This window comes from Streptomyces sp. NPDC007901, from assembly GCF_042959465.1.
In the GTDB taxonomy this organism is placed as follows: Bacteria; Actinomycetota; Actinomycetes; order Streptomycetales; family Streptomycetaceae; genus Streptomyces.
Window position 1 is genome coordinate 168497 of the sequence record NZ_JBIBKW010000013.1, and the last position, 56273, is coordinate 224769.

Here is a 56273-nt window from a genome sequence, read left to right on the forward strand (position 1 = left end):
AAAGAGACCGCCGGACAGGTTTTGCGGAATCGAACCTGGCTCGCCACCCGCCGATAACCAGCCGTCGACATCTGCCAGTTAGTCCGTTTTTCGCCGTGCCTTCCACATGATTGAGCGCGAAAATACTTGGCCAAACCACTACTGAGCGGAGTCATGCATGCATCGAGTCGCACCACACTTGGTGAACCCTTTACCTTGTGGCCGACCCAAGAAAACCGGTAGGTACGTATCTTATAGGCGTCGAACAGAGCTTCAAGCCAACGAAGAGCGTTCCGACGGGGGTCATCGATGAGCCTGTCCGCCAGCGAGATCGGAGTCGGTCTGCCCGCGCTGCCTCGGCTGACCACCACGGTTCCCAAGGAGTACGTCCACCGGGCGTCCCTCGCCGAGGTGTTCCTCAGTGGCTGCACCGCCCAGGACGACGGGCAACGGTTCTCCCTCACCGGACAGTGGCCTCGCGCCCACACGTTCTTCAACAGCGCCGACGGTTCGAGTCACGATCCGCTGCAGGCGGCAGAGACGTTTCGGCAGGCAGGCATGTTCGTGACCCACGCAGAACACGAAGTTCCGCTCGGCCACCACTTCGTGCTGTGGTCGCTCAGCTGCCACACCGATCTGGACCAGTTGCGGATCGCCTCCCGCCCGACCGACTTCGACCTCGACGTGACCTGCCCGGACTCCGCGCCGCGCGGCAGGGCGTCCGCCCGCCGGATGGGCATCGGCTTCGCACTGCGCCGGGACGGCCGGCCGGTGGCCCACGGCGACGGGCTGTACTCCGTCGTCACGCCCGCCGTCTACGCCCGGCTGCGGGCCAACCGGCCCGAGCGGCAGCCGGTTTCGGGGGGACCGGCCGTCGCCGCCGACCCGATGCGGCCGGTCGTGGTGGGCCGCACCTCCCCCGCCGACGTGGTGCTGACGCCGACGGACGCGCCGGGCCGCTGGCTGCTGACCCCGGACCTGGACCACCCGATCCTGTTCGACCACGGCGGCGACCATCTGCCGGGCATGGTCCTGCTGGAGGCCGCCCGCCAGGCCGCCTGCGCCCGGCTGGCACCCCGCGCGCTGATACCGGCGAGCACGTCCACGACGTTCAACCGGTACGTCGAACTCGACAGCCCCTGCTGGGTCGACGTGACCGCTGTGACGCCCGGGAGCGACGACACGGTGACCGTCGAGGTCGTCGGCCGCCAGGACGGCGAGACCGTCTTCACCTCCACCGTCAGGGGACCGGTGGTCCGCTGACCGCCGCGTGACACGGCCGTGGCCGGACCCCGAACCAGGGCCCGGCCACGGCGGCTGCGCTCGTCAGTGGCGCTGCCCGAAGCCGCGGTGCTCGTCGGCGTCACGACGGTGGTCGTCGTTGCGCCGGTCGTCCGCGTCCCGGCCGTGGCCGAACCCGCGGTGGTCGTCGGCGTCACGACGGTGGTCGTCGTTGCGCCGGTCGTCCGCGTCCCAGCCGCGGCCGAACCCGCGGTGGTCGTCGGCGTCACGACGGTGGTCGACGTTGTGCCGGTCGTCCATGTCACGGCCGTGGGCGAAGGCGTGCCGGTCGTCCATGTCGCGCCGGTGGTGCAGACCCCAGGAGGCGGAGTCGACGTAACGCCCGCGGTCGGTGCGCAGGGTGACCGTGTCGGAGTCGTGGTTCCACACGGAGCGGCGGCGGTCCTGGTACAGGTCCATCATGGTGTCCCGGCCCTCCCCGGTGTGGACGCGGACCGTGGACCGGCCCTCCAGCCGGTAGTGGTGGAAGGTGTAGCTCTGACCGTCGGCGTCCGACAGCGTCCAGCCGCTCAGGTTCACGTCCCGGCGGGAGGTGTTGGTGACGTCCACCCACTCCCGGTTCAGAGCGCGGTTGGAGAAGGCGGCGCGGCCCTGTACGTCGTGCTGTACGGCGCTGATGACGACCGCGTCGCGGGGCCCGGCCGCGGCGTGCGGGGCGGCGGCCGCGGCCGGCAGCGCCAGCGCGCCCACCAGGGCGGCGGCCACGGCGGTGGCGGAGCCGAGACGGCGGGCGGTCACGGAAACGGAAACGGACACGAGGTCTCCCGTTGCAGGGTGCGAGGTGGCGGCCGGTCGGCCGCGCATCCACACCCTGCAGCCCGGCCCGGTGACCCTCGGGACGCACACGACGCCTATTACAGATCCTTCGCTTTCCTATGACTCTCGCATGTAACGTCCATTTATTAGGTGAATGGGGGGATTTGTCCCGTCTTGACGGTCGATCGGCCCCGTGGGCAAAGGCCTGCGGGGCCTCTGCCGCACCACGAGCCCCATGGCGAACAGGGCGCGGGTCACCCGAAAGTGAGTAACAGTCACCGCCCGATCGGCCGCCCGGAGAAGAAGTCGATCTTCCGGGTGTCACATGGAGTTTCCCGACTGGTTAGTAACAAGGGGGGGTCGGGAGAAAGCGTTTGCCGCTACGGTTCGGCATGCCTCATTGGCATGCCCACAACCCTCAGCGCACACCCTCCCCGTAGGAGACACCCCCATGCGCAGACTCGTTGCCTGTCTGGCGGCCGCGGTCGCCGCCCTCGGCGGGCTCACGGCGGCGGCCACTCCGGCCGCGGCGGCCGGGGGCACGTTCAGCGTGCTCACGTACAACGTCGCCGGGCTTCCCGAAGGCCTGTCGAGCGCCCCCACTCCGCGCGACACCAGCACCACCGAGATCGGCACGCGGATCGCGCCGTACGACATCGTCAACGTCCAGGAGGACTTCAACTACCACGCGTACCTCTACGCCACCGACACCCACCCCTACCGCACCGCGACCAGCGGCGGCGCGGGCATCGGGAGCGGACTCAACACCGTCTCGAACTACGCCTGGGACGGCGACGACTTCGAGCGCGTCGGCTGGAACTCCTGCCAGATCGACTCGGGCGACTGCCTCACGCCGAAGGGCTTCACCTTCATGCGCGAGCGGCTCGCCGAGGGCGTCTACGTCGACTTCTACAACCTGCACACCAACGCGGGCACGAACGACGGCGACGAGGCGTCCCGGGCCGACAACCTGAGCCAGCTGACCTCCTTCATCCGCTCGCACTCGGCCGGCAACGCGGTCGTGGTCATGGGTGACACCAACACCCGCTACACCCGTTCCGCCGACACCATCGCGGAGTTCGCCTCGAACAACGGGCTCACCGACGCCTGGGTGCAGCTGATCCGCGGCGGCAGCGCACCGGCCAAGGGCAGCGACGCGCTCGTCTGCGACGACACCGCGGCGACCGTGCCCAACACCTGCGAGGTCGTGGACAAGGTCCTCTACCGCAGCAGCAAGCTCGTCACCCTCAACGCGACCTCGTACAACAACGAGCACGCGAAGTTCCTCACCTCCGACGGGCTGATGCTCTCCGACCACGACCCGATCACGGTCGGCTTCTCCTGGACGCAGAACGCGAACTTCCAGCTGAGCGAGCAGTTCGGCGGGCCGCACGGGGACTACTACCAGGACATCGACAAGGTGGCCGCCGGCGCGCGTGCCACCAGCATCTCGCTGCGCAGCGGCTCCCGGGTCGACCAGGTCGGCATCACCCTCGCCGACGGTACGACGCTCACCCACGGCGGCACCGGCGGCACCGCGTCCTCACTGACGCTGGGCAGCAGTGAGTACGTGACCACGGCGTACCTGTGCGAGGGCGTGAAGGACAGCCACACCCGGATCTTCTACGCCAAGTTCACCACCAACCTGGGCAACACCCTCGCGGGCGGTACGACGACCTCGGACTGCGTGACCCGCACCGCGCCGTCGGGCTGGCAGATCGCCGGCTTCCACGGCCGCTCCGGCGACGAGCTCGACAAGGTCGGCTTCATCTACACCAAGCGCTGACCCCACCGGGCCGGCCTGCGGACGTCACGGACGCTCCGCCGGCCGGTCGGTGATGATGGCCGTATGCGCATCCGCATCGACGCCACCGACCTGCCCGGACGCTCCTGCCCGGCGCCCGCGGACAGCGGTCTGTCCGGCTACGGCGACATCCATGTGGCCGTGCAGCGCCGGAACCGTCCCGCCGAACTGCTCGACCCGCAGCCCGGTGACGCCGTCGCCGCGACCTGGACGCTGCCCTGCACGGCGACGGTCGTGGCCGCGAGCGTCGACCTGACGGGGCCCTACATCCAGGGCGGTCCCGGGGGCAGGTTCGTCTATCTGTCCTGGGGGGCCGGGGACGCCGAGGGCGGCTTCCGGATGTTCCGCCGGGCGAAGCTGATGCTCGACGCCGTCCCCGGCGCCGTGGCCCGGGCGGCGGTGCGGGACGGTCTGCTGGTCGGGCGGCTCGGACTCACCGACGCCTGGGGCATGCCGCTGTGCGCACGGGTCGTACCGCCGGCCGTCGAATGGAGCGCGGAGAGCGATGGTCAGCCGAGGGCCTCGCGGTAGTCGGCGAGGGCGGTCTCGGTGTCCGTGAGGGGGAAGCGGGCCGCGAGGTGGCCGTCGGGGCGGACGACGAAGCCGGTGGGTCCGTCGGGGCGGTAGAGGCGTGCGAACTCGCCTTCGGCGTCGAGGTATTCGGGGACGAGGGGGACCGGGGTGCCCGCCTCCTCGCGGATGACCAGGACGTCCCAGCCGGGGACGAGCACGGCCTTGATCAGGTCGGTGGGGTCCGCCGCGTAGAGGAGCACGACATGGCCCGGGCGGTCGCGCAGCACGTCGAGCAGGCGCAGCGGGTAGGCGGCCAGGGGTGTGGTGAGGCCGGCGCAGTCCGGGGCGCGATCGCCGGGTTGTGGGGCGGTCGGCAGGCCGTGCGGGGCGGTGGCGAGGGGGCCGTCCCGGTAGCCGACGAGGAGCTGGGCCTCGCGGAGCAGCACCGTCGCCGGGTCGTCGGGGTCGGCCTCCATGCCGTGCACGGCGCGGCGGACGGTGCGGCCGACGACCTCCTCGCCGACCGGTCGGCGCTCGGCGTCGTAGCCGGCGAGGAGCGCGGGCCCGGCCTCGCCGCGCAGGACGAGGGCGAGTTTCCAGGCCAGGGTGCAGGCGTCCTGGATGCCGGTGTTCATGCCCTGGGCGCCGGTGGGCGGATGGATGTGGGCGGCGTCGCCGGCGACGAAGACGCGTCCCTCGGCGTAGCGGTCGACGATGCGGTGGCTGATCCGGAACACGGAGGACCAGCGCAGCTGGGAGAGCGTGGCGGCGCGGGGGCCGAGACGGTCGACGACGGCCTGGAGGTCGGGCAGTTCGGGGAGCCTGCCGCCCAGCGGGCCGTGGGCCACGCCGTCGGCGTCGGCCGTGCCCCGGGCGGAGAGTTCCGGCGGGACCGTCATCGACATGCGGTAGCGGCCCGGTCCGGGCAGCGGGATGCAGACCAGCAGGTCGTCCGTGGCGCCGCCGGCGTCGCGGTGCACGGACCGGATGCCGTACCCCTCGGGCAGGTCCCAGTCGGCCACCACGTCACCGAGCATGTACTCCTCGGCGAAGGCGCCGCCCGCGAAGGCGAGGCCGAGGCCCTTGCGGACGGTGCTGTGCGCCCCGTCGCAGCCGAGCAGATAGCGGACGCGCACCTCCTCCTCGGTGCCCGCGGCCGTGCGCAGCCGGGCGGTGACCCCGTCCGCGTCCTGGGCGAAGGAGAGCAGTTCGGTGCCGCGTTCGACGACCGTGCCGAGGCCGTTCACGTACTCCTCGACGATCCGTTCGACCTCGTACTGCGGCAGCGCCGCGAACCCGTACGGCACCTCGGGCGGCAGCGTCAGCTCGATCCGGCCGGCTTCCTCGCCGTTGACGTAGACCAGCTGCCCGCGGATCGGTGTGGCCTGCTCGACGACGGTGCGGGCCAGGCCCATCCGGTCTCAGAGTTCGAGGGTGCGCGGCTGGATGCCGACCGCCTTGGCGTACGGCAGCCGGGCCGGGAGCCGGTCGACGAGGCGGCAGTCCGCTCCGTGCCGGCCCAGTTCGGCGGCGGCGCTCAGCCCGACCGGGCCGGCGCCCACGATGAGGACGTCGGTGGTGTGCGTCACGGGTGTCTCCCAGCAGGTGGCCCGGACCGGTTCCGTCCCTCCATGGTGGCCCCGGCGCGGGCGGGCGGCGAGCCGAGCCGCCCCGCGCCAGGAGGCGGCGCGGCCTGGGCGGCTAGCCGTGGGAGCCGTAGGCGCGCAGCTTGCGGTACAGCGTCGCGCGGCCGATGCCCAGGGCGGCCGCCGTGCGGGCCTTGTTGCCTCCGTGCCGGCGCAGGGCTTCCAGGATGGCGGTGCGTTCCGCGTGTTCCATGGGGCTCAGCGCGCGCCCGGCGGGTCCTTCGCGTACGGGGTCGGGCAGTTCGGCCCGGCGGACCGGCCCCGTCGTCCGGCGGCGCTGCGCCAGGGACCGTACGACGTGGGCGAGTTCGGTGACGTTGCCCGGCCACGGGTACCGCTCCAGAGCGCGCCGGGCGTCCAGCGACCAGGTGAGCGGGGGCAGTCCTGGCTCCGGTACCGGGGTCACGGCGGTGAGCAACTCCCGGATGTCCTCGGGACGTTCACGCAGCGCGGGCAGGGTGACCGAGCGGGCGCCGAGGGTGTCGAGGAGCCGCTGGAGGCAGGGGCCGGGTGGCGCTCCCGGCGTGTAGGTGACCAGCAGGGGGATGTCCGGACGGTCGTCGAGCAGGGTGACGAGGGCCGCCACGTCCGGCTGGGCCAGGCGCTCGGCATGGCGCAGCACCAGACTGCCGCGCGGGTCGGCGGGCAGGGCCTCGTGCACCTCCCCCTCGGCCGCGTCGAGGACGAGCGGGTCGGGTTCGTCGAGCAACTCGCGGGCCAGGGAGGTCTTTCCGGTGCCCCGCTCGCCGACGAGCAGCAAGGGGGCGCGGGTGGTGGCCAGTTCGGCCGCGCGTTCGGTGGCGTGCCGCCAGGGCACCGACTGCCCGGCCAGGGTCGTCGGCGGCCGTCCGGCGGGGGCGGCCGGTTCGCGGTCGTGGGCCGGTCGCAGTACGGCGACGGCGCCGACGGTCTCGCCGCGGTGCCGGACGGGCTCGGTCTCGGCGCCGTACGGGAGCCGGGTGCCGGGCGCGCCCTGGCGCGGCTGCGCGTGCACGGCACGTTCCAGGTCGTCGATGTCCCGGGCGGACAGCAGCCGGCCCGCCGCCTCGTTCACCAGCCGGCTGTGGCCGGCGAAGGCCACCACCGGTCGGTCCTGCCCCTCGCCCGCCGCGAGATAGGCGTCCAGCAGGGCCCGCTCCGGCGGGCGGGTGTACGTGCGCAGTTCCGCCTCCACCGCGGCGGCCGCCGCCTCGGCCAGGGCCGCCTGCGGGTGCGGTGCGCAGCCGGCGCACAGGGCCGACGCCACGGTGACCGTGCCGGCCGGCCTGCCGTCGCCGGGGGCCCGCAGCGGCACGCTCACCGCGGAGACCTCCTGCCAGGCGTCGAGGAAGTGCTCGGGTCCGTGCACCTCGGCGCGGTGGCCGGTGCGCAGGGCCAGGGCCGCGCTGTTGGGGCCGACGTGCTGTTCGGAGAGGTCCGGGCAGAGCGTGTCGTACGGGGCGTGCCCGGCGGCCCACAGCACCCGCAGCCGGGCGTCGGTGAGGACGAGGGCGGCGCGCTCGGGGCCGAGCAGCGGGCGGAGCCGCTCCAGCACCGGCCGGGCGGCGTCGAGCAGGGCGGGGTCGGCGAACCGCGGGGGCCGGGTGGTGACGGGTTCCGCGCCGTCGGGCCGTACGCCGTGGAACCGGGCGCGCCGCCAGGCGGCGGCGACCTCGTCGGGCACGTCCGCGGACGGCGGGTGTCCGGCGAGGAAGCGGGCGCGGGCCCGGCGCAGTTGGCCCAGGGTGGGAGGGGCCGAGGGGTGCCGCTCGGCCGTGGGGGGATGCTCTGCGGTGGTCATGGCGTCCCTCACCGTACCGGGAACAGTTGAAGGAGCAACGACCGGTGTGCCCCGCCGGGTTCCGCCGTACACCGCGTGTCTCGGATTGAGACACCCATGGCAGCGCGGAACGTTTCATGATCTTGGACGGTCGGTTTCCGCCCTTTTCCCCTCCGGAGCGTTCCCCGTGCACACCGATGTCGTGACCGACGTCCTGATCGTGGGCAGCGGCCCGGCCGGCGCCTCCGCCGCGCTGGCCCTGAGCACCTACGGCGTACGGAACATGGTCGTCACCCGTTATGCGAGCCTCGCCGACACCCCGCGCGCCCACATCACCAACCAGCGCACCATGGAGGTCCTGCGCGACCTCGGCGTCGAACAGGAGGCCCTCGCGAAGGCCACCCCGCAGCACCTGATGGGGAACACCACCTTCTGCACCAGCCTGGCCGGCGAGGAGCTGGGGCGGGTGCGGTCGTGGGGCAACGAGCCGCTGGTGCAGGCGGCGCACGAGCTGGCCAGTCCTACGGTGATGTGTGACATTCCACAGCACCTCATGGAGCCGGTCCTGGTGGACGCGGCCGTCGCCCGCGGCACCGTCTTCCGCTACAGCACCGTCTACAAGTCGTTCACGCAGGACGCGGACGGGGTGACCGTCACCGTCGAGGACCGGGTACGCGGTGACGAGTACACGATCCGGGCCAAGTACCTCATCGGCGCGGACGGCGGGCGCTCGCAGGTGGCCGAGGACGCCGGGCTGCCGATGGGCGGTCAGATGGGCGTCGCGGGCAGCATCAACATCGTCTTCGACGCCGACCTGAGCAAGTACACCGCCCACCGCCCCTCCACCCTCTACTGGGTGCTGGCGCCGGGCGCGACGGTCGGCGGCATCGGCGCGGGCCTGGTGCGCTGTGTCCGCCCGTGGACCGAGTGGCTGATCGTGTGGGGGTACGACGTCACGGCCGGCACCCCCGACCTGACCACCGAGTACGCGGAGTCGGTCGTCCGCCAACTGCTCGGCGACGACGAGATCCCGGTGACCGTCAAGTCGTCCTCGGCCTGGACGGTGAACGAGATGTACGCCGAGACGTACTCGAACGGCCGGGTCTTCTGCGCCGGGGACGCCGTACACCGGCACCCGCCGTCCAACGGGCTCGGCTCGAACACCTCCATCCAGGACTCCTACAACCTGGCCTGGAAGCTGAAGCTGGTCCTCGACGGCACCGCCGGCCCCCGGCTCCTCGACACGTACACCGCCGAACGCGCGCCCGTCGGCCGGCAGATCGTGACCCGCGCCAACAAGTCGATCGGCGAGACGGCCCCGATCTTCGAGGCGCTCGACGGTCTCACCCCGCAGACCCCCGAACAGCTCTGGGCCAACATCGCCGCCCGCAAGCAGGCCACCGAGGCCGCCGAGAAACAGCGGGCGCGGCTGCGGGACGCGATCGCCCACAAGGTGTACGAGTTCAACGCGCACGGCGTCGACCTCAACCAGCGCTACTCCGCCGAGAGTTCGACCGCCGTGGTTCCCGACGGCACCCCCGACCCCGGCTTCGCCCGCGACCCGGAGCTGTACCACCAGCCCAGCTCCCGCCCGGGCGCCAAGCTCCCGCACGCCTGGATCACTTCGGGCACGCGGACCGTGTCCACCCTGGACACCGTCGGCAAGGGCCGGTTCACCCTGCTGACCGGCATCGGCGGCGAAGGCTGGCTGCGCGCCGCGCAGGCCCGGGCCCTCGACATCGCGACGGTCGTCATCGGCCCCGGCCAGGAGTACGAGGACCCCTACGGAGACTGGGCCCGGCTCAGTGAGGTGTCCGACTCGGGCGCGCTGCTGGTACGCCCGGACGGGTACGTAGCCTTCCGGTACCGGAGCGCCGCCGAGGACGCGGAGGAACTGCTGGGCCAGGCGCTGCGCCGGATCCTCGGCCGTGACTGACCGATCCCCACAGGGCCCTACCGGCGGCGACCCGGCCGCCGCGGGCCCCGACACCCACGAAAGGTGAACAGCATGGCCCTCGGGCTGCTCAGGCGCCGGTGGTCCAAGGCCGCCCCGGCCCGCACCGCAGGTCTCACCCTGCCCCTCCCACCCGGCGCGGGCGGTGTCGCCCGGACCGTCCTGGACCCGGTCGACCAGCCGCTCGGCGGCGCCGAGGTCACGGTCACCGCGCTGGACACCCACCAGGTGGCCGCGCGGGGCACCACCGACCCCTTCGGTTTCTTCATGGCGGCGCTGCCGCCCGGGCGTTACAGCATGCTGATCGTCGCCGAGGGGCTGGACCCGCACCGGGAGACGGTCGAGATCATCGCCGACAGCTGCCCGGCGCCCGCGGGGATCCGGTTGCAGCCGGCCCGGCAGCTGCCGCTGCCGCCGACCGGCGGCTGGGTCTTCGATCCGCCGCACACCGCGATCCGGTTCATCGCCAAGCATGTCGGCATGGCCCATGTGCACGGCCGTTTCGAGCGGTTCGACGGTGCGATCGACGTCGCCCCGGACATGAGCCAGTCGACCGTCCGGGTGCGCATCGACGCGTCGAGCATCACCACCGGGAACACGACCCGCGACAACCACCTGCGGTCCGGCGACTTCCTGGACGTCGAGCGCTACCCGTACATCGACTTCGTCAGCACGCGCTTCGCCTACCGGGGCGGCAGCAAGTGGACGCTGCTGGGCACCCTGACGATGCACGGAGTCAGCCGCTCGGTGTCGCTCGACACCACCTATCTGGGCACGGTCAACGGCGGTTACGGCGAGGAACTGCGCTGCGCCGCGCTCGCCACGGCCGAGCTGCACCGGGAGGACTACACCCTCAACTGGCGGTCGATGCTGGCCCGGGGCATCGCGGTGGTGGGTCCGACGGTGCAGCTGGAGCTGGACGTCCAGGCGATGTACCGCTCGTCGGACACGCCGACACCGCCGGAGTAAGCGCTGACCGTTCGTCCCGTCGGACGGATCACCGGGCATCGGTCGTCCGCCCGGTGGTCCGTGCGTTGACCACCGATGGTTTTCGTTGAGCTTTGTACCACTTGAGAGAAACCGCTTCACTCAAACACCAGTCGAAATCGATCGCTGGGTGTTAGAACTTGGCCACTGAACATCGGGCTGTGTACAGCCCTGCACACCATTCCTGTTGTGAAATGGGACGATCTTGTCCAAGCTCAGACCCCTGACCGGCAATTGGCGCGTCGCACGACGCCTCCAGGCCATTCTGCTCATCCCCGTGCTCGTCGCCCTCGCTCTGGGCGGCGTCCGGGTGAAGAACTCGATCGACACCCTGCGCGACGCCAACGACGCCGTGCATGTCGCGGAGTTGGTCCAGGCGGCCAACGCCTACGCCAGTGACGCGATCAACGAGCGGGACGTGTCGGTCATCCCGCTGCTGGAGGGCAAGCGGAACGCACCGGCCGTGCTGGCGGCACGCAAGGTCACCGACGCGGACGCGGCGGCGTTCGACCGGGCGGTGGCGCGCGCGCCCAGAACGGCGGGCCTGACCCGGCGCATCGAGCTGGTGCGGGCGGGCGAGAAGCAGTTGCCCGCGGTGCGGGCCGACGCGTTCTCGTCCAAGCTGACGGGGGTGCAGACGGAGGAGAGCTACCACGCGGTCCAGCACCCGCTGATGGAGATCTCCAACGAGCTGGGCTTCGGCAGCAGCAACCAGGCGAGCTTCGGGCGCACCCTGTACGCCATGTCCCTGACCCAGGCCGCCGAGTCGCTGGTGCGTTCCATCGGCACACACCTGCTGGTCGAGGACCGTGCCGCCCTCTCCGGGGGCGAACTGCAGAACCAGCTGGGCTCGTTCAGCTCCTACGCCTACCTGGAGCAGGTGGGACTTCAGGAGTACGCGGGCGCCGGCACCGCCGGTGACATGACCCGGCTGCGCACGGCGCTGACCGCCGCCCAGAAGAAGGGCGTGGAACAGACGACCCAGGCCGCCGAGCAGGCCAAGGCGGCGGGCACGACGTTCGTGACCCCGCCGAGCCGGGCCAAGATGATCAGCGAGATCGCCAGTGGGAAGTCGACCGGGGAACTGGCGGCCGAGGGCATCACGCCCGAGTCGTTCTTCGCCGCGCACGCGCTGGTCTTCGACGCCTACCGGAGTATCGAGGTCCGCCTCACCGACACGGCGCTCGCCGACGCCCGGAGCGTCGCCGACGACGCCCGCCGGGACGCGATCGTCAACGGCTCGCTCGCCCTCGGCGCGGTCCTGGTCGCGGTGCTGCTCGCGGCCTGGGTGGCCCGCTCGATGAGCCGGGGCATGCGCCGGCTGAGCGCCTCGGCGATCGCGATCGCCGAGCAGCGGCTGCCGGCGGTGATCACCCAGCTGTCCCAGGCGGTGCCCGGCCAGGTGGACACCAAGGTCGCGCCGATCCCGATCACCACCACCGACGAGATCGGGGAGGTGGCCCGCGCCTTCGACCATGTGCACCGGGAGGCGGTCCGGCTGGCGGCCGAACAGGCCCTGCTGCGCGGCAACATCAACACGATCTTCACCAACCTGTCCCGCCGCAACCAGTCGCTGATCGAGCGTCAGCTCGCCCTGATCACCGACCTGGAGAAGCGCGAGGCCGACCCCGAGCAGCTGTCGAACCTGTTCCGGCTGGACCACCTGGCCACCCGCGTGCGCCGCAACGGCGAGAACCTCCTGGTGCTCGGCGGTGAGCGGCCCACCCAGCAGTGGGACCGCCCGCTGCCCCTCGTCGACGTGCTGCGGGCGGCGGCCTCCGAGGTGGAGCAGTACGAGCGGATCGAGATGGCGGGCATCCCGGAGACCGAGATCCACGGCCGTGCCGTCACCGACCTGGTGCATCTGCTCGCCGAGCTCCTGGAGAACGCGACCGCGTTCTCCTCGCCGCGCTCGGCGGTCCGGGTCACGGCGACCCGGCTGCCCGACACCCGGATCATGATCGAGATCCATGACAAGGGCATCGGCCTGGCGCCCGAGGACTTCGCCCTGATCAACCACAAGCTGGCGAACCCGCCGACCGCCGATGCCGACGTCTACCAGCACATGGGCCTGTTCGTGGTGGGCCGACTGGCCGACCGGCACGGCGTCCGGGTCCAGCTGCGGCCGGCCGCCGGGGAGTCCGGGACGACCTCGCTGGTGATGCTCCCCGGCACGATCACCTGGCGCGGCGACATGGAGCCGGACGCCGACACGCTGGCCCTCGCGACGCTCAAGGCGCGCGGCACGCCCGGCCTCGCGGCCCTGCTCGCGGACGGACCGGCCGACCCGTTCGGCGCGCACGAGGCCTGGGGGGACGGGATCACACCCACCGACTTCCCCGCGCCCTCGCCCTCCGGCTTCCCGGCGCCCTCGTCCTCCGGCTCCGCCGCGCCGTCCGGCCTTCCTCCCGTGCAGACCGGCCCGCCCGCGGTGTCGTCGCCCCTGCCCCGCCGTACTCCGCGGCGCGGCCGTCGCCCGGCCAAGGACGGCTGAGCCCCCGGGAGCCCCGGAGTCCCGGAGCGCTGGAGCCCCGGATCAGGGCGGTGGCGCCGGGCGCAGGGCCCGCCCCACCGCCCAGATGACGGAGATGAACGGCACGGCCACCACGGCGCCGATCACCCCCGCGACGATGCTGCCCGCGATGACGGAGACGGCCACGACGAGGGGGTGCAGGCGTACCGCCCAGCTCATCACGAGGGGGTGCAGCACATGCCCCTCGAGCTGGCCGATGACGACGATGAGCACCAGGACGGCGGCGGCCGTGAGCGGGCCGCGCCCGGCCAGCGCCACCACGGTGGCCACGCCCAGCGCGACCGGCGAGCCCACCAGCGGGACGAAGGCGGCGAAGAACTCCAGCAGGGTCAGCGGCAGCGCGAGCGGCACCCGCAGCACCACCAGGGCGATGCCGACCAGGACGGCGTTGGTGGCGGCCACGATGATGATCCCACGGGTGTAGCCGGCGAAGGTCCGCCAGGCGGCGTGGCCCGCCCGGTCCCACGCGGACCGGGCGCCGGCGGGCAGCAGTTCGCGGCTCGTCCAGGCCCACAGCCGTTCGCCGGAGTTGATGAAGAAGACCGAGGCGAAGAGCGCGAGCGCGCCCCCGGTGATCAGCTCGACGAGTGTGCCGAAGCCGCTGAGCGCCCTGCTGGCCAGGTTGGAGCGGTGGGACTGGATGTAGTCGACGATCTGCTGCTGGAGGTGCGACAGGGCGCCCGGGCCGAGCCGGAAGGGCGGCCGCTGGAGCCAGATCTCGATGCGGTGGATGCCGCCGCGGAACTCGTCGGCCAGGGTGGCCGACTCCTGGGCGACCGCGTTGCCCACCAGGGCCAGCAGCCCGAAGAACAGGCAGATGCTGCCGACCAGGCTGACCGCCACGGACAGCGGCCTCGGCAGCCACCGGCCCAGCAGGTCGGCCAGGGGACGTAGCACCGAGGTGATGACCAGGGCCAGGAACAGGGCGACGGCGATCAGCTGGAAGCGGCCGAGGACGATGAAGACGCCGTAGACGACGATGCCGACGGCGAGCAGGCGCCAGGCGTAGGCGGCGGCGATCCGCAGGGCGGGGACGACGACCTCGGAGGCGGCGGCGCGCGGGGCGCGGGCCCGCTTCGGGATCCGTACCGCCCGTGCGCTCCGGGTGCCGGGCGTCGTGTCACGCGCCCGGTGCGCCCGGCCCCGACCGGCCGCCGGACCGCCCGCACCCGCCACCGTGCCTCCCGTTGCCGGCCTCCGTCGCCCTTGATTGCACGTTAGGGGCAATTCGGGCAGAAGGCGGGGCGCACTGCGCCAAGGGGGTCAGTGGGCCGCCGCCGTCGCGGAGACGGCCGTACGGGCGGCTCGTTCCACCAGTTTCACGCCGTCCGGCATGGTCGTGCTGCCGTTGGAGAGGACCGCGACGAGGTAGTGGTGGCCGCCGGCCGTGACGCGTCCGACGCTGTTGATGTCCCAGCGCTTGGTGGTGGTGCGCATGAGCCAGCCGTTCTTCAGCGCCCATCCGGAGTCGGCGGCGGCCGAGACGCCCCAGGACTGGTCGGCGGAGATCTCGGTCATCAGGGTGGTGATGCGGGTGCGGGCGGCCGTGTCGAGGGGCGTGGCACCGGAGCCGAAGATCGCGCGCAGCAGTCGTATCTGATCGGCCGCCGTGGTCCGGGTGAGCCCCCATCGGCCGCCGAGGCCGCCCGTGGTCTCGGTGAGCCCGAGCCGCTTGTTGGCCGACTCCAGGCCGGACGCCTGGCCGATGGCCTTCCACAGGGCGCTGGCCGCGTCGTTGTCGCTGTTGCGGATCATCACCTCGGCCTGGGCGCTCTCCCGCGCGGTGAGCGCACGGGAGTGGTCGTGCGCGTGCAGCAGCAGCGCGGCGAGGATGTCGACCTTGACGATGCTGGCCGTGTCGTACGGCGCGTCGTCACCGTAGACGGCGGGTTCCCGGCCGGTGCCGTCCAGGTCGAGGACGGCGGCGGTCACGCGCGCGGCGTCCGGCGCCTGCACGGTGGTGCGGAAGTCCGCGGGACCCGGGCCGGCGCCGGCCGCCAGGGCCGCCGGCGCGGCTCCGGCGAGCAGGGACACCACCGCGGCCACGACGGGGAGGGTGCGGTTGAGCATTCCAGGGAGCCTCGGCAGTTCTGCTGGAAGGGACACGGAAAGGGCACAGAACTGCGAACGTAGACAAAACGCGCGCCCGGCGACATGACGGCCGCCACGACGGGCCCGGTTTGTGAGCAGGGCAACAGCGACGGGCACGGGCTGGCGGACCGATCCTTCCGCTGTACGGAAGAATGATTCCGCATGCCTCATCAGGGCCGGTCCGGGGGAAGAATGTGACCAGAGTGGTGGACCGGCCCCTGGGAGGTGCCATGAGCACATCGGCGGAACCGCGTGTGAGCGGTCTGGAGGTCCGGTCCATCGACTACGTGCCGCTGGACGAGCGGCACGGCAAGCTGTGGCACCTGGGCCCGCTGTGGTTCATGTCCAACGCGCAGATCGCCACCCTGGCCGTGGGGCTGATCAGCATCACGGAGGGCGGCAATCTGATCTGGTCGCTGCTGGCGATCGTGGCGGGCACGCTGATCGGCACGTTCTTCATGGCGTTCCACTCGGCGCAGGGGCCGCAGCTGGGCCTGCCGCAGATGATCCAGTCGCGCCCCCAGTTCGGTTATGTCGGGGCGCTGCTGGTGTGGCTGTTCGCGTATGTGCAGTACGCGGGCTTCAACGTGTTCAACACCATCCTGGCCGGTGAGGCCCTGAACACCACGATCCACGGCGGCGTGAAGCTGTGGGTGGTCGTGGTCACCGCGATCGCGCTGGTCGTGGCGCTGGTCGGCTACGACATCATCCACAAGGCCGAGCGGTTCCTGACCTACACCTTCCTGGTCGTCTTCGGGATCTTCACCGTCGGCGTGCTGCTCACCCTGCACTACCCGGCGGGCTCCTTCGATCTCGGCGCCTTCAAGGCCACCCCGTTCCTGGCCCAGTTCGGCGTGGTCGCCGGCTACCAGATCAGCTGGGCCATCTACGTCTCGGACTACTCGCGCTATCTGCCGCCGGACGTCACGGTCCGCAAGACCTTCTACTGGACCTACTTCGGCTCGGCGCTCGGCGGTATCTGGCTGATGGTGCTGGGCACCCTGCTGGCGGGCTGGGCGGGCGACAGCTTCGACACGATCCCGTCGATCAACGCCGCCGGCGACAAGGTCTTCGACGGTTTCGGCGCGATCGTCCTGCTGTTCTCGGCCCTGGGCCTGATCTCCGTCACCGCGCTGAACATGTACGGCGGCTCGCTCACGCTGATCAGCGCCATCGACTCGTTCAAGCGGGTGCGGCCGACGCTGGGCGTGCGCCTGGTCACCCTCGGCGTGACCGCGGCCCTCTCCCTGATCGGCGCGCTGGCCGCGACGTCGAACTTCCTGACGAACTTCAACAACTTCCTGCTGCTGGTGCTCTACCTGTTCATCCCGTGGACCTCGGTGAACCTGATGGACTACTACGTGGTGCGCCGGGGCCACTACGCAATCGCCGAGATCTTCAAACCGAACGGCATCTACGGCCGCTGGGGCTGGCAGGGGATCATCTCCTACCTGGTCGGCTTCATCGTCATGATCCCGTTCTTCTCCATCGGCACGCTCTACGTCGGTCCCGCCGCGAAGGCCCTGGACGGCGCCGACATCTCCCTCTTCATCGGGCTGCCGGTGTCGGCGCTGCTGTACTGGTGGCTGACCCGCTCGATCGACGTCGAGGCGGAGACCCGGATCGCCGAGGCGGAGGCCGCGGCCCTGGAGCAGGCGGCACACGAGCACCGCGAGCCCGAGTGATCCGCCGGCCGAGTGAACCGCCGGACAGCCCCTAGCGCAGCGTGCGGCGGAGCGTCTCGAAGGCGGTGGGCCGGGCAGCGGAGCGCAGTGCCCGCTGCACCAGGAAGGCGCACTCGGCGGGGCTGTGCACGCTGGTGTCGACGTCAATGTCGTGCGGGCCGTGTGCGTGGACGGCGTCGTACTGGAGGGCCGCCAGGCCCGTCTGCCGGTCGCCGCGCGCCTGCTCGCGCCGCTCCAGTTCGGGGAGCGGGCAGCGCACCGCGACCAGGAGGGTCCGCTCGGGAGGAAGCAGGTCGAGCAGGTCGAGGAGCCGCCAGCGGCGGCTGAGCGGATGGTCGACGACGACGTTGTTGCCGGCCGCGGCCATGCCGGCGACGGCCCGGTGGAAGCCCTTGGCGGTGCGGTCGATCTCGGCCTGGAGATCGTCGGGGGCGATCTCGCCGCCGCCGCGCATCGCGTGGAAGGCGTCGACGGGCAGGTGGAACCAGGTGCCGTCCAGGATGCGCAGCAGCTCGGCGGCGATGCTGGACTTGCCGGAGCTGGAGGTGCCGTTCAGCAGGATGACGGTGCCGGGTCCGCCGGTGTCCGGGATCTGGTCGTACATCTGACTCCCTCGTGTCGGCCGTGGGTCCGTCATGATCGCAGGGCGGGCCGCTCCACAGCTCATGTACAGCCCGCCGCGAGAGCATCCGCTCATGTCTGACACCCCCACACCGGCGCCGGACGCGATCCGGGTGCTGATCGTCGACGACGAACCCGAACTGACCGAGCTGCTGTCGGTGGCCGTCACCGCGGCGGGCTGGCGGCCGTTCGTGGCGCGGGACGGGTACGGCGCACTGCGCACCGCCCGCCGCTGGAGCCCGCACGCCGTGGTCCTGGACGGCATGCTGCCGGACCTGGACGGGATCCAGGTGCTGCGCCGGCTGCGGTACGAGAACACCAGGCTGCCCGTGCTGATGCTGACCGCCCGGGACGCGGTGGAGCACCGGCTCGACGGGCTGTCCTCGGGCGCGGACGACTACGTGACCAAGCCGTTCTCCCTGGAGGAGGTGATGCTCCGGCTGAGCGGACTGCTGCGCCGCTCCGGGGCCGGTGAGATCGCCGAGGAGGAGGGGGTGCGGGTGCTCGGCGATCTGGTGCTGGGCGAGAGGACCCGGGAGGTGCGCCGGGGCGGTACGCCGATCACGCTGACCGCGAAGGAGTTCGACCTGCTGCGGTTCCTGATGAGCCACCCCCGCCAGGTGCTCAGCAAGACGCAGATCCTCGACCACGTCTGGAACAGCTCGTTCGACGGCGGCGGGAACCTGGTGGAGGTGTACGTCTACGGGCTGCGCGCGAAGATCGACAAGGAGCGGCGGCCGATGATCCATACCGTGCGGGGCGCCGGGTACGTCCTCAGACCGGCGGACGACGAGGCATGACGGCGCTCCGGCGGGTCCTGGCCCGGCTGCGCGGGCGCTCCCTGCGGGCCCGTATGGTGCTCGTCCACTCGCTCACCCTGGCCGCCGTGTGCACGGCGATGGCCCTCGCCACCGTGGTGGTCCAGCGCTACTACCTGATCAGGGACCTGGACCAGCGGGTGACCGACGCCGCCGAGCACAGCCAGGGCGGCCGTCAGCACGGACCGGCCGGCGCCTCCCTCGGCTTCCTCAACGAGCGGGGCCAGCACACCGGCACCCTGGCCGCCCTCATGAACGGGGACGAGATCACCACGGCCGAGGTGGTGACCGACGGCGGCCCGCGCGCCCTCACCGCCGCCCAGCGTGCCGCCCTGGACGGCATCCCGGCGGACGGCACCCTGCACACCCGTACCGTCCCGGGCCTGGGCAGCTACCGGCTGACGGCCGTCACCGAGGACGGCACCGCGATGCTCGCCGGGCTGCCCGTGGGCAGTGTGCAGCACATGATCGACTCGCTGGTGGTGGTCGAGGCCGGCATCGCCGGGGTCGGGCTGGTCCTCGCGGGGTCGGTGTCGGCCGTGGCGGTCCGGCGGCAGCTGCGGCCGCTGCGCCGGGTCGCCACCACCGCCGTCGAGGTCTCGCACGCGCCGCTGGACCGGGGCAAGGTCAGCGGGCTGACCCGGGTGCCCGCGCCGGACACCGATCCGCGGACCGAGGTCGGCCAGGTCGGCGTCGCCCTCAACCGGCTGATCGACCACGTGGAGTGGTCCCTGTCCGAACGTCAGCGCGCCGAGGAGCACATGCGGCGCTTCCTCGCCGACGCCAGCCACGAACTGCGCACCCCGCTCGCCTCCATCGCCGGCTACGCCGAACTGATGCTGATGGGCGTGGACACGCAGAAGATCGAACCGGAGCTGGCCTGGCGCCGGGTCTCCGCCCAGTCGGCGCGGATGACGGGACTGGTCGAGGACCTGCTGCTGCTCGCCCGCCTGGAGGAGGGCAGGCCGCTGGAGTTGGCCGAGGTGAACCTGGCGACCCTGGTCGGGGACGCCGTCTGGGACGCGCGGGCGGCGGGGTCCGGCCACCACTGGCAGCTGGTGCTGCGCCTGGACGCGCCCGCCACCGTCGTCGGCGACCCGTCCCGACTGCACCAGGTGGTGGCCAACCTGCTGGCCAACGCCCGGGTGCACACGCCCGCCGGAACGCGGATCACCGTCACCGTGAAGGCGGCGGACGGGCAGTGCGCGATCCGGGTGCACGACGACGGCCCGGGCATCCCCGGCGACCTGCTGCCGACGGTCTTCGAACGCTTCACCCGGGGGGACGCCTCCCGCTCCCGTGCCCCCGGCACGCAGGGCGGGGCGGGGCTCGGGCTGGCCATCGCGGCCGCGATCACCCAGGCGCACGGCGGCCGGGTCGAGGTGGACAGCGCGCCCGGCGGCACCGAGTTCACCGTCACCCTGCCGCTCGCCGACTCGGTCGCCACCCAGCTTTCCCTGAAGCTTTCCTGAATCCTCAGCCTCCTCATATAACCCCAGGTCAGCTGCTGTCTCCGGGATCTGATGGGCAACTCGGTTCAGCGCAGCCTCAGTTGGCCGGACCAGGCTGGTCGTCCGATGGCCGTCCACGAGGGACGCCCATGACGAAGGGAGCCGCATGCCCGAGATCGACGCCGGTGAGGGCCCGGTGCAGGCACCGGAGCACACCGAGGCGAGCCGCCGTAACTTCATGCGCAAGGTGTTCTTCGCGTCCGGGGCCACCGCCCTGGTGGCGATGGGCAGCGCCGGAGCCTGGACGGCGCTCGCCGAGGACAGCACGGGCACCGCCGACGCCTCGGCGAGCCCCTCCCCCAGCGGCGCGCCGAGCGGCGGCCCGGGCGGCGGCACCGGCGGTCCGGGCAACCAGTCGCTGACCGAGGAGTTCTTCGGTCTGACGACGGACGGCAAGCGGATCGACGACCTGTTCACGATCCACTCCACCAGGGTCGACACGGCGCCCGTCATCACCGCCGCGAACGCCTTCCTGGCCGGGCTCACCGACACCCAGAAGACCGCGACCCAGTTCACGGTCCACTCCACCGAGTGGCGGCTGTGGAGCAACATCGACTCCTACAGCCGGCAGGGCGTGTCGCTCGCGGACCTCACCGACACGCAGAAGGACCTGGGCACGGCCCTGCTGAAGGCCGCGCTCGGCGCGGACGGTCTGGAGACCACGGAGAAGATCCGCAAGATCAACCAGGCGGCCGGCGAGGCGATCGGCAACACCGCCTCCTTCAACGAGGACGCCTACTACTGGACCCTGATGGGCACCCCCTCGGACAGCGAGCCCTGGGGCTTCCAGTTCGACGGCCACCACTGCGTCATCAACTACTTCGTCCTCGGCGACCAGGTCGTCATGAGCCCCTGCTTCTGGGGCTCGGAGCCGACCTCCATGGAGATCGACGGCGAGACCGTCACCGTCTGCCACGAGGAGGTGCTGGCGAGCCTCGCCTTCGTCAACTCGCTCACCACCGACCAGCAGACGGTCGCGATCGTCTCCGCCACCAAGAGCAGCGAGTCGATGAAGGCGGGCGCCTTCTCCGACAACACGGTCCAGGCGTACGAGGGCCTGCGCGGCAACGCCCTCACCCGCGTCCAGAAGCAGCAGCTCCTCGGCATCGTCGAGGCGTTCGTCGACCGGGCCAGGGCGGACGCGGCGAAGGTGCGGATGGCCGAGGTGCGGGCGCATCTCGACGACACCTACGTGACCTGGGCCGGTGGCACGGGCGCCGACGACGCGTTCTACGTCCGGGTGCACAGCCCGGTGGTCTGGGTCGAGGTCGACTGCCAGGCCCCCGGCCCGCTGCGCGGCGCCTACGGTGGCACCGAGGGCGTCCCGACCCAGATGCACGTGCACTCCATCATCCGTACGCCCAACGGCAACGACTACGGAAAGGAACTCCTCCGCCAGCACTACCTGACGTCACCGCACCACCGCTAGGCCCTCCCCCGCGGGCTTCCACCGCAGCTGCACGCTCTCCCCGCCCGGTCCGCCCGGAGCAGCGACAGGCGGGGGCGAACGGCGTCTGGCAGGAGCGGTCGTGGGCGGGCTGGTCGTCCTTGGTGACCTGGCCGGTGGAGACGTCGACGGCGTCGGCGCCGTGGGCCATCTCGACGGCGTCGTGTCCCGGTGGTGCCGTCGGGGGCCCGGTCGGTGGCGGAGATCCGCACGATCACGGGCCGTTGGGCGGGCCGGGTGGCGGGGATCCCGGAGGAACGACTGGTCAGGCCTTAGTCGGCCTGGTGGATGACCGTCTGTGCGTGTGCGTGGGCGGGCTCGCGCAGGGTTCGGTCCAGGTCTTCGAAGAGGGCGCCGGCGGTCTCGCCGTTCCAGTCCGGTGGCAGCAGCGAGAGCGGTAGGCCGGGGTCGCGGTAGGGCAGTCGGCGCCACTCGGTGAGCACCGGCAGATAGGTCGCGAACGCGTCCTGCGGGGCGATGCCGCCCGCCGCCGCGCGCTCGCTGAGCGGCCGGTAGCGCGCCAGGAAGTCCGCGTAGAGCGCGGCGAGTTCGTCGAGGTCCCACCACTCGCGGACCTTCGCCGACAGGTCGCCGAAGGCGAAGTGGTCGCCGGTGAAGATGTCCACGTACGGCGTCAGGCCGAGGCGCTGCAGGGTTCGGCGGGTCTTGTCGGCGAGGATGCCGGGAGCCACCCACACCCCGGAGGCCGCCGTGCCGAAGCCCAGGCGGGTCAGGGCGGCGCGCAGGGCGTGGCGCTTGTCGCGCTCGGACTCGGGCACGGAGAACACGACGACCAGCCAGCCGTCGCCGGCCTCGGCCCGGTGCCGCTCGAAGACGCGTAGGTCGCCCTCTTCCAGCACCTCCAGCGTGCCGTCGGCGACGGCATAACCGGCGGCGCCTTCGTGCCGTTCACCGCGCAGCACCCCGCGCCGCCTCAGCCGGGACACCGCCGAGCGCACGGCCGGTCCCTCCACCCCGAGGTCGGCCATCAGCCGTATCACGGAGGCCACGGAGAGCCAGTTGTGCTCACCGCGCGCGTACAGCCCGAAGAGGGTGATGATCAGGGGGCCCAGCCGGCTGTCCTGCCCACCCGTGCCTACGGCGGACGACGAGGACTCGACTTCCGCGGTCATGCCCGCCCCCTCCGGCCCATGTCACCCTTCTGATCGCCGAGCAGCCTATCGCGCGGGCCGCCGCTCCACCGGTGGTGCCGATCTCCGCCCCGGTTCCCGTCCGGACCTCCCCCGGCCCGGACGGGGCGGGTGACCTGTGCGGGTGAAGGGCGGGAGACTGTCCGGCGGCCGACGGGGCATCGTTCTCCTGCATGCCGCCGTTGCCCTGGTACCTCTGGTACTTCTGATACCCCTGGTATCTCTGGTGCCGCCGCCGTCTCTGTTGGGGAGTCCGACATGACCACACCCCGGGACCTGTTCATCGTCGCCGTGTACGACGCCGCCGGCCGGCCCGTCGAGCAGGGGGACCTCTCGCTGGCGCTGGCGGGGGCCGAACTGGCCGACCTCGCCGGTACCGGGGCCGTCACCCTGGACGGCGACCTCATCGTGCCAGCCTCCCGGGGCGAGGCGGGTGACCGGCTCCTCGACGAGGCGGTGGCGGCGCTGAAGCGGGAGGCCCCGCACGAGTCGGTCGAGGACTGGCTGTGGCGCCGGGGCCGTGGCCTGGCCGCCGCCTACCTCACCGAACTGGAGACGGCGGGCACGGTCGCCCGGGAGCGGCGGCGCTGGCTGCCGCTGCCGACCGAGCGGACCACGCTGGCCGACTCGCCGGAGCGGGCCCGGGCGCACGAGCGCTGGACGTCGGGCGAGCCGGTGCTCGCCGCGCTCGCCGCCGCCGTGGGCATCCAGGACGAGGCGGCCAAGGACCTCGCGAGCGCCGCCTCCGACGCGACCGTGACGGTGGTGGCCGCCGTCAGCGACGCCGTGACGGAGCTGGCCGCCGTACGGCAGCGCCGGGAGATCGAGGACGCGGCCTTCGACAACGTCTGGCGCGGGCTGTAGCGGACCCTGCGTGCGGCGTCGGCCGGTTCCGGCCGGTGCCGTGCGCGGCCGGCCCGTTACTGGGTCGCCTTCTCCCCGGTCGGGCCGACCGCGAACCACTTGCCGTCCACGCCCTGGCCGTTGAGGTCACCGGGCCTGCTGTCGCCCGAGAAGCGGTAGACGGGCCATCCGCCGACGGTGATCTGCACCTGGCCGTCCGGGCGGCGGATCGCTCCGACCTGCTTGGGGTTCACGCCCGCCAGATAGACGTTGCCGCCCTCCTGGATGGTCACGGGCGGCCACTTCGCCGCGCAGGCGCCGGTGCAGTTCGACTGCGACGGGGCGGCGGTGTCGTCGTCGAAGCGGTACAGCGCCGCCTGGTTGATGTTGATGAGGTGCGCCGCGGACAGGTTGGCCGAGGTCACCGCGGACAACTGCACCCACTTGGGCGGCACTTCCTGCACCGCCGCTCCGACCACCGTGCCGCCGTTGCCGCTGAGTCCGGCGTCCTGCGCGGTGGAGTCGACCACCTGCAGCGCCGAGTTGCCCGCACCCGAGGCGGACTGGGTGGCCGACGGGGAGGCCGCCGCGGCGGACGAGGTGGCCGGGGGCGAACTGTCGCCGATGGAGATCGTCTTGCCGCAGGCCGTCAGGCTCGCCGCGCCGCACAGGGCGAGAACGGAGGCGACGACGGCACGACGCGCGGCACCGCCGCGCAGCGGCGGCCGGGTGAAGAGCGAGGTCATGCCTGCGACACGAGACAGACCCCCGGAAGGGTTCACCGCCGGGCGGGAGCCGTGCTGGAGCCGTGCGGACGCCCGCCGGGGTGAACGTTTTCCGCCGTCGACGTCGTGTTCCCGGCAGAGACGAATCCTCACCGCACAGGAACGGGGGCCCGCAGTGGCGTCGGACGTCAACATCCCCGGGAGTGAGCTCAAGGAAGCCCAGGACATGCTGGGCTTCGTGCACGACTTCATCGACATCGGACACCACACGTTCGACTTCGATGCCGCGTTCGGGCCCGAGCTCTCCCACGGCTCCGCACAGAACTTCGAGAACAAGTGGGAGGACGGCAAGCACCAGCTGCAGAAGCAGGTGCAGGGCATCAAGGACGCCATCGGCACCATCCTGGACTCCTTCGAGAAGACCGACCAGGACGCGGTGTCGAACCTCGACGACGGCAGCGGCCGGTGAACTCCCCCGGCGCATCCCCGACTTGTCCAACACTTCCCCCGAAGGCGACGGCTGACCGATGAGCACCGCACAACGATTTCTGCTGGACATCCCGGACCAGTGGCAGCAGGTGGACCTGAGCGGCGAGGAACTGGCCAGGACCCGCGCCCAGGCGCTCGCCTCGACCGAGGACCCGCGGGAGAAGGCACGGATCAACGACATGTTCCGGCAGGGCCGGGAGGTGACCCGGGCGGCCCGCCGGTACGGGGCGCTGCTGGCCGCGGGCACGGCGACGATGTACACCGAGGGCCTCTTCATGGCCTACGGCATGGTCTTCGCCGTGAACACGCCCGAGGGCGAGGAGCTCACACTGCCCGTGCTGTCCGCCCGGCTCGGGGTCTCCTCGGCGACCGGCGTGGCGCCCAGGGACCGGGTCATCGCCTCGGCCCGCGTGCCGCACGTGGGCACGGTGGCCCGGGTGACCGGCACCGAGGTGACCCGGCTGACCGGGGACATCGACGTCAAGCTGCTGACGATGCACACGATGATGCCGGTGCCGGGCAGTGCCGAGGACTTCCTCGTGGTCACCCTCGCCAGCCCCAACCTGCCGTTGAAGAGCGAGGTGTACGACCTCTTCGACGCCATCACCAGCACGTTCCGCTTCGTCACGGACGACGGTGTCCAGGTCCCTGCGGACGGCGACGGGACCGACGGCGTCGCCGCCTGACCCCGCCGCACGAAAGCCCGAAGGGCGGCCGGGCCCCCACGGTCCGGCCGCCCTTCTCCGCTCCCCGGGTCCGGCCGCCGTGCCGGACCCGGGGGCGGGCGGGAGGCGCACCCCGACGGGGGCGGGGTGCGCCTCCCCGTCTCACAGGCCCCGTCTCAGAAGCCCTGCCTCAGAAGCCGTGTCTCACCGGCCCGCTTCGCCGGTTTCCAGGGTTTCGAGGAGCGGCACCTGGACCGCCCGCAGGGTGCCGTCGCCCAGGTGCGGCAGGCCCCGGCCGGGCTGCGGGGCCTGCCCGACGACGCCCCGGCTCAGCTTCACGCCGATGACCTCGCCGTCGCTCAGCCCCTGCGGGGAGAGCAGCATGCCGGTGCGGTTGCGCTTCACCTGTCCCATCCAGCCGGCCAGGCTGAGCGACAGCGACTCGGCGTTGCCGGCCGCGAGGACGCCCCAGCCGGTTCCGGCGCCGCCCCGGGCGAGCAGCGCGAGGTCGGGGTCGATCTCGGATCCCATGAACAGTTCGGCGTCGTCCACGACGATCACCCCGTTCTCCTCGGGCACCTTGCCCAGCGCCAGCCGGAACTCCTGCGCGGGCACCTCGGCGTCGGTGATGACGACGGCCACGCCGGGCCGTCCCCGCAGCTGCCGCAGCGGTGAGCGGCGGGGCGCGAGCACGATGAGGCCGGTCCCGGCGGCAAGGAGCGACTCGGCGGCACCGAGCAGCGCGGTGCTGCGGCCGGTGCGCGGCGGACCGGCGACCACGAAGGTCGGTACGTCCGCCAGGTCGGGGCCGAGCGAGGTGAGGGTGTCCCCGCCGACGGCGACCAGCGGCCGCATCGGCCCGCCGTGGGTGTGCAGGGCGAGCGCGTCGGCGTACGCGATCCGGTCGGGGAGGACGTCGAGTCGGATCGGACGCCGGGCGGCGGGCACCGCGGACTCGCGTTCGGTCAGTTCCTGTCCCAGCGTGACCAGGATCTCGGCCTGCGCGCTGCCGGCGAGGTCCTCGCCGAGCACCGCGATCTGGGCCTCGCTGAGGTCCTGGGTGCGAATGCCGCGACCCGGCGCCGGGTCGGTGGGCGCGGACTTGGAGGGGATGCCGACGCTGGAGTAGTCCTGGCGGTCGTTGAGCCTGAGGACGATCTTGTCCTCGGTGGTGCCGGAGAACCGGCTGCTGCCGAGCACCCGGTCGCCGGCGAGGACCACATGGATGCCGACGCCCGCTCCGTCGCGCAGCAGCCGGATCATGCGTTCCATGTAGCTGCCGTTGTCGTACGCGGTGAACTCGCGCTCGAAGACCTCGAAGCGGTCGACCATCAGCACGATGTGGGCGAGCCGTTCCTCGGCGGGCTGGGCCCGGCGCAGTTCGGTCAGGTCGGCCGTGCCGCGTGCGCCCAGGATGCTCTGGCGGGCGGTGAGTTCGGCGCCGAGGCGGTCCAGGAGGCGGCCGAGACGTTCGATCTGGTTGCGATCGACGACGGCGCCGCAGTGCGGCATCGCGGTCAGGGCGTTGAGCGCGCCGTTGCCGCAGTCGATGCCGTACAGGTGGACGTCGTCTGCGCCGTGGGCCTGGCCCAGGGCGGCGGCCAGGGTGCGCAGGGTCTGGGAGCGGCCGCTGCGCGGCGAGCCGACGATGTGCAGATGACCGGCCCGGTCGAGGTCGAGGACCAGGGGGACCCGGGTCTGCTGTGCGGGCAGGTCGACCAGTCCGTACTCGACGGCGGGCAGGGCCGCTTCCCGCTCGGCGGCGGGCTTGGGCGCGGGCGGCGGGGTCCACGGCAGCAGGTCGGGCAGCGGCGGCAGCCAGGGGCTGGGCCGGCGAGGGACGTCGGCGAGCCGGGCCGCCTGGGCGACGGCTCCCGCGAGCACCGCGAGGTCGGTGACGGCCTCGGTCCGCGCCCCGCCCGAGCCGCCCCGGGAGCGGGCGGCCGGCAGCGGCCCGCCGAGGTTCTGCCAGGTCACGGATTCGGCGCGGACGGCCACCTCGGTGCCCTCGGCGGCCTGACCGCCGGGGCGGCGGCCGCCGACGCGGCCCGCCTGGAACGGCAGCAGGGCCGAGGGCCCGAGCCGGGCGTAGGCGCGGCCGGGGTTGGCCGGGGAGATGTCCCCGGAGTCGGGGGCGTCGATGATGTCGCGGCTCTCGCTGGTGTCGGTGGTGCGCAGCGCGATCCGCAGGTTGGTGTTGGCGCGGATGTCCGGGGTGACCGCGCCGCCGGGCCGCTGGGTGGCCAGCACCAGGTGGATGCCGAGCGAGCGGCCGCGCTGGGCGATGTTGACCAACCCGGAGATGAACTCGGGCAGTTCGCGCGCCATGGACGCGAACTCGTCGATGACCAGCAGCAGTCGGGGCAGCGGGGGCAACACGTTGCCGCCGCGGGCGCGCTTGTCGAGGTAGTCCTCGATGTCCTTGGCGCCGGCCTGCGCCAACTGGGTCTCGCGGCGGCGCAGTTCGGCGCCGAGGGAGACCAGCGCCCGCTCCACGAGCCGGGTGTCGAGGTCGGTGACCAGGCCGACGGTGTGCGGCAGGTCGGCGCATTCGGCGAACGCGCTGCCGCCCTTGTAGTCGACGAGCACGAACGTCATCTCGTCGGGCCGGTTCACCACGGCCAGGGTGGCGACGAGGGTCTGCAGCAGCTCGGACTTGCCGGCGCCGGTGGTGCCGGCGATGAGGGCGTGCGGACCGTCGCGGACCAGGTCGACGGCGAACTCACCGTCGTAGCCGACTCCGAGCAGCGCCCGGGTGCTGCGGCCGCCGAGCGACCAGCCGGCCACCACGGCCTCGGCGGTGGGCGGTTCGATGTGCAGCAGGTCCAGCAGGCGTACGGAGCCGGGCAGCGCGCTCTCGTCGCTGTCGCCGACGCCGCGCAGCGGAGCCAGGGCGCGGGCGAAGTGCTCGTACCAGTCGGCCTCCGGTGAGTCGCTGCGCACGTTCTCCAGGGCGGCGCCGGAGCCGGTGCGCACCCGGGAGGTGGCGGCGCCCGGTTCGGTGACGACGACGGCGCCGCACTCCTCGGGCAGCAGCCGCTCCTCGCGGTCGATGCAGAGAGTGTGGACGCCGACGGAGGGGCCGTCCCGCAGGAGGGCGATGACGCCAGGCAGCGAGCGGGCCCGGCGGGCCTGTTCCAGGACGACCAGGATGTCGGGGTAGCCGTTCGCCCCGCCGCGGGTGACGTCGGGTCCGGCGGCCATGCGGGCGGCGACGAGCTGCCCGAGTTCGCCGATGCGCCGGGCCAGGGACTCGGCGGTGCTGCCGATGAGCGCGTAGGCGTCCTCGCCCTGGGCCTGGCTGTGGGGCAGCCAGCGGGTCCAGGACCAGTCGCGTTCGCCGTCGGGCCCGGCGAGGACGACGATCCGCAGGTCGGTGGGGCTGTGCAGGGCGGCGGCCTGGGCGGCCAGCCAGCCGGCGAGCCGGGTGGCACCCGGTCCGGCGACGCCCGCGACGCCGGCCCGGCGCAGCGCCACGGAGACCGGAACCTGGTTCAGCCAGGGCACGGTGCTGCGCCGGTGCTCGTCCTGCTCCGGGTCGTCGACGCCGACCGACGAGGGCAGGTCGGTGGTGCCGACACGCATCGAGAGGAAGTCGGGGTCCTGCCAACGGCGTTCCCACAGGCGCTCCGAGGGCTGGACCGCCATCTGGAGGAGCGTCGCCGGATCGGGCAGCGACAGCCGCAGGTTGTGCTGTTCCTCCAGCACGGCCGCGTCGATGTCCGCGCGGACCCGGGCCAGCGTCTTGTCGTACTCCTCCTTCTTCTCCAGGTACTTGAGCATCGCCTGCTTGCGGCCGCCGAACTGGGTGACCAGGGCGGCGATCGGGGAGAGCAGGGCGATGAAGACGAAGGACCAGCGGTGGGTGACGAAGATGGCGATCGCGGCACTGCCCGCGGGCAGCAGCAGGATCGGCAGCAGCGGGATGGGCCGCTTGTCGGGCTTGACCGGCGGGGCGGGCAGCCGGAACTTGGCGCCCGCGGCGGGCGGCAGGAACCTCGGCGGCCGGTTGAACTCCAGGCCGAGACCGTCCTGGGCCGGGGTCAGCGGGGCGCGGGCCGTCGGGCGTGAGGTCAGCTCCAGCAGGATGTCGCCGACGGCCAGCTGGCTGCCCTCCCGCCACGGGGCGGGCCCCTGAGCGGGCTTGCCGTCGACCAACGCGCCGTTCGCCATGAGGAGTTCGGCGCCGCCGTCGAGGCGGACCCGGACCCGGGCCGCGAGCGGCGGGGCGCCGTCGGCGAGCCGGATCCGGCACAGGGGGCCGCTGCCGATGTCGTAGTCGCCGGGGACGAGCCGGAAGACGGTTCCGGCGCCGGGGCCCGACACCAGCCGGACCTCGGTGCGGCCCTCGGGCTCGGGCTCCCTCGGCAGAGGGGCGCCGAGCCCGAGGTCCATGCCGTCCCGCACCCCGGCACCCTGGAGGGTGGTGTGCGGGTCGACGGGGGTCGCGCCGATGTAGAGGGGCGGCTCCCCCGCGGTCGCCCCGGCATACCCGACGGCCCGTGCCAGCTCGGCCGCGAACCTGCCCGTCTGCGCGGACGGTTCGGTTTCCACGGCGACGGTGGCGGACACCCCCTCGACCTCAGGGTCACGCACGCTGACGGTCAATCGCACTGCTCATCGTCCTTCTCGTGTGGAGGTGGGTGCGGCACCGCCCGCCGTGGCGGCGGCCGGGCCGGTGGGTCAGGACAGGTTGGAGCCGAGCTGGCTGTCGGTCTGGTCGAAGGCCTCGCCGACGGACTTCACGTACTGGCCGATCCCCTGGAGCCCCTGGTTGACCTGGTCGAAGCCCTTGGCGAACTCGTCGAAGAACGGCGAGAACTTCTGCTGGGCGGCCGGCGTGCTGTAGCCGTCGGCGAGGAGGTTGGAGATCTTGCCCTTGACCTCGTTGAGCTTGTCCTGGAGCTGGGAGAAGTCGGTGAGCAGGGCCTGCGAAGTGGAGGCGGTGGTGTCCGAGTTGACGCTGTAGTTGGGCATGACGGAACTCCTTGCTGGTCGGTTGGTGCGGTCCGCCCCTCGGGGGACGGAGGTCTGGGTGCGCGCGCCGGGCGGACCGCTAGCGGTCCGGGCTGTCGACGGGGCTCGTCGGCGCCGTGACGAACCCGTCGCTCGACGGGGACGACGGTTCGCTGCCGGAGTTCGACTGCGCGTCGGAGGTGCTGATCGGCGGGGCGACCGGCCGCCCCGCAGAGCCGCCGCCGTCGGGGGTGGTGGGAGAGGGCGGCAGCGGAACGCTCGCCGGATCCGAGGGCGGCGGCGGGGTCGACGGCCGGAAACCCGTCGGCGACGGCGGGACCGGTACGTTCGCGGGGTCCACAGGTGCCGGGGTCGACGGCCGGGAACCCGTCGGCGACGGCGGAATCGGTACGCTGGCCGGATCGACCGGGGGCGGGGTCGTCGGGCGCGGGCCGGTCGACGCGTCCGCCGGGTTCGGTGTGGTGGCCGGCGGGGCCCCGGCGGGGGTGTGCGCCGGGCCGGTCGAGGGCCTGGGGCTGCCCTTGATGGGGATCCGGTCGGCGATGCCGTCGATCGAGCGGCCGAGGCCGGCCTTTCCGACCGGGCCCGCGCCGAGCTTCGGGGCGGAGTTGGCTATCTCGCCGGCCGCGACCTCGTTGGGGTCGCCGCCCTGGGCGACGCCCACACCGATCTTGGTGCCGAGGGTGGCACCCTCTTCGACGAAGCCGCCGACCTGGTCCGCGGCCCGCTTGCCCACGGTGTCCCCGGCCGCCGGTGCCGTGGTGTCGCCGAACCGGCCGCCCTTGCCCTCCTCGACCGGCGGGTTGCCGCGGCCCTTCCCGATCCTGCCGATGCCGCCCTTGAAGGCGGCTCCGGCCACCGCTCCGGCCGCGGCCCCCGCGAATACGCCCGCGGCGGTGATCTGGTCGTGGTTGGCCGCCTTGGCGCCCGCCTCCAGCGCCGAGTTCTTCAGGAAGTTGCCGCTGATCTCCGCGCCCACCTTGCCGACGGGGTTGGCGAGGACACCGCTCACGATCTTGCTGTCGGTGAAGGACTCCCCGATCTTGGTGATCGAGGCGGTGCTCTTGGCGATGAAGCCGGAGTTCTTCACCGCGGCCACCGCGGCCGGAGCGATCGCCTCGACCGCCCTGCCGCCGAGCTTGAGCAGGGAGCCGCCGGGGACGATCCCGAGCAGGCCGACGACGAAGTCACCGGCCTTGATCCCCCCGGTCTGACTGGCTATCACTTGGTTGAAGAGGAACAACGCCCCGCCCAGCAGCGCCCCGACCACCGGGAAGAACACCGCCACGACGGCGACCAGGGCGGCCAGCAGGATCTGGACGAACGGGAAGTCCTTGAAGAAGTCGGCGATCTTCTGGAAGATGTTCCGCTCCGGAATCGCCTCCTGCGCGGCCCGGTCCAGCACGTCGGCGCACTGGCGCTGCGCGCTCTCCCGCATCGACTTCGCCTGTTCGGCCAGGCTCTTGGCCGCGTTCAGCTCTGACTTGCCCGCGTCGATGGCGTCCTGGGTCCTGCGTGCCTCGGACTTCTCCTGGTCCGTCGGGTTCGCGCCGAGTTCCTTGGGCGTCTGGTTCGCCTGCGGTGCGGCGGACCGCGCCTGGTCCACGGCCCGGTCGAAGGTGTCCTGGGCCTCGCGCAGCCGCGGCATGTAGTCGCTGTAGGCCTGGGCCGCGTCGTGGTACGAGGTCATGGTCTTGGTCAGCTTGTCGGGGAGATCGTCGCCGATCTTCTCCTTCAGCTGGTCCATCGCCGAACCACGGCCCTGCGCGATCGTGCCGTCCTTCTTCAGGACGTTCAGGGCCTTCTCCGCGGCGTCCCCGATGTCCCGGTACCGCCGCATCACGCCCTGGATCAGGTCGGGGTCGCCGGGTGTCGGGTCCGAGTCCATGCCGACGAGCTGGAAGTCCTCGGGACTCGCGTGCCGACGTGCCATTGGGGTCCCCCGGTCCGGTGCCTGTGAGTGCGGTTCGCCAGGTACACGGGGTCGGTGTCACGAAGGGTTCAAACCGGGTTCGGGCAGAAAAGCACCCCGCGCCGGATCCGGGGTGCGCTTCGAACTCTTTCACCGGGCGGCTCCGTGTACTCGGTGCAACGGAACCAGAGAGGGCATGGGTGGACAGGATGAGCAGCAGCACGGACCACGGGTCCGGGCCCGGGCCGGCGATCCCCGCGGTACGCACACTCCTGCGCGCCCTGGTGGCGCTGCTGGCGGCGTGCCTCGTGGCGCTGGGCGGTGCCGCCGCCGCGCACGCGGCCCCCGACGACGATCTGATCAAGGTGTTCGTGGTCCCGGACCCGGCGCAGACGGGCGGACAGCTCGTCACCCTGCAGTCGATCGCCGGCGCCACGCTGGGCGACGCCTCGCGGTCCGGTGAGATCTTCGACCTCAACCGCGGTCAGGCGCAGAAGGACGGCGGGGCCCTGAACAGCCCGGACGACCAGCTGCACCCCGGCTGGATCCTGAGGCTGCCGCAGGACGCCTCGGGACCCGACGTGCAACTGGCCCGGGACACCGGGACCCAGGGCGGCGCCACCTCCGCTCCCCCGGCGTCCGGGCAGCAGACGTCCACGACGTTCACCTTTCCGCTGGCCGCCGCCGTCGCGGTGCTCGGCACGATCCTGCTGGCGCTGATCACCGCCGGCATCGTCGGCAGGCGCAGGGTGCGCATCGCGTATGCCGCCGTCCGGCGCGCCGTGCGACGGCTCGGCGAACCGATGCGGCGCAGGCGCCGGCTGACGCAGCGCCAGGCGACGGGCCGCCGGTTCGCCACCGACGCGGATTCGGTACGACGGGCCTACGGCACCCTCGGCGAGTTCGCGCCCACCCGGCAGCAGCCGGAACGGCCGGTGCACGCGCTGCGCGTGGACGGCACGGGGGTCACGGTGTGGCTGACGGCCGCCGACACGGCCGACACCCCGTGGACGAACCTCGACGGCACCCGCTGGCGCCGCCCCGCCGCCGCCACCGGCTGGCTGACCCGCGGCGAGGACGCCGGGGCGACGTCCCAGGCCTCGATCGGCGCGGCCTGCCTGGTGCGGGCGGGCACGGACGCCGACGGCCAGCCGGTGTTCGTGGACCTCAGCCGGCTGGACGGTGTGCTCAGCGTGAGCGGGGACCGGGGGGTGGCCCGGGACGTCGTACAGAACCTGCTGGCCGAGATCGCGCGGACCCGGCCGGACACTCCGGTCACCGTGCTGCGCGGGACGGACGGCGCCCTGCCGGTCGCGGTGCCGACGGGGCTGCGGCAGCTGCCCCGGGTCGACGCCCCGGCCCCGGCGGCGCCCGCCGAGGGGCGGGGGACGGTGCGCGCCGGTGCGTCGCGCAGGCCGGTGCGGGGGCTGGTCGTGGTGGCCGGGACACCGGACGGGCCGGCGGCGGCCGAGCTGGCCGCCCTGTGCGGACCGGGCGGTGCGGGCTGGACCGGGCTGGTCTGCGGCGAGGCGGACGGCGCGCACTGGCGCTGGCACACCGACGCCGACGGCCATGTCGACATCCCGGTGCTGGATGTCCGGCTCACCGTTCCGGCGTGAGGTCCGGCGTGAGGTTGTGACCGGCCTTGGCGCGCAGGGTGTTGAGGGCGTAGTGCCGGCGGGACTTGACGGTCCCGGCCGGTATGCCGAGGAAGGCCGCCGTCTCCTGTGCGGTCCGGCCGCACAGGTAGGTGTGCAGCAGGACCTCCCGGTGCTCGGGGGACAGCTGCCGCAGCAGGTCCCGCGCCTCGATCGAGGCCAGCACGGCACCGGAGTGGTCGGGCAGCGGCACGTCCCGGTCGTCGGCGCCGAGGGTCTCGTGCCGGGTGGCGGCGCTGCGCATCCGGTCGACGACGAGGTTGCGGGTGACCTTGAGGAGCCAGCCGCGCACCGATCCCTCCGTGCTGTAGAGGCGTTCCGCGTGCGGCCAGGCACGGATGAGGGTCTCCTGGACGATGTCCTCCGCCGTGTGACGGTCGTTCAGGAGCTTCTCCGCGTAGGCGAGCAGGGCCTTCGCGTGGTCGGTCATCATCGTGTGCAGCAACTGGTCGCGCTGCGCGGCCGACGCGGGGCGCGCGTGCGTGGTCGTGGTCATCTTCGAGTTCCTGACGGGAATGCCGTACGCACCTCCCGCTCCGGTCGGAGCGGAACGGGGAGCGTAGGCAGGGCCCGCTTCCGGAACTCTGACGGTTTACTGACGGACCGCCGGATCCGCCGTTCCGAGTTCGTTCAGTCGCGCGCGGAGGTCCGCGGCCTCCGGATGGTCGATCTCGTCGAGGATGCCGAGTGCCTCGCGCCAGGCGAGCGCGGCCCGGGCGTCGTCGTGTGCCGCGCGGTGGGTGTCGCCGATGTGCACCAGGGTGTCGGCCTCCAGGTAGCGGTCGCGGCTCTCCCGGTACAGCAGCAGGGCCTGTTCGTAGCATTCGAGCGCCCGGGCGTGTGCGTGCAGATGGTGATGGGCGTAGCCGAGGCTGTCCCAGGCGGAGGCCGCGCCGTTGCGGTCGCCGGACACCTGGTGGGCCGCGAGCGCCCGGGCGCACTCCTTGAGGGCGTCCTCGTAGGCGCCGGTCAGGATGTGCGTCCAGCCCACCTCGTTGGCGACGTACGCCTCGCCGCTGTGCCAGCCGACGGCACGGTAGAGGGTGCTCGCGTCGGCGTAGTGGCGGAGGGCCTCCGCGTGCCATCCGCGCCGGTTGGCCAGGTAGGCGAAGTGGCGGTGGACCCGGCCCTGACCCATGGCGTCACCGGTCTCGCCGAACAGTTCGAGGGCGCGGGCGAGGTGGGCGTCGGCCTCGTCCCACCGGTCCAGGCGGCCGTTGGCGAAACCCAGCGCCTTGTGCCCGTGTGCCTGGCCGCGGATGTCGCCCAGCCGCTGGGCGGCGCCCAGGGCCGTGGCCTGCGCGGAGAGTTGCTCCTGCCAGCGGCCCGCGCGGTCCAGGTACAGGTCCAGGGTCGCGGCCATCTGCCAGCTGAACTCACCGCTGCCGTCCCGCGCGTCCTGCTCGATCGCGGCGAGCACGACGGACCGGTTCGTCTCCAGCCAGCCGTTCGCCGCCGCCCGGTCGGGCAGGCGTGGGACGGTCACCCCGGTCAAGTGCGGCCGCAGCCGGAGGCGTTCCCGGGTGGGGGCGATGACGGTGTCGGCCGCGTGCACGGTGTGCAGGTAGTGGCCGAGCAGGCGGCGCCGGGCCGCGTCCAGGTCCTGCGTGCCGTCCTGGGCCCGGCCCAGTTCGCCGGCGTAGGCGCGGAGCAGTTCGTGGCAGCCGTAGCGGCCGGGCACGGGCTCGGTGAGCAGATGGGCGCGGACCAACTCGGCGAGCAGCGGCCGTACCTGGCCGACCCGCTGCCCGGCCAGACTGGCGACGGCGGCCACCGAGCAGTCGGGGCCCGGGTGCAGGGCCAGCAGCCGGAAGACGCGGGCGGCGGCGGGCGTGAGCAGTTGGTACGACCAGGAGAACGCGCTGCGTGCGTCCGCGACGGGCGCTTCCCCGGTGAACGCGTCGAGGCTGTCCTCGCTGTCGCGGAGTTCCTCGGCGACGGACGCGAGCGGGAACGTCGGGTTGACGACCGCGCGGGCGCCGACCACGGCCAGTGCCAGCGGGAGACGGCCGCACAGGGCGATGATCTCCGCGACGGCGTCGGGTTCACGGGCGACGCGTTCGGCGCCGAGCCGGCGGGACAGGAACGCGTGCGCGTCCGCGTCGCTGAGCACGTCCAGGCTCAGGAAGTGCGCGCCCTCGCCGGCCACCAGGCCGTAGAGCTGGTTGCGGCTGGTGACGACGACCATGCAGCCGGGCGCGCCGGGCAGCAGGGGGCGGACGTGCTCGGTGTCCCGGGCGTTGTCGAGGACGATGAGGACGCGCCGGTCGGCGAGGAGGCTGCGGTACAGCGCGGCCTGCGCGTCCAGGCCCGCGGGGAGGCGTTGCGCGGGGACGCCGAACGCGTCGAGGAAGGACCGTATCGCCTCCGCCGCGCTCATGAGGGAGCCGGTGGGGTGGAAGCCGCGGAGATTGACGTAAAGCTGCCCGTCGGGGAAACGGTCGGCGACGCTGTGCGCCCAGTGCACGGCCAGGGTGGTCTTGCCGACGCCTGCCATGCCGCCGATGGCGCTGATCACGACCGTCGACGGCTGTTCGTCGCCGGTGGGCAACAGGTCCCGGACGCGGGCGAGTTCGCTGCGCCGGCCGGTGAAGGCGGCCAGGTCCACGGGCAGTTGGGCGGGGCGCACGGTGACGGCGACGGCCGGCGGTGCCGGCACGGCCTCGGCCTGCCCGTCCGGGCCCTCGGCCTGCCCGTCCGGGCCCTCGTCCTGCCCGTCCGCGCCCTCGGCGGGCCCGGCCGGCTCGGCGGCCGCGGACCGGGTGGCGGTACGGCCGAGGACCCGCTGGTGGGCGGCCTGCAGTTCGGGGCCAGGCTGGACGCCCAGCTCGTCGGCGAGCCGGGTGCGTACGGTCCGGTGGACGTCCAGTGCCTCGGCCTGGTGCCCGGTGGCCGCGAGCACCAGGATGAGCCTGGCCTGGAGTCCTTCGTCCAGCGGGTGCTGGGCCGCGGCCTGCCTCAGGGTCACCAGGACCCGTGCGCCCAGGCCGCCGCCGGTCTCCAGGGCGAGTTCGGCGGCCTCCTTGACGGCGGCCAGGTGCTCGTCGTCGAGCGCGGTGAAGGAGGGGTGGGAGCGCACCTCGGCCGATATCCCGGAGGCCGCGGGCCCGCGCCACAGCGCCAGCGCCTCCATCAACAGCTCGGTGGCGGCGGCCGGTTGCCCGTCCCGCGCCGCCTGGTCGGCCTGGCGCCGCAGGGCCCGGAAGCGGAGCAGGTCGAGGGAGTCGGCGTCGACGTCGAGGCGGTATCCGCCCGAGCCGCGCACCAGCCACCGGGACTCGCCCCTGGCCGGGAGGTCGGGTTCGAGCAGCCGGCGCAGCGCGCCGATGTGCCGCTGGACGACGTTCACGGCGGTGTCCGGCGGGTCCTGTCCCCAGATCGCGTCGACTATCTCGTGGACGGCCACCGGATGCCCCGCCGCGGTCAGCAGCAGCGCGAGCAGCGCGCGCTCCTTGGGCGGTCCCAGCACCAGTTCCGTGTCGCCGCGCCAGGCCCGGACGGGTCCGAGCACGGCGAATCGTGTACGCAAGGAATCCCCTGTACCGACGGTGGCGACATGAACGGCCGCCGCGTACGGTCTTCGGGGCCGCGCGGCTTCGCACGAGCATAAAGTCCGTACGGACCGGCCGACGCGCGGTTGCGCCGCCACGGAGCGTCGCACGCACCGAACCGGCCACGCGGCGCGCTCATCCGACCGACGAAGTCCCCGCGGTCCGGGTCCCGGTGCCCGGACACCAGCTGGGTCCGGGCACCTGTGCCCGTCCCGGCCAGACGGCGACCCGGCCTCCGTCGACCGGCAGGGTCGCTCCGTGGATGTAGCTGGACCGGCCGGTGGCGAGGAACATGATGGCCTCGGCGATCTCCTCGGCCGTGCCCGGGCGTCCGGCCGGTGTGGTCTCCCCCAGCTGGTTCGGGGCGTCTCCCAGGGCGGCGGTGCCCTCGGTGTACGTCGGACCGGGGCTGACCGCGTTGACCCGGACGCCCTTCGGCCCGTACTCGGCGGCCCAGGCCTTCGTCAGCAGCTTCACCGCGGCCTTGCTCGCCCCGTACAGGCCGAAGCCGGGATCGCCGTAGGCGGCGACCATCGTCGACACGTTGACGGTCGCGCCGGAGCCGCGCTCGGCCATCTCCGGCGCCAGCTCGGCGACCAGGAAGTACGGTGCCTTGACGTTCAGCGAGAAGACGGCGTCGAAGTCCCGCTCGGTGGTGTCCTCGGTGGGACCGAACGGATGGATGCCCGCGTTGTTGACGAGGGTGTCGACCTTCCCGGCCGGTTCACGGGCGTGTGCGGCCGGCTCCCGGGCCGAGGCCTCGTCGCTCAGCTCGGCCGGAGATCACGACGTGCGCGCCCTGACCGGCCAGGGCGAGGGCGGTGGCCCGGCCGATGCCACTGGTGCCGCCGGTCACCAGCGCCGACGCCCCCGCCGGTTCCGGCGTCGCCTTTGCGGATGTCATGGTTCGCTCCCGCGGCTCTCGTCCGACTGGTGCCCCCTACCAGCGAACGCCGTCCGCGGCTCGTTCGCACCCGCTGAGCGGACGACTGAGCGGACGACCACGGAATGACACCGACAGCCCACTACGGACCGCACGTAATGCCGTGGGTGCCCATGAGGCGGAGCCTGGTGTCGACGGCGTGAGCCCGTACACGGTCCGTAGAGGACGGATGACCAGCCTGCTCTCAGAGGTTCTGGAGGCCCACGGCGGCCTCGGCCGGTGGCGACGGTTCACGACGGTCACCGCCACCCTCGTCAGCGACGGCGAGCTCTTCGCGGCCAAGGGCCTGCCCCGGGACCTCCGGCCGCGCCGGATGACCGTCGACCTGCACGAGGAGCACGCCTCGGTGCGCCCCTTCGGGGCTCCCGACCAGCACACGGACTTCACCCCCGGCCGCATCGCGATCGAACGCGCGGACGCCACCGTCGTGGCCGAACGCCTCGATCCGAGAGCAGCGTTCGCGGGGCACACCCTGGAGACCCCCTGGGATCCGCTGGACCGTGCCTATTTCAACGGTTACGCCCTGTGGACGTACCTCACCACACCGTTCTTCATGACCATGGACGGGATGGTCGTGGCGGAGACCGAACCCTGGCACGAGTCGCCGACCGAATGCTGGCGGGGTCTGCGGGTCACCTTCCCGGCGTGCATCGCGAGCCACAGCACCGTCCAGGACTTCTACTTCGGCGACGACCGGCTGCTGCGACGCCACGACTACCACGTGGACATCGCCGGGGGCTTCGCGGCCGCGCAGTACGTCGACGGCATCGAGGAAGCGGACGGGATCAGGTTCCCGACCAGGCGCCGCGCCTACCTCCGGCAGCCCGACGGACGCCCCGACCACGACCACGTGATGGTCAGCATCGACCTCGGCGACGTCCACTACGCCTGACCGCGGCGTGCAGGACTTCCACCCCGACCGCGCGTGACTCCCCCGGCATCAGGATGTGCACCATGGCCAGACACAGCACCCTCGGAGTACTCGGCGCCGGCGAGGTGGGCCGGGCGATCGCCGCACAGGCCGTCCGGCACGGCCATGAGGTCGTCATCGGCAACCGGCGGGGGCCGGGGACCCTCCGGGGCCTGGTGGGCGAGCTGGGGGCGACGGCCCGCGCGGGAACGGCCGAGCAGGCGGCGGAGGCGGACATCGTGTTCCTCGCGGTGCCGTTCTTCGCCGTCCCGGACCTGACCGATCTCACCGCCTGGGCCGGGGAGATCGTCGTCGACACGACGAACCAGTTCGCCGCGGCCGATCCCTGGCGTGGCCGGTACGACGTCGGTGACCTCACGGGCAGCGAGTGGGTCGCCCGGCGCCTTCCCGGCGCCCGGATCGTGAAGGCGCTCAACACGCTGTTCGCGCCGTTCATCGCCGCGGACCCCCGGCACACGGAAGGCCGCCAGGTGGCCTTCTACGCGGGTGACGACGCCGACGCGAAGACGGTCGTGGCCGGGCTGCTGGAGGCGTTCGGGTTCGCCGCCCTGGACCTCGGCGGTCTGCGCGAGGGCGGGCGGCTGATGCAGCTGGACGGGCCGCTCAGCGCGAAGCACCTGTTGCTGCAGGACGTCGGCTGACGCGTCGGCCGGTACCGTCCACGACCACGACCGTCGCGCATTCACGGTGCGAACCTGAAGGAACCCGCAGCGAGAGGAATCCGCATGAGGATCGCGATCCTGGACGACTACCAGAGCGTGGCGCTCGGCCTGGCCGACTGGGACTCGCTCCACGCCGAGGTGGACGTCTTCACCGACCCCTTCGAGAACGAAGGGGAGGTCGTGGCGGCGCTCGCCGAGTACGACGTCGTGGTGGCGATGCGGGAGCGGACGCCGTTCCCGTCCTCGACCCTGAGCGCATTGCCCCGTCTGAAGCTGCTGGTCACCACCGGGCCGGTCAACGCGGCGATCGACCTGGACGCCGCACGCCGTGCGGACGTCACCGTCTGCGGCACCGGGTATTTCTCCTACCCGACGGTCGAACTCACCTGGGGACTGATCCTTTCCGCGGCCCGGCTGATCCCGCAGCAGGTGGACTCCGTCCGCCGGGGCGGCTGGCAGCAGGGCCTGGGGACGAGTCTGCGGGGCGCGACGCTGGGCGTGCTGGGCCTCGGCCGGCTGGGGACGGCGGTGGCGGACATCGGGCGTGCCTTCGGCATGCGGACCATCGCCTGGAGCCAGAATCTGACGCCCGCGGACGCGGCGGCGAAAGGAGCGGAACACGTGGCGCGGGACGAGTTGTTCAGGCGCTCCGACGTGCTGAGCATTCACGTCGTGCTCAGCGGCCGCACTCGGGGTCTGGTCGGCCGGCACGAACTGGACCTCATGAAATCGACGGCGATCCTGGTGAACACCTCGCGTGGCCCCGTGGTGGACGAGGCGGCCCTGATCACGGCACTCACCGAACAGCGGATCGCCTCCGCGGCGCTGGACGTCTTCGACCGTGAACCGCTGCCCGCCGATCACCCCCTGCGTTCTCTGCCGAACACCGTGGTCACCCCGCACATCGGATATGTGAGCCGGGATCTGTACGAGGTGTTCTACCGGGACGCGGTCGAGGACATCGCCGCGTGGAGCGCCGGAACACCGGTCAGAACCCTTTCCTGACCCTCCGGGAATGCCGACGTCGCACAGGCCCCTGTCGGTGGCTCAGGACGGCAGCGTCCAGCTCTGGTTGGCGGCTCCGGAGCAGGTCCAGATCTGCAGCCGGGTGCCGTTGGCCGAACTGGGGCCGGTGGCGTCGAGGCACTTGCCCGACTGCGGGTTGACCAGGGAGCCGTTCGAGCCCGCCTGCCAGACCTGCGAGCCGGAACCGTTGCAGTCGTACAGCTGGACCTTGGTTCCGTTGGCGGTGCCGGCCGCGGTGACGTCCATGCACTTGCCGAGCGCGGTGAGCGTGCCGGTGCTGGAGACCGTCCAGTTCTGCGCGGCGGTGCCGTTGCAGTCGTAGAGCTGCACCGCGGTGCCGTTGGCGGTGGCCGCGCCAGCGATGTCCACGCACTTGCCGCCGTAGCCGTGGATCGGGCCGGTGGTGGTCGTGGGCGGGGTGACCGGGCCGGACTGGCCGGACGCCCACTTGATCTCCTGCAGCAGGAGCTGGTTCTGCTGGGCGCTCGCGAACGTGGACGACAGGGTGGTGTTGGTCGCGTAGTCCATCGCGTTGTGGCCGAAGTTGTTGTAGACCATCTTGTAGTTGCGGTTGGACCAGACGATCGGGTAGTAGCCGCTGTACCAGGTCTGGTTGGGGTCGGTGCCGATCGGGAAGGTCGACGGGGCCATCGAGGCGAGGATGTCGATGGCCGGGTTCTGCCGGAGGTCGTTCTGCCAGCTGTACCACTCGCTGACCGAGGACGTGATGGTGGACGGGAGGTTCGCGGTCGCCGGGTGCGAGGGGTCGTCGATCTGCAGCGTCTCCTGCGTCGGCCCCCAGGTGTTGCTCTTGAAGGTGCCGGTGCCGAGGAACGTGTTGTGGTACCAGGGCCAGTCACTGGTGTCGTCGTTGTACGCCGACACGTGGAAGCCGATGAAACCGCCGCCGCCCGCCATGTACGTCTGGAAGGCCGCCTGCTGGGAGGCGGTGTGCGGGTAGTTGTCGAGGAACATGACGACCTGGTAGTCGGCGAGGGTCGCGGCGTTGAGCCGGCTCCAGTCCGTGGTCGCCGTGTAGGTGAAGCCGTTGGCCGCGCCGGCCTGCGGGAACCAGGTGTTCGCCTCGTGGTCGAAGCTGATGTGCGCCGCGTCGTAGGTGCCGTCGTAGAAGGCGATCACGTTGACGGTGGTGGCGGCGCGGGCGTTGTGTACGGGTCCCGCCTGGACGCCCAGCACCACGGCGACCAGGGCGAACAGTCTCAGCAGGGTGCGGGGCCAGGACATGTGCGAGTGGGGGGTGATCATGCGAGGACCTTCCTCGGGCGTGACCGCAGATTGACATGTGCACGTGTTCTGCATTGAAGGCCCCGGTTCACGTACATGTCAATGGTTCAGACCAACAGTCGACGCCCGCCCCTCGACGCCTACTTGAGGCCGCTCAGCATCACGCCCCGGATGTAGTACTTCTGCAGCAGCAGGAAGAGCACCAGCACCGGCAGGATGCTCAGGACCAGCCCGGCCATGACGATCGGCAGCGTGCGGGTCGGGTCGACGTAGTCCTGCAGGAGCTGGATGCCGACGGGCAGGGTCATCACGTCCGGGTTGGCGGTCGAGACGAGCAGCGCCCAGATGTACTCGTTCCAGGCGTCGACGAAGGTCAGCAGACCGAGGGTGACCAGGACCGGCTTGGTCTGCGGAAGGACGATCCGCCACCACACGGTGAACTCGCCGGCGCCGTCGATGCGCGCCGCCTCCAGGACCTCGTCCGGGATCGACACCATGAACTGCCGCATCAGGAAGATCCCGAAGCTGCTGACGAGGAACGGCATGGCGAGCGCCACGATGCTGACGGTCAGCCCCGCGCCGCCGCGCCCGAGCAGGTCGTTGCCGCCCGCCAGCGGCCAGTGCACCAGGATCAGGAAGTGCGGGATGAAGAAGAGGAACGGCGGGAACATCATCGTCGACAGGACGAGCCGGAAGACCAGGTCCCGGCCCGGGAAGCGGAGTTTGGCGAGCGCGTAGCCGGCCAGCGACGAGGTGAACAGCACCGACCCGGTGATCAGGCCCGTGGCGACGACGCTGTTGCGGAAGAGCACCGGGAGATCGAGCTGGTGGATCGCCGCCCGGTAGTTGGACAGGTCGAACACCTCGGGCAGGAACCGGTAGGGCAGTGTGCCGGCCTCGCCCGGTCCCTTGAAGGACGTCATCAGCATGTCGGCGAACGGCACCACGGTGAGCACCGCGCCGGTGACGACCAGCAGATACGACAGCCACGGGAAACGGCGGCGCATCACGCGTCCTCCCCCTTGCGCCGGAACAACCACAACTGGACCAGGGTGACCGCGAGGACCACCGTGAACAGCACGAAGGCGGCGGCGCTGGCGGTACCCCAGTCGCCGTAGGAGAAGGCCTGCCGGTACATCTCGAGGGCGGCCACGTTCGTCGCGTCCCCAGGGCCGCCCTTGGTCATCACGATGATCAGCGCGAACGACTGGAGTCCGGTGAGGAACTGGGTGACGCACACGAACAGCAGGGACGGCCGCAGCAGCGGCAGGGTGATCCGCCAGAAGACGGTGACGGGTCCGGCGCCGTCGAGCGCGGCGGCCTCGTAGTACGAGTCGGGGATGGATTTCAGCCCGGCGGTCAGCACGAGGATGGCCGAGCCGACGGAGGCCCAGGCCTGGACGACGACCACCGAGGGCAGCGCGGTGTCCGGGTCCTGGAGGAAGGCCATCGAGCCGAGGCCGACGGCGTTGAGGACGCCGTTGACGAGGCCGCCCGGCTCGTACATGTACTTCCAGACGTTGCCGACGGCGACGACGGTCGTGACGATCGGCAGGAAGTACAGGGTGCGCCACAGCCCCTGGAACCGCAGCTTGTCGATGCAGGTGGCGACGAGCACCGAGCCCGCGAGCGCGAGCGCCACGGTGCCCAGCGCGAACAGCAGCGTGTTGGTGAGGATCGGCGTCAGGAACGTCGATCCGTCCGCGAAGAGCGCGGCGAAGTTGTCCAGGCCGGCCGGATCGATGTCGCCGAGGTCGAAGCCCGCCCAGTGGGACGTCGACAGCAGCAGCGCGAAGCCGAGCGGCAGGAGCAGGAAGACGGCGTAGAACAGCAGGGTCGGCGCCAGGAAGAGGTAGGCGACGACGGCCTGGCGGCGCCGGTGCCGGTCGCGGGCGCGGAGTCCGACGGCGGGCTCGTCGCACGTCGGCCGTTCGGTCGTCTCCGGTGCCAGGGTGGCGTTCACCATGATCGCGACACCTCCTGGTCGACCTGGCGGCGGGTGGTGCGCAGGGCCTCGTCGACCGTCTGCTGACCGGTCCACAGGGCCTCGATGTTCTTGCGCAGCAGGGACTTGGCCTGCTGGGCGCCGGGCACGTTCGGCTCGGGCACGGCGTACGCCAGCGCGTCCAGGAACGGGTGCAGGTTCGGGTCGCCGCCCGCGCCGAGGAGGGTCCGCATGTCGTCGGCGCGCCCGGTCAGCGAGCCCACCGACACCTGCAGGGCGCTCATCCGGGTCGCGCCGCTCACCTTCTCGGCATTGAGCCAGCGCAGGAACTCCCAGGCCTCCTGCGGATGTTCGCTGGCGGCGTTGACCCCGAGCATGAAGCCGGTGGAGAGCGTGGCCCGCTCGCCGTCCGCCTCCGGGAGGGGCACGGGGGCGACACCCACGTCCCGGTAGTCCTTGCCCATCAGGCCCTTCAGGTTCGCGGTCCACCAGCCGGCGCTGATCACCATGGCCACCTGCCCCGACGCGAACGCCTTGTAGACGTTGACACCGGGAGCGCTCGCGCCTTGCGCGACGAGCCGGTGCTCCAGATCGAACACAGCCCTCCCGGCCGGTGAGTCGATGGCGGTGCTCCGGCCGTCCGCGGAGACGAACCGCCCGCCGGCGGCGTTGAGCAGCGCGAGGGTCTGGCCGACGGTGGTCGAGTCGTCGAAGTCCGACAGCCCGAACCCCTGCACGAGCGTGTTGCCGTACCGGTCCCGCCGTGCGGTCCGGTAGGCGGCGTCCTCCAGCTCCCGCCAGGTGCGCGGCGGGCCCTGGACACCGGCCTCGCGCAGCAGCCGCCTGTTGTAGTAGAGGGCGTAGGTCTGCATCTCGGTGGGATAGCCGTAGACCTCGCCCGCCACGGAGGCGGCGCCGGCCGCGGCCTCGCCGTAACCGCGTCTGATCTCCGTCGCGTGCTCGGGCGGCGCGGGCCGCAGGACACCGGCCCGCGCGAGCTGGCCGTTCCACAGGCAGTACGGGTGCAGGATGTCGGTGCCCTGGCCCGCCGCCTGCCGAACCATGATGGTGGTCAGCAGGTCGGTGAACTCGACGGCCTTGGTCGCCACCTTGACCCGGTCGTGCGTGGCGTTCCACTCGTCCACCGGGCCCTGGAGAGCCTTCTTGAGCTCCCCGCTCGCGTAGTGGGAGAGCAAGGTGAGGACGATCGGATCACCGGGCCGCCCGGTGCCCTGATGCGGCGCGGCACAGCCGGCGGCGAGCAGCGCTGAGGGCAGCGCGAGCGCGAAGTGACGACGGGTCAGGCGACTGCGGCCGGTGCGCGGTGCCGGCTGTGGGTCGTCCGGTCCGTCGGGGAGGTGTGGCGGTGTCATCGGGCGGCGTCCTCCCGGCGCAGCACGCGGAACACCCGGGTCGTGGTGAAGCCGGTCTTGCGGTAGAGGTGGCCGGCCGGGGACTGGGCGCCGGTCCACAGGAACCACGCGGAGTGCGCCCGCAGGGCCCGCATCCGCTCCAGGACCAGGTGGAGGAGGACTTCGCCGAGTCCGGTGCCGCGCATCTCCTCCAGCACCCCGATCGGTCCGAACCGCTCGTCCACCGAGTCGAACGCGCCGTGCATCGCCCAGCCCACCATGCGGCCCCCGGGATCCCGGGCGACGACGATCCGGTCGAGCGGGGTGCCCGTCGTCAGGCACGCCCGGATCGTGCACGCCCAGTCCGGTCCGAAGCGACTCCCGGCGAGCGCGAGCAGATCCACCAGGTCGTCGTCGGCCGGGGTGGTGAACCGGAAGCCGCGCGCCGTCAGTTCGCGGATCCGGCGCACGATCTCGTCCGGAAGGCGGTAGCCGACCAGGACCCGGTCCATCGCCGCCGCCTCGTACAGCGTGCGGAACCCCAGGGAGTCGAGGAGTCCGGCCGCCTCCGGATAGGCCTCGGCGTCCAGGCCGGGAAAGACGTAGTTCGGGGTGTACGAGGAGAAGTCCACCCGGATACGGCCGTGGCCGTGCAGCCAGTCGAGGGCTTCGGTGAGCAGCCGGCGGCCGAGGCCGCGCCCGCGGGCGGCCGGGTCGACGAAGAAGAACGGGATCCAGCCCTGCTCCGGCTCCAGGTCGGTGCCGGCCATCGGGGTCAGCCGGCGTACGGCGTAGGCGGCGCCGACGACCTGGTCGCCGTCGACGGCGACCCTGAGCCCCTCCGGATCGAAGTTCGGGTCGAGCAGCACCAGCGAGCGGAAGCGGTCCGGGGTGATGGGGTCGGCGGGCGCGCTCCGGCGCCATGCCTCCAGCAGCCGCGGGCCGTCGCCCGCGCGAAAGCCCCGGATCCCGGCCCCGGCCCGGGTCGTCGTCGTGGTTTCGGTCATCGACGGGTGGTCCTTCCGAGCGCAGCGGCGGATCAGGGGTAGAGCAGTACGTCGTCGCCGGCCCACCGGCCGGGCGGCTCCGGTGGATCGCACAGCGGCAGCGGGTCCTCGTCCGCGTCGACGGCGCGGCGCAGCCGGTCGGACCCCCACAGCAGGTCGACGAAGTGCCGGTGCCCGGTCCCCTCCGCACCGCCGTCCGTGGTCTGCCAGGCGAAGTCGTCCGGGTACAGCCGCCGTAGCGTGGCGATCATCGCGACGGCGGTGCGGACGGGGGCGAACGCCGCGCGGTCGGTGATGTGCAGCTGGACTCCGCGCAGCGTCCGTCCGGCGTGCTTGTGGAAGGCCGGTACGAACCGCAGGTCGCGGAAGCGCACCCCGGGCAGGGCGAGTTCGGCGAGCGCGGGGGCGAACCGCGCGTCGACGTAGGGGGCGCCCACGATCTCGAAGGGCTGGGTGGTGCCCCGGCCCTCCGAGAGGTTCGTGCCCTCGAACAGACAGGTGCCGGGGTACACGAGGGCGGTGGCGGGCGTCGGGATGTTCGGCGAGGGCGCGACCCACGGCAGTCCGCCGGCCGCCGCATCCATGGCGCGCCGCCAGCCGACGGTTTCTACGACCGTCAGGTCGGCGGCACGACCGGCCGCTTGCGGGACGGCGCGGGCGTTGAGGTGTCCGGCGAGTTCCCCGCAGGTGAGGCCGTGCCGGACGGGGACCGGGGCACGCCCGACGAAGCTGGCCCACCCCGGGTCCAGCCGCGGGCCCTCGCTCACCAGTCCGCCGAGCGGGTTCGGCCGGTCGGCGACCACGAAGCGGACGCCCGTCCGGGCCGCCGAGACCATCAGGTCGAACATGGTCCACACATAGGTGTAGAACCTGGCCCCGATGTCCTGGAGGTCGTACACGAGGGCGTCGACGCCGCTGTCGATGAGCAGTTTGTCGAGCCGCTCGCCGTCGCACCGATAGGTGTCGTACACGGGCAGGCCGGTGTCCGGGTCGACCCGGGCGGGCTCGCTCTCGCCGGCCTGGCCGGTCCCGTGCAGTCCGTGCTCGGGGCCGAAGAGGGCGACCAGTGGCGCGCCGGCCGCGAGCAGCGCCGGTGCGGCCGGACGCAGATCGGGCAGGACACCGGTGTGGTTGGTCACCAGCCCGAACCGGCCCGGCCCCGCGAGCGCGGGCGACGCGTACAGCCGTGCGATCCCGGTCGTCACCGCGACGCGGTCGTCCGTGCTCATCCCTTGCCCCGTCCGCCGGTGGCCCCCCGCCAACAATGGTCCGGAATTTACCCCTATGTCCGGCGCATCCCGCAATGAATCGCCGAGGGTCCGCGCACCCCGTCCGTCTCCCGTCCGCCACCCGCCCCTCCCCTGCCACGGCCCGCCCAACCGCCTCCACCCCGATCACACCCACGGGACCCGATTGCCCCGAAGGTGTGATGCCGCCGGTCACTCCGACTCCCGTGCGCGTCAACGGCGTTGGAACAGGCATGGGCCTCAGCGACATCCCCTCCTTCGCCCAACTGTCCGACGCCTACTGGCTGGACAGTCCGCACCTGGGTGAACACACACCGGACCCGGCACCCCCGCAACCGCCTCCGGGCTCCCCGTGGCGTACGGCGATGGTCGGCCTGTCCGCCCTCACCATCGCGGTCGCGTTGATCGTGGCGCTGGTGTGAACACCCCCCGGACCAGGCCTCATCCGCCACGACACGCCGACGGGTGTCGCCCGGACGTGGGAAATTTCCGTGTCGCCGGGGCATCCGGGTGCGGTGACGGTGTGTGATGGCGCCGGGCTTCGGTCGTTCCGTGGCCCCCGTTGTCGCCGTCGTCATCGCTCACGAAGGACATCACGATGCGTCTCTGCCGTCCGCTCGCCGTCGCTCTCGGCGGGCTTGCCCTCGCCGTCATCACCATGGGTCCGGCGTCCGCCGCCGAAGGCTCCTTCGTCTGGGTGGGGCCGAAGGGCAAGGCGTAGGCCATCCAGAACCCGCCGGACCGCAAGTGCCTGGAGATGGCCCAGGAGGCACGCGGACCGCAGAACGCCACGAAGAAGGCGCTGGTCGTCTACAGCAAGGCGAAGTGCAAGGGCACCGCGCGCCGCATCGCCGCCGGCCACTCCGCCTCCGGCAACGTCCACTTCGCCAGCGTGGTCTTCAACCCCCGCTAGACGGCAGCCCGTCCAGCCCGCCCGTGGCGCCGATCACGACACGCCGATCGGCGCCACCGGTCCGTGCGCGCACGCATCAGGAAGCCGCCATGTCCTACCCAGAACCCCGCTACCTCGACGAAAAAGGTCAGGTCAGGGCACTGTTCCGACCCGCGCCCTCGCAGCCCGACACCGGCTCGGGCGGCGGCACCAGCATCAGCTACGTGGCCAAGCGGGACCACACCAACGGCGAGTTCGGCCTGTACAGGATCCACATGCAGCCGAAGACCATGGGCGCCCCGGAACACTTCCACCGCACCATCTCCGAGTCCTTCTACGTCCTGTCCGGCGAGGTCCGGCTCTACAACGGCGAACGGTGGGTCACAGGGGGCGAGGGAGACTTCCTCCACGTACCGCCCGGCGGGCTCCACGCCTTCCAGAACGACAGCGACGACCCGGTGTCGTTCCTGCTGCTCTTCACACCGGGGGCCGCCAGGGAGGAGTACTTCGAGAAGTTGGGTGAGTACGCACAGCGCGGCCCCGAGGAGTTGAAAGCCTTCCGGATCAGGCACGACCAGTACAACACGACCGACCTGCTCGACGACTAGGACGCCGTCCATCAGCCTCGAACCGCCGCGAGAAGCGCGAGACCCAGGCAGACCGCAGCTCCGGCTGCCAGCGAGTCGGCCCCCACCGACCAGGTGAAGCGCCGCTGAAGACCCGCGGGCATCCCAGCACGCCCGTTCACCGACGCGGACCCCGCATGCGACCGCATGGCATCAGCGCAGACGGCGGAGAAGTCGTACAGCGCGTCCCAGAGAGAATTGTCGAACCACAGAAAGTCGATCTTCTCCCCGGCGCGGGTCTCCAGTACAAGACCGCCCCGCCATGCATCGCGGTGCAACTCCTTGACGTCAGAGCAGGGCACCACCACATGCCGCCATACGCGATAACGCACTATGGCCCCTGGCCGGAGCACCACTCTGATCAGAGAGCAACGCCACAGGAACGAAGCCCAAGCCAGCGCGAGGGCGCAGATCAGGGAGCGGTCCACTGCGCCGACCGACCGGTCCGTCGCCGGCACCAGGGCGGCGCAGGCGGCGACGCAGGACAGCCCCCTGAGCAGTCCCACACGCAGCCAGCGCGCCAGCGTGACCTCGCCTCGCCGGTTCGGCCGGTAGCCCCGTACCCGCCGAACAACCCGGGTCCCCGGCCCGTACCAGTCGGCCAGTCCCGATTGCCACAGCCCCCTCGTCACGCCGGTGACCCTACCGCCGCGCAAGGAATCGTCGGCGCCGGTACAGCCCCATGCGGCCGCACGGCACTGTTATGGTGCGCCGATGTCGTCGATCAAGCAGTTCCAGGTCACCTTTGACTGCGCGGAACCCGAGCGCCTCGCTCGCTTTTGGTGCGAGGTGTTGGGGTACGTCATACCGTCGCCGCCCAAGGGGTTCACCACTTGGGAAGATTTCACCCGTTCCCAGCCCGCCGAGGACCAGGGATCGTGGTTCGCCTGCAGTGATCCGTCAGGTGTCGGTCCCCGGCTGTTCTTCCAGCGCGTTCCCGAAGACAAGGTCGTCAAGAACCGGGTGCATCTGTGCGTGCGGGTCGGCACCGGGCTCACGGGTGAGGTGCGCCTGGCCACTCTTGAAGCCGAGTGCGCACGGCTCCTCCCGCTCGGCGCGGTGCGCGTGCGCCTGCTGTACGACGGCAACGACTCGTGCATCGTGATGCAGGACATCGAGGGCAACGAGTTCTGTATCGACTGAGCGCCCACCTCGCCAGGTTCACTCGGTGATGCGCAGCAGCAACTTGCCCGTGGATGTGCGGCCGCCGATGAGGTGATGTGCGCCGGCGGCGTCCGACAGGGGGAACTCGGCGGTGACGGGAAGGACGACCGTTCCGTCGCGGACGGTGCGCAGGGCGCGTTCGGTGAGCGCGCGCAGGGCGTCGGGGGCGGACTGGGCGAGGGCGAGCACGGAGAAGCCCCCGACGGAGCGACCCCGCGCGTAGAGCTCGTTCTGCCCGGCCTGCCACGGTTCGGCGCCGCCGGCGTTGCCGAAGGACACCAGGCGTCCGAAGACGGCCAGTGCCTCCAGGCCGCGGCGCAGCGTGTCGCCGCCCACCGGGTCCAGGACCAGGTCGACGCCTCTGCCGCCGGTCGCCCGCCGGACGTCCGTCTCGAAGGTGTCGGGCCGGAACACCTCGTCGTAGCCGTACTTGAGCGCGTAGTCGGCCTTGCCGTCGCTCGATGCCACCCCGTACACCGCTCCGGCGCCCGCCGCCCGGGCCAGCTGCCCGACCGCCGTGCCGACGCCTCCCGCCGCACCGTGCACCAGCACGCTCTCCCCGGCCCGCAGCCGCCCCACCTCATGGACCAGGGCGTGCGCGGTCGGCAGTACCGTCGGCAGCGTGGCCGCGGTCCGCAGGTCCAGCCCGTCGGGCAACGGGAAGACCCGCGCGGCCTCCGCGAGCACGACCTCGGCGTAGCCACCGCCGTCGACGAGCGCGGCCACCTCCTGCCCCGCCCGCAGACCCTCGACCCCGTCCCCGACCGCCCGGATGCGCCCGGAGACCTCCAGGCCCGGACGGTAGGGCAGCGACGCCACCCGGTACCCGTCGGCACGCGCCTTCACGTCCGCGAAGTTCACCCCTGCCCAGACGGCCTCGACGGTCACCTGGCCGGGCCCCGGCTCGGGTGCCGCGGTCCGCACGACCCGCAGGACCTCGGGACCGCCGTACTCCTGGAACTCGACCACACGCATACGCAGTACCACCCCTCCATGAGTGTTCAACCGGGATCGAACACTAGCAGTGTACGATGGCCGTCGAACACTGTTTGGGGAGGACAACAGAGGAGGACATGGAATGTCGGACCGGTCCGAAGGCGCGAGTCACCGTCCGGCACCCGTGCACACGCACCCCGACGACGTCCCGCTTCTCAGCGCCCTCGCCGCGCTCGCGGATCCCGTGCGCATCCAGCTGGTCCGCGACCTGGCCGGCCACCCCGACTGGGCGCTCAGCTGCAGCAACTTCGACGTGCCGGTCGGCCGGGCGGCCAAGAGCCACCACTTCTCGGTGCTGCGCGACGCCGGTCTGGTCGAACAGCGCGACCAGGGCCCGCGACGGCTCAACCGCCTGCGCCGCGAGGAGTTCGACGCCCGCTTCCCCGGCCTCCTCGACCTGACCCTCCGCGCCGACGACACCGAATAGAGCGGCCCGGCCGGGACCGGAAGAGGCACGACGCTCCGCCCGAGGGGCGTGCGAGGCACGTACGGCGAGCGCTCGCACAGGCATCAGTTCCCGCCACACCCCAGCCCCGCGGCCAGGGCAATCAGCCATGCCCTCGTACGGCCATTTTCGAGTCAGATCCTCCGTGACTGCCGCCTCAAGGGAAACGGTGTGGATCACGCCATGAGGCATCACCCGGCTGCACAATTGCGCCAACTCGGGCCGGGCTGGGCTTCGGCGGCACTATCGCCGATGCCGCTGCCGGTGCCGGAACTCACCGGGATTCGTGCCGCTTTCGAGAGTGAGCCGCGCTCACACCGTGGCGACGGCCGTTGCGGTGTGTACGGCCGTCAGGAGCGAGGCACCCGCGATCATCGTCCATGTCCGCGTGGCGACCCCGATGGCGGCGTCGCCCACCTGGGCCGCGGCGGCCGCGGACAGAAGGAGTGAACTGGCCGGCCCCGACCACGCGAGCGGTGCGATGAGGGCCGCCACCCCCAGCGGTACTGCCCTGGTCGCGTACATCCAGCCGTAGAAGCGTTCCCCGGCACTCGGCGTGCCGCTCTCACTCAGCGCCGCCGGGCGCGCACCTCCCACCAGCGCGAAAGCGATGCCGGCGACAGCGGCGACGGCGTTGGCCGCCAACAGGGCGTTCACGACCCCATGGTGATCGTGCTGCCCGACGGCCACCCGCTGGTCACCGGCTCCCCCGAGGGCACACCGCTACGGCTGGCGCAGCTCCGCGACGAGTCCTGGGTGACGATCCTGGCCGGGCACGCCGCCCGTGAGCAGCTCGACCGGGCGGCGGGCGGAGCGGGGTTCACGCCCCGGATCCGCTTCCAGACGGCGTCGTACGACCTCGCCCAGGCGCTGGTCGGCACCGGTTACGGCGTGGCGCTCGTCTCCCGGCTGGCCCTCACCCGGGTCCCCGGCACCACGCACCGCCCCCTCACCGACCCGCCGCTCCACCGCGACCTGCACGCCGTGACCCGGTCCGACACCGCGCTCACCCCGCTGGCGGACGTCTTCTGTGCCCTGCTGCTGGACGTGGCGGCCGAACTGAAGGACGCCTGGCCGTCACAGGGGTGAGGCCTCAAAGGGGTGAGGCCGTCACAGGGGTGAGCGGGCGACCGTCATGACGTAGGCCCCGAACAGCAGCGAGACCGCGGTGAGGGCGCCGACGACGAGGACCGCCTGCGGCGGCCGTGCCCGGCGGGTCCTGACCAGGGCGCGGGCCAGCGGGATCAGCAGAGGGAAGGCGGGAAGCAGGAAACGGGGTTTGGAGGAGAAGTCGCCCGAGCCGCCCACGACCACCAGGACCAGCACCCCCGCGAAGACCACCAGGACCAGCGGGGCCCGGTCCAGGCACAGCAGGCAGAAGAGCAGTGCGCCGGCCGCGACGATCGCCAGGTCCACGGTGTAGACGAAGGCGCCGCCGTGCAGCAGCAGCCCCTTGAGGAAGCGCAGGGACCCGGCGCCGAAGTCGAAGCGGGAGCTCCAGGCGCGCTGCACCTCGAAGTAGCCGCCGAGCAGGTCCCCGGTCCGCTGTCCCACCCACAGGACGTAGCCGAGCCAGCCGAGCGGGGCCAGCAGGCACCCCGCCCACAGCCCGGCGGGGACGCGGCCGCGTCGTCGTACCGCTTCGTAGGCGCCCGCGACCACGACGGCCGCCGCGACCGCGAAGCCGCTCGGACGGGACAGGCCGGCCAGGGCGGCCAGGGAACCGGCCCACAGCCAGCGGCCCTTGAGCACGCAGTGCAGGGACCAGGCGGCGAGGGCGGAGAAGAGGGACTCGGTGTAGGCGATGGTGAGTTCGACCGACTGGGGCAGGACCCCCCACAGCACGACCAGCGCGGTGGCGACGGCGCCGCCGTACAGGTGGTCGCCGATCCGGTGGATGCCCCAGGCCGCCACCACGGCGGCGGTCGCGGAGACCAGGAAGGCGGCCTGGCCGGGGGTGAAGGGCAGCACGGTCGTCAGAGCCCGGACGAGTCCGGGGTAGAGCGGGAAGAACGCCCAGTCTGTCTGTACGGCTCCCTGGCGGGTGATCTCGATGAGGTGCCCGTAGCCGTAGTCGGCGATGTGCTGGTACCAGCGGGCGTCCCAGGCGTGCGCCAGGTCCCTGACCAGGGGGCGTCCCGTGACGTGGTTCGCCGCCACGACGGCGGCGACTCCGGCGAGCCGGACGGCCGTGAAGAGCGCCAGGGCGCGCGCCAGGCCGGACGGGGTGCGGCGGAGGGCCGGGGGGTGGGCGGGACCGAGCTGCGCGGCGGACCCGGGCCGCGGGACGGATGACGTGCTCACGATCCGACGATCGGCAGCGGCCTGCGGCGACGCAACGCGTCACGGAGGTTTCTTACGGTCTTCCGCACCCGTTCAGACCTGGGCGACCGGCATCACATGGAGACCCCCTTGATCGATCATTCACCTGTCGGTTTACCATATGAGCGCCACCCAGCTCGATCGAGAGATGCAGGTCTGTGACTGTCAACGAGGACTCGTTCACCAACTGGAAGAACCGCGAGGAGATCGCGGAGTCGATGATCCCGATCATCGGGAAGCTGCACCGGGAGCGGGACGTGACGGTCCTCCTCCACAGCCGCTCCCTGGTGAACAAGTCGGTGGTCAGCATCCTCAAGACCCACCGCTTCGCCCGCCAGATCGACGGCGCCGAGCTCTCGGTCACCGAGACGATGCCCTTCCTCCAGGCGCTCACCACGCTCGACCTCGGCCCGTCCCAGATCGACATCGGCATGCTCGCGGCCACCCACAAGGCCGACGACCGGGGTCTGAGCGTCGAGGCGTTCACCGCGGAGGCGGTCGCCGGGGCCACCGGCGCCAACAAGATCGAGCAGCGGGAGCCGCGGGACGTCGTCCTGTACGGCTTCGGCCGCATCGGCCGCCTGGTCGCCCGGCTGCTCATCGAGAAGTCCGGCTCCGGCAACGGCCTGCGGCTGCGCGCCATCGTGGTGCGCGGGGCCGGCGGCGAGGACATCGTCAAGCGCGCCTCGCTGCTGCGCCGGGACTCCATCCACGGCCAGTTCCAGGGCACGATCACCGTGGACGAGGAGAACAGCACGATCCTCGCCAACGGCAACGAGATCAAGGTGATCTACGCCGACGACCCGTCCGCCGTGGACTACACGGAGTACGGCATCCGGGACGCCATCCTCATCGACAACACGGGCAAGTGGCGGGACCGCGAGGGCCTCTCCAAGCACCTGCGCCCCGGCATCGAGAAGGTCGTGCTGACCGCGCCGGGCAAGGGCGACGTCCCGAACATCGTGCACGGCGTCAACCACGACACCGTCAAGCCGGACGAGCAGATCCTGTCCTGCGCGTCCTGCACCACCAACGCGATCGTGCCGCCGCTGAAGGCGATGGCCGACGAGTACGGGGTGCTGCGCGGGCACGTGGAGACGGTGCACTCGTTCACCAACGACCAGAACCTGCTGGACAACTACCACAAGTCGGAGCGCCGCGGCCGGTCCGCGCCGCTCAACATGGTGATCACCGAGACGGGTGCCGCCTCCGCCGTCGCGAAGGCGCTGCCGGACCTGAAGGCGCGGATCACCGGCAGCTCGATCCGCGTGCCGGTGCCGGACGTGTCGATCGCCATCCTCAACCTGCAGCTGGCCCGCGAGGCCTCCCGCGAGGAGGTCCTCGACTACCTCCGCGAGGTGTCGCTGACCTCGCCGCTCAAGCGCCAGATCGACTTCATCACCGCCCCGGACGCGGTCTCCAGCGACTTCATCGGCTCCCGGCACGCCTCGATCGTCGACGCCGGCGCCCTGAAGGTGGAGGGCGACAACGCGATCCTCTACCTCTGGTACGACAACGAGTTCGGCTACTCCTGCCAGGTGGTCCGGGTCGTCCAGCACGTCTCGGGCGTGGAGTACCCGACGTTCCCCTCCCCGGCGGTCTGACCCTCCCCGCCTCCGACGGCCCGGCCTCCTGCGCCCGCAGGGGGCCGGGCCGTCCGCGCCCTTGACGCGGCCATGGTCCGATGGCAGTTTTTTATCGATACAACCGGAGTCACGAACGACGTTCCACATTTCGAACAACAGGCCTGGACAGGAGTACCCGCGTGCCCACCGCCACCGCGATCATCAACCTCGACATCGAGGGCCCGACGATCAGCCGCCATCTCTACGGCCACTTCGCCGAGCACCTCGGCCACTGCGTCTACGGCGGCTTCTGGGTCGGCGAGGACTCCCCGGTCCCGAACGAGGGCGGTATCCGCCTCGACGTCGTGGCGGCCCTGCGCGCCCTGGACATCCCCAACCTCCGCTGGCCGGGCGGCTGTTTCGCCGACGAGTACCACTGGCGGGACGGCATCGGACCGCGCGAGCAGCGGCCCCGGATGGTCAACACGCACTGGGGCAACGTCGAGGAGAACAACCACTTCGGCACCC

At 72.0% G+C, this 56273-nt stretch carries 48 protein-coding genes and 3 pseudogenes (1 of these 51 cut by a window edge); 27 read left to right on the plus strand and 24 right to left on the minus strand.

Translation table 11 applies throughout. The annotated features are described in order from the left end of the window. The first annotated feature begins 288 nt into the window (after positions 1–288). A complete protein-coding gene (locus ACFZDK_RS35580; protein WP_390978414.1) occupies positions 289–1242 on the plus strand; it encodes a ScbA/BarX family gamma-butyrolactone biosynthesis protein in 954 nt (317 codons plus the stop codon). A gap of 63 nt (positions 1243–1305) precedes the next feature. Here the strand turns inward: ACFZDK_RS35580 and ACFZDK_RS35585 are convergent, their stop codons facing one another. Continuing rightward, positions 1306–2037: a lamin tail domain-containing protein gene (locus ACFZDK_RS35585; protein ID WP_390978416.1), complete on the minus strand. Its 732-nt coding sequence runs from the start codon at positions 2035–2037 to the stop codon at positions 1306–1308. A 451-nt stretch (positions 2038–2488) separates the two neighbouring features. On the opposite strand from ACFZDK_RS35585, the gene ACFZDK_RS35590 reads away from it, so the two are divergent. Next, entirely contained in the window at positions 2489–3823 is a 1335-nt protein-coding gene (locus ACFZDK_RS35590; RefSeq protein WP_390978418.1) for a jacalin-like lectin, read from the plus strand. Positions 3824–3886: 63 nt separating this feature from the next. Further along, the gene (locus tag ACFZDK_RS35595) at positions 3887–4372 is read left to right on the plus strand and encodes a DUF5990 family protein (RefSeq protein WP_390978420.1); all 486 of its coding nucleotides are present in this window, start codon (positions 3887–3889) and stop codon (positions 4370–4372) included. On the opposite strand, the pseudogene ACFZDK_RS35600 reads toward ACFZDK_RS35595, so the two are convergent. After that, positions 4351–5943, minus strand: a pseudogene (locus ACFZDK_RS35600) (FAD-dependent monooxygenase). The gene ACFZDK_RS35595 and the pseudogene ACFZDK_RS35600 overlap by 22 nt on opposite strands. Positions 5944–6055: 112 nt before the next feature. Beyond that, positions 6056–7780, minus strand: a complete 1725-nt coding sequence (locus ACFZDK_RS35605) for a helix-turn-helix domain-containing protein (RefSeq protein WP_390978422.1) — start codon at positions 7778–7780, stop codon at positions 6056–6058. 166 nt (positions 7781–7946) lie between these two features. On the opposite strand from ACFZDK_RS35605, the gene ACFZDK_RS35610 reads away from it, so the two are divergent. The 3 genes from ACFZDK_RS35610 (at position 7947) to ACFZDK_RS35620 (ending at position 13194) form a co-directional block, all read left to right on the plus strand. Beyond that, on the plus strand, positions 7947–9695 hold the full coding sequence (locus tag ACFZDK_RS35610) for an FAD-dependent monooxygenase (RefSeq protein WP_390978424.1): 1749 nt from the start codon (positions 7947–7949) through the stop codon (positions 9693–9695). A 72-nt stretch (positions 9696–9767) separates the two neighbouring features. Continuing rightward, a complete protein-coding gene (locus ACFZDK_RS35615) occupies positions 9768–10682 on the plus strand; it encodes a YceI family protein (RefSeq protein ID WP_390978426.1) in 915 nt (304 codons plus the stop codon). Positions 10683–10905: 223 nt separating this feature from the next. Further along, positions 10906–13194 (plus strand): nitrate- and nitrite sensing domain-containing protein, encoded by a 2289-nt coding sequence (locus ACFZDK_RS35620; protein ID WP_390978428.1) that lies wholly within the window; start codon positions 10906–10908, stop codon positions 13192–13194. Positions 13195–13236: 42 nt separating this feature from the next. Here ACFZDK_RS35620 and ACFZDK_RS35625 read toward each other — a convergent pair whose 3' ends face one another. Together ACFZDK_RS35625 and ACFZDK_RS35630 are read right to left on the minus strand one after the other, a co-directional pair. Further along, a complete protein-coding gene (locus tag ACFZDK_RS35625; protein ID WP_390978430.1) occupies positions 13237–14409 on the minus strand; it encodes an AI-2E family transporter in 1173 nt (390 codons plus the stop codon). A gap of 87 nt (positions 14410–14496) precedes the next feature. After that, positions 14497–15303, minus strand: a complete 807-nt coding sequence (locus ACFZDK_RS35630; protein WP_390978432.1) for a serine hydrolase — start codon at positions 15301–15303, stop codon at positions 14497–14499. A 251-nt stretch (positions 15304–15554) separates the two neighbouring features. On the opposite strand from ACFZDK_RS35630, the gene ACFZDK_RS35635 reads away from it, so the two are divergent. Further along, positions 15555–17009, plus strand: a complete 1455-nt coding sequence (locus ACFZDK_RS35635) for a cytosine permease (protein ID WP_390978434.1) — start codon at positions 15555–15557, stop codon at positions 17007–17009. Positions 17010–17040: 31 nt separating this feature from the next. On the opposite strand, the gene ACFZDK_RS35640 is transcribed toward ACFZDK_RS35635, so the two are convergent. Then, a complete protein-coding gene (locus ACFZDK_RS35640; protein ID WP_390978436.1) occupies positions 17041–17613 on the minus strand; it encodes an AAA family ATPase in 573 nt (190 codons plus the stop codon). 91 nt (positions 17614–17704) lie between these two features. Here ACFZDK_RS35640 and ACFZDK_RS35645 point away from each other — a divergent pair, with 91 nt between their 5' ends. The 3 genes from ACFZDK_RS35645 (at position 17705) to ACFZDK_RS35655 (ending at position 21388) form a co-directional block, all read left to right on the plus strand. Further along, a complete protein-coding gene (locus ACFZDK_RS35645) occupies positions 17705–18430 on the plus strand; it encodes a winged helix-turn-helix domain-containing protein (RefSeq protein WP_390978438.1) in 726 nt (241 codons plus the stop codon). Next, positions 18427–19920, plus strand: coding sequence for an ATP-binding protein (locus tag ACFZDK_RS35650; RefSeq protein ID WP_390978440.1), 1494 nt, complete (start codon positions 18427–18429; stop codon positions 19918–19920). Before ACFZDK_RS35645 ends, ACFZDK_RS35650 begins: the two co-directional genes overlap by 4 nt. Positions 19921–20065: 145 nt before the next feature. Beyond that, the gene (locus ACFZDK_RS35655; protein WP_390978442.1) at positions 20066–21388 is read left to right on the plus strand and encodes a DUF3500 domain-containing protein; all 1323 of its coding nucleotides are present in this window, start codon (positions 20066–20068) and stop codon (positions 21386–21388) included. Positions 21389–21678: 290 nt separating this feature from the next. Here the strand turns inward: ACFZDK_RS35655 and ACFZDK_RS35660 are convergent, their stop codons facing one another. Then, the gene (locus ACFZDK_RS35660) at positions 21679–22539 is read right to left on the minus strand and encodes a PaaX family transcriptional regulator C-terminal domain-containing protein (protein WP_390978444.1); all 861 of its coding nucleotides are present in this window, start codon (positions 22537–22539) and stop codon (positions 21679–21681) included. A gap of 276 nt (positions 22540–22815) precedes the next feature. On the opposite strand from ACFZDK_RS35660, the gene ACFZDK_RS35665 reads away from it, so the two are divergent. Then, positions 22816–23421, plus strand: a complete 606-nt coding sequence (locus ACFZDK_RS35665; RefSeq protein ID WP_390978446.1) for a GPP34 family phosphoprotein — start codon at positions 22816–22818, stop codon at positions 23419–23421. A 56-nt stretch (positions 23422–23477) separates the two neighbouring features. Here the strand turns inward: ACFZDK_RS35665 and ACFZDK_RS35670 are convergent, their stop codons facing one another. Then, on the minus strand, positions 23478–24146 hold the full coding sequence (locus tag ACFZDK_RS35670) for a hypothetical protein (protein WP_390978449.1): 669 nt from the start codon (positions 24144–24146) through the stop codon (positions 23478–23480). A gap of 154 nt (positions 24147–24300) precedes the next feature. Between ACFZDK_RS35670 and ACFZDK_RS35675 the strand changes: the two genes are divergently transcribed. Together ACFZDK_RS35675 and ACFZDK_RS35680 are read left to right on the plus strand one after the other, a co-directional pair. Next, positions 24301–24594, plus strand: a complete 294-nt coding sequence (locus ACFZDK_RS35675; RefSeq protein WP_355725621.1) for a hypothetical protein — start codon at positions 24301–24303, stop codon at positions 24592–24594. 58 nt (positions 24595–24652) lie between these two features. Then, positions 24653–25300 (plus strand): hypothetical protein, encoded by a 648-nt coding sequence (locus tag ACFZDK_RS35680; RefSeq protein WP_390978451.1) that lies wholly within the window; start codon positions 24653–24655, stop codon positions 25298–25300. 183 nt (positions 25301–25483) lie between these two features. Here the strand turns inward: ACFZDK_RS35680 and ACFZDK_RS35685 are convergent, their stop codons facing one another. The 3 genes from ACFZDK_RS35685 to ACFZDK_RS35695 form a co-directional block, all read right to left on the minus strand. Then, positions 25484–29875, minus strand: a complete 4392-nt coding sequence (locus tag ACFZDK_RS35685; RefSeq protein ID WP_390978453.1) for an FtsK/SpoIIIE domain-containing protein — start codon at positions 29873–29875, stop codon at positions 25484–25486. An 87-nt stretch (positions 29876–29962) separates the two neighbouring features. Then, positions 29963–30256 carry a TIGR04197 family type VII secretion effector gene (locus tag ACFZDK_RS35690; RefSeq protein ID WP_390978455.1) on the minus strand — a complete coding sequence of 98 codons (294 nt, stop codon included), beginning with the start codon at positions 30254–30256 and terminating at the stop codon, positions 29963–29965. A 79-nt stretch (positions 30257–30335) separates the two neighbouring features. After that, complete coding sequence (locus ACFZDK_RS35695; RefSeq protein ID WP_390978457.1) at positions 30336–32189, minus strand: putative T7SS-secreted protein; 1854 nt, start codon at positions 32187–32189, stop codon at positions 30336–30338. Positions 32190–32377: 188 nt separating this feature from the next. Between ACFZDK_RS35695 and ACFZDK_RS35700 the strand changes: the two genes are divergently transcribed. Beyond that, entirely contained in the window at positions 32378–33787 is a 1410-nt protein-coding gene (locus ACFZDK_RS35700) for a hypothetical protein (RefSeq protein ID WP_390978459.1), read from the plus strand. Here ACFZDK_RS35700 and ACFZDK_RS35705 read toward each other — a convergent pair. The 3 genes and pseudogenes from ACFZDK_RS35705 to ACFZDK_RS35715 all read right to left on the minus strand — a co-directional run bounded on the left by ACFZDK_RS35705 (position 33771) and on the right by ACFZDK_RS35715 (position 38281). Beyond that, entirely contained in the window at positions 33771–34322 is a 552-nt protein-coding gene (locus tag ACFZDK_RS35705; protein ID WP_390978461.1) for a sigma-70 family RNA polymerase sigma factor, read from the minus strand. The genes ACFZDK_RS35700 and ACFZDK_RS35705 overlap by 17 nt on opposite strands. Positions 34323–34418: 96 nt before the next feature. Continuing rightward, positions 34419–37355: a BTAD domain-containing putative transcriptional regulator gene (locus ACFZDK_RS35710; protein WP_390978463.1), complete on the minus strand. Its 2937-nt coding sequence runs from the start codon at positions 37353–37355 to the stop codon at positions 34419–34421. A 157-nt stretch (positions 37356–37512) separates the two neighbouring features. Beyond that, a pseudogene (locus tag ACFZDK_RS35715) lies at positions 37513–38281 on the minus strand (SDR family NAD(P)-dependent oxidoreductase). 208 nt (positions 38282–38489) lie between these two features. Here ACFZDK_RS35715 and ACFZDK_RS35720 point away from each other — a divergent pair. From ACFZDK_RS35720 to ACFZDK_RS35730, 3 genes are all read left to right on the plus strand, one after another. Beyond that, the gene (locus ACFZDK_RS35720; RefSeq protein ID WP_390978465.1) at positions 38490–39212 is read left to right on the plus strand and encodes a hypothetical protein; all 723 of its coding nucleotides are present in this window, start codon (positions 38490–38492) and stop codon (positions 39210–39212) included. Between the two features lie 62 nt (positions 39213–39274). Beyond that, positions 39275–39892, plus strand: a complete 618-nt coding sequence (locus ACFZDK_RS35725; protein WP_390978467.1) for an NAD(P)-binding domain-containing protein — start codon at positions 39275–39277, stop codon at positions 39890–39892. Positions 39893–39976: 84 nt separating this feature from the next. Further along, complete coding sequence (locus ACFZDK_RS35730) at positions 39977–40918, plus strand: NAD(P)-dependent oxidoreductase (protein ID WP_390978469.1); 942 nt, start codon at positions 39977–39979, stop codon at positions 40916–40918. A gap of 42 nt (positions 40919–40960) precedes the next feature. Here the strand turns inward: ACFZDK_RS35730 and ACFZDK_RS35735 are convergent, their stop codons facing one another. The 6 genes from ACFZDK_RS35735 to ACFZDK_RS35760 all read right to left on the minus strand — a co-directional run bounded on the left by ACFZDK_RS35735 (position 40961) and on the right by ACFZDK_RS35760 (position 47717). Continuing rightward, a complete protein-coding gene (locus ACFZDK_RS35735) occupies positions 40961–42205 on the minus strand; it encodes a ThuA domain-containing protein (protein ID WP_390978471.1) in 1245 nt (414 codons plus the stop codon). Between the two features lie 119 nt (positions 42206–42324). Next, positions 42325–43191, minus strand: coding sequence for an ABC transporter permease subunit (locus ACFZDK_RS35740; protein WP_390978473.1), 867 nt, complete (start codon positions 43189–43191; stop codon positions 42325–42327). Then, positions 43191–44150 carry an ABC transporter permease subunit gene (locus ACFZDK_RS35745; RefSeq protein ID WP_390978475.1) on the minus strand — a complete coding sequence of 320 codons (960 nt, stop codon included), beginning with the start codon at positions 44148–44150 and terminating at the stop codon, positions 43191–43193. The genes ACFZDK_RS35740 and ACFZDK_RS35745 overlap by 1 nt, the downstream gene beginning before the upstream one ends. Next, the gene (locus ACFZDK_RS35750; protein ID WP_390978477.1) at positions 44144–45502 is read right to left on the minus strand and encodes an extracellular solute-binding protein; all 1359 of its coding nucleotides are present in this window, start codon (positions 45500–45502) and stop codon (positions 44144–44146) included. The genes ACFZDK_RS35745 and ACFZDK_RS35750 overlap by 7 nt, the downstream gene beginning before the upstream one ends. Next, complete coding sequence (locus ACFZDK_RS35755) at positions 45499–46488, minus strand: GNAT family N-acetyltransferase (RefSeq protein WP_390978479.1); 990 nt, start codon at positions 46486–46488, stop codon at positions 45499–45501. Before ACFZDK_RS35755 ends, ACFZDK_RS35750 begins: the two co-directional genes overlap by 4 nt. A gap of 32 nt (positions 46489–46520) precedes the next feature. Continuing rightward, the gene (locus ACFZDK_RS35760) at positions 46521–47717 is read right to left on the minus strand and encodes an exo-beta-N-acetylmuramidase NamZ domain-containing protein (protein WP_390978481.1); all 1197 of its coding nucleotides are present in this window, start codon (positions 47715–47717) and stop codon (positions 46521–46523) included. A gap of 251 nt (positions 47718–47968) precedes the next feature. Here ACFZDK_RS35760 and ACFZDK_RS35765 point away from each other — a divergent pair, with 251 nt between their 5' ends. The 4 genes from ACFZDK_RS35765 (at position 47969) to ACFZDK_RS35780 (ending at position 49235) form a co-directional block, all read left to right on the plus strand. Next, positions 47969–48157: a hypothetical protein gene (locus tag ACFZDK_RS35765; RefSeq protein WP_355722011.1), complete on the plus strand. Its 189-nt coding sequence runs from the start codon at positions 47969–47971 to the stop codon at positions 48155–48157. 176 nt (positions 48158–48333) lie between these two features. Continuing rightward, entirely contained in the window at positions 48334–48456 is a 123-nt protein-coding gene (locus ACFZDK_RS35770; protein WP_390978484.1) for a hypothetical protein, read from the plus strand. A 36-nt stretch (positions 48457–48492) separates the two neighbouring features. Continuing rightward, a complete protein-coding gene (locus ACFZDK_RS35775) occupies positions 48493–48648 on the plus strand; it encodes a hypothetical protein (RefSeq protein WP_390978486.1) in 156 nt (51 codons plus the stop codon). Between the two features lie 89 nt (positions 48649–48737). After that, positions 48738–49235, plus strand: a complete 498-nt coding sequence (locus ACFZDK_RS35780) for a cupin domain-containing protein (protein ID WP_390978488.1) — start codon at positions 48738–48740, stop codon at positions 49233–49235. Between the two features lie 11 nt (positions 49236–49246). Here the strand turns inward: ACFZDK_RS35780 and ACFZDK_RS35785 are convergent, their stop codons facing one another. Beyond that, positions 49247–49885 carry a hypothetical protein gene (locus ACFZDK_RS35785; RefSeq protein ID WP_390978490.1) on the minus strand — a complete coding sequence of 213 codons (639 nt, stop codon included), beginning with the start codon at positions 49883–49885 and terminating at the stop codon, positions 49247–49249. An 82-nt stretch (positions 49886–49967) separates the two neighbouring features. On the opposite strand from ACFZDK_RS35785, the gene ACFZDK_RS35790 reads away from it, so the two are divergent. Further along, positions 49968–50396 (plus strand): VOC family protein, encoded by a 429-nt coding sequence (locus ACFZDK_RS35790; RefSeq protein WP_390978492.1) that lies wholly within the window; start codon positions 49968–49970, stop codon positions 50394–50396. A gap of 18 nt (positions 50397–50414) precedes the next feature. Here the strand turns inward: ACFZDK_RS35790 and ACFZDK_RS35795 are convergent, their stop codons facing one another. Then, positions 50415–51392: a zinc-binding dehydrogenase gene (locus tag ACFZDK_RS35795; RefSeq protein ID WP_390978494.1), complete on the minus strand. Its 978-nt coding sequence runs from the start codon at positions 51390–51392 to the stop codon at positions 50415–50417. Between the two features lie 103 nt (positions 51393–51495). On the opposite strand from ACFZDK_RS35795, the gene ACFZDK_RS35800 reads away from it, so the two are divergent. Both ACFZDK_RS35800 and ACFZDK_RS35805 read left to right on the plus strand, forming a co-directional pair. Further along, a complete protein-coding gene (locus ACFZDK_RS35800; protein ID WP_390978496.1) occupies positions 51496–51840 on the plus strand; it encodes an ArsR/SmtB family transcription factor in 345 nt (114 codons plus the stop codon). Between the two features lie 153 nt (positions 51841–51993). Then, positions 51994–52081, plus strand: a pseudogene (locus ACFZDK_RS35805) (IS5/IS1182 family transposase); the annotation flags it as partial. Between the two features lie 89 nt (positions 52082–52170). Here ACFZDK_RS35805 and ACFZDK_RS35810 read toward each other — a convergent pair. Beyond that, on the minus strand, positions 52171–52515 hold the full coding sequence (locus ACFZDK_RS35810; RefSeq protein WP_390978737.1) for a hypothetical protein: 345 nt from the start codon (positions 52513–52515) through the stop codon (positions 52171–52173). Between the two features lie 6 nt (positions 52516–52521). On the opposite strand from ACFZDK_RS35810, the gene ACFZDK_RS35815 reads away from it, so the two are divergent. Beyond that, complete coding sequence (locus ACFZDK_RS35815; protein ID WP_390978498.1) at positions 52522–52947, plus strand: LysR substrate-binding domain-containing protein; 426 nt, start codon at positions 52522–52524, stop codon at positions 52945–52947. 21 nt (positions 52948–52968) lie between these two features. Here the strand turns inward: ACFZDK_RS35815 and ACFZDK_RS35820 are convergent, their stop codons facing one another. After that, positions 52969–54162: a hypothetical protein gene (locus ACFZDK_RS35820; protein WP_390978500.1), complete on the minus strand. Its 1194-nt coding sequence runs from the start codon at positions 54160–54162 to the stop codon at positions 52969–52971. Positions 54163–54338: 176 nt separating this feature from the next. Here ACFZDK_RS35820 and ACFZDK_RS35825 point away from each other — a divergent pair, with 176 nt between their 5' ends. Next, a complete protein-coding gene (locus ACFZDK_RS35825) occupies positions 54339–55784 on the plus strand; it encodes a glyceraldehyde-3-phosphate dehydrogenase (RefSeq protein WP_355722058.1) in 1446 nt (481 codons plus the stop codon). 161 nt (positions 55785–55945) lie between these two features. Beyond that, positions 55946–56273: the 5' end (the start) of an alpha-L-arabinofuranosidase C-terminal domain-containing protein gene (locus tag ACFZDK_RS35830; protein ID WP_390978503.1), read on the plus strand. It continues 1196 nt past the right edge of the window; the window shows 328 of its 1524 coding nt (coding positions 1–328); it begins with the start codon at positions 55946–55948; its stop codon lies beyond the right edge, outside the window.

Bases quoted from the DNA above. Each gene is read 5' to 3' on its own strand.
- ACFZDK_RS35580 (WP_390978414.1), top strand. From the start codon at position 289: ATGAGCCTGTCCGCCAGCGAGATCGGAGTCGGTCTGCCCGCGCTGCCT.
- ACFZDK_RS35590 (WP_390978418.1), top strand. From the start codon at position 2,489: ATGCGCAGACTCGTTGCCTGTCTGGCGGCCGCGGTCGCCGCCCTCGGC.
- ACFZDK_RS35595 (WP_390978420.1), top strand. From the start codon at position 3,887: ATGCGCATCCGCATCGACGCCACCGACCTGCCCGGACGCTCCTGCCCG.
- ACFZDK_RS35605 (WP_390978422.1), bottom strand. From the start codon at position 7,780: ATGACCACCGCAGAGCATCCCCCCACGGCCGAGCGGCACCCCTCGGCC.
- ACFZDK_RS35615 (WP_390978426.1), top strand. From the start codon at position 9,768: ATGGCCCTCGGGCTGCTCAGGCGCCGGTGGTCCAAGGCCGCCCCGGCC.
- ACFZDK_RS35630 (WP_390978432.1), bottom strand. From the start codon at position 15,303: ATGCTCAACCGCACCCTCCCCGTCGTGGCCGCGGTGGTGTCCCTGCTC.
- ACFZDK_RS35635 (WP_390978434.1), top strand. From the start codon at position 15,555: ATGAGCACATCGGCGGAACCGCGTGTGAGCGGTCTGGAGGTCCGGTCC.
- ACFZDK_RS35640 (WP_390978436.1), bottom strand. From the start codon at position 17,613: ATGTACGACCAGATCCCGGACACCGGCGGACCCGGCACCGTCATCCTG.
- ACFZDK_RS35645 (WP_390978438.1), top strand. From the start codon at position 17,705: ATGTCTGACACCCCCACACCGGCGCCGGACGCGATCCGGGTGCTGATC.
- ACFZDK_RS35650 (WP_390978440.1), top strand. From the start codon at position 18,427: ATGACGGCGCTCCGGCGGGTCCTGGCCCGGCTGCGCGGGCGCTCCCTG.
- ACFZDK_RS35655 (WP_390978442.1), top strand. From the start codon at position 20,066: ATGCCCGAGATCGACGCCGGTGAGGGCCCGGTGCAGGCACCGGAGCAC.
- ACFZDK_RS35660 (WP_390978444.1), bottom strand. From the start codon at position 22,539: ATGACCGCGGAAGTCGAGTCCTCGTCGTCCGCCGTAGGCACGGGTGGG.
- ACFZDK_RS35665 (WP_390978446.1), top strand. From the start codon at position 22,816: ATGACCACACCCCGGGACCTGTTCATCGTCGCCGTGTACGACGCCGCC.
- ACFZDK_RS35670 (WP_390978449.1), bottom strand. From the start codon at position 24,146: ATGACCTCGCTCTTCACCCGGCCGCCGCTGCGCGGCGGTGCCGCGCGT.
- ACFZDK_RS35680 (WP_390978451.1), top strand. From the start codon at position 24,653: ATGAGCACCGCACAACGATTTCTGCTGGACATCCCGGACCAGTGGCAG.
- ACFZDK_RS35690 (WP_390978455.1), bottom strand. From the start codon at position 30,256: ATGCCCAACTACAGCGTCAACTCGGACACCACCGCCTCCACTTCGCAG.
- ACFZDK_RS35695 (WP_390978457.1), bottom strand. From the start codon at position 32,189: ATGGCACGTCGGCACGCGAGTCCCGAGGACTTCCAGCTCGTCGGCATG.
- ACFZDK_RS35700 (WP_390978459.1), top strand. From the start codon at position 32,378: ATGAGCAGCAGCACGGACCACGGGTCCGGGCCCGGGCCGGCGATCCCC.
- ACFZDK_RS35705 (WP_390978461.1), bottom strand. From the start codon at position 34,322: ATGACCACGACCACGCACGCGCGCCCCGCGTCGGCCGCGCAGCGCGAC.
- ACFZDK_RS35720 (WP_390978465.1), top strand. From the start codon at position 38,490: ATGACCAGCCTGCTCTCAGAGGTTCTGGAGGCCCACGGCGGCCTCGGC.
- ACFZDK_RS35725 (WP_390978467.1), top strand. From the start codon at position 39,275: ATGGCCAGACACAGCACCCTCGGAGTACTCGGCGCCGGCGAGGTGGGC.
- ACFZDK_RS35730 (WP_390978469.1), top strand. From the start codon at position 39,977: ATGAGGATCGCGATCCTGGACGACTACCAGAGCGTGGCGCTCGGCCTG.
- ACFZDK_RS35735 (WP_390978471.1), bottom strand. From the start codon at position 42,205: ATGATCACCCCCCACTCGCACATGTCCTGGCCCCGCACCCTGCTGAGA.
- ACFZDK_RS35740 (WP_390978473.1), bottom strand. From the start codon at position 43,191: ATGCGCCGCCGTTTCCCGTGGCTGTCGTATCTGCTGGTCGTCACCGGC.
- ACFZDK_RS35745 (WP_390978475.1), bottom strand. From the start codon at position 44,150: ATGGTGAACGCCACCCTGGCACCGGAGACGACCGAACGGCCGACGTGC.
- ACFZDK_RS35750 (WP_390978477.1), bottom strand. From the start codon at position 45,502: ATGACACCGCCACACCTCCCCGACGGACCGGACGACCCACAGCCGGCA.
- ACFZDK_RS35755 (WP_390978479.1), bottom strand. From the start codon at position 46,488: ATGACCGAAACCACGACGACGACCCGGGCCGGGGCCGGGATCCGGGGC.
- ACFZDK_RS35760 (WP_390978481.1), bottom strand. From the start codon at position 47,717: ATGAGCACGGACGACCGCGTCGCGGTGACGACCGGGATCGCACGGCTG.
- ACFZDK_RS35765 (WP_355722011.1), top strand. From the start codon at position 47,969: ATGGGCCTCAGCGACATCCCCTCCTTCGCCCAACTGTCCGACGCCTAC.
- ACFZDK_RS35770 (WP_390978484.1), top strand. From the start codon at position 48,334: ATGCGTCTCTGCCGTCCGCTCGCCGTCGCTCTCGGCGGGCTTGCCCTC.
- ACFZDK_RS35775 (WP_390978486.1), top strand. From the start codon at position 48,493: ATGGCCCAGGAGGCACGCGGACCGCAGAACGCCACGAAGAAGGCGCTG.
- ACFZDK_RS35780 (WP_390978488.1), top strand. From the start codon at position 48,738: ATGTCCTACCCAGAACCCCGCTACCTCGACGAAAAAGGTCAGGTCAGG.
- ACFZDK_RS35790 (WP_390978492.1), top strand. From the start codon at position 49,968: ATGTCGTCGATCAAGCAGTTCCAGGTCACCTTTGACTGCGCGGAACCC.
- ACFZDK_RS35795 (WP_390978494.1), bottom strand. From the start codon at position 51,392: ATGCGTGTGGTCGAGTTCCAGGAGTACGGCGGTCCCGAGGTCCTGCGG.
- ACFZDK_RS35800 (WP_390978496.1), top strand. From the start codon at position 51,496: ATGTCGGACCGGTCCGAAGGCGCGAGTCACCGTCCGGCACCCGTGCAC.
- ACFZDK_RS35815 (WP_390978498.1), top strand. From the start codon at position 52,522: ATGGTGATCGTGCTGCCCGACGGCCACCCGCTGGTCACCGGCTCCCCC.